This window comes from Ignavibacteriales bacterium, from assembly GCA_016709765.1.
In the GTDB taxonomy this organism is placed as follows: domain Bacteria; phylum Bacteroidota; class Ignavibacteria; order Ignavibacteriales; family Ignavibacteriaceae; genus IGN3.
Genome location: JADJMD010000010.1, coordinates 1 through 57,671 on the forward strand (window position 1 = coordinate 1; position 57,671 = coordinate 57,671).

General features: G+C 33.0%; 49 protein-coding genes and 4 pseudogenes. 21 read left to right on the forward strand and 32 right to left on the reverse strand.

What is annotated here, in order from left to right:
• Positions 1 to 202 precede the first annotated feature (202 nt).
• The 6 genes and pseudogenes from IPJ23_05565 to IPJ23_05590 form a co-directional block, all read right to left on the reverse strand.
• Entirely contained in the window at positions 203 to 1,144 is a 942-nt protein-coding gene (locus IPJ23_05565) for an integron integrase (GenBank protein ID MBK7630157.1), read from the reverse strand.
• A gap of 474 nt (positions 1,145 to 1,618) precedes the next feature.
• The gene (locus IPJ23_05570) at positions 1,619 to 2,092 is read right to left on the reverse strand and encodes a DUF4097 family beta strand repeat protein (protein ID MBK7630158.1); all 474 of its coding nucleotides are present in this window, start codon (positions 2,090 to 2,092) and stop codon (positions 1,619 to 1,621) included.
• Positions 2,058 to 2,414, reverse strand: a complete 357-nt coding sequence (locus IPJ23_05575; protein MBK7630159.1) for a hypothetical protein — start codon at positions 2,412 to 2,414, stop codon at positions 2,058 to 2,060. The genes IPJ23_05570 and IPJ23_05575 overlap by 35 nt, the downstream gene beginning before the upstream one ends.
• Before the next feature lie 990 nt (positions 2,415 to 3,404).
• Positions 3,405 to 5,500 (reverse strand): annotated as a pseudogene (locus IPJ23_05580) (sodium:solute symporter family protein).
• Positions 5,501 to 5,539: 39 nt separating this feature from the next.
• Entirely contained in the window at positions 5,540 to 5,752 is a 213-nt protein-coding gene (locus IPJ23_05585) for a hypothetical protein (GenBank protein MBK7630160.1), read from the reverse strand.
• A gap of 231 nt (positions 5,753 to 5,983) precedes the next feature.
• The gene (locus tag IPJ23_05590) at positions 5,984 to 6,196 is read right to left on the reverse strand and encodes a hypothetical protein (protein ID MBK7630161.1); all 213 of its coding nucleotides are present in this window, start codon (positions 6,194 to 6,196) and stop codon (positions 5,984 to 5,986) included.
• Between the two features lie 233 nt (positions 6,197 to 6,429).
• Between IPJ23_05590 and IPJ23_05595 the strand changes: the two genes are divergently transcribed.
• From IPJ23_05595 to phoU, 6 genes are all read left to right on the forward strand, one after another.
• Entirely contained in the window at positions 6,430 to 7,338 is a 909-nt protein-coding gene (locus tag IPJ23_05595; GenBank protein MBK7630162.1) for a PstS family phosphate ABC transporter substrate-binding protein, read from the forward strand.
• A 265-nt stretch (positions 7,339 to 7,603) separates the two neighbouring features.
• On the forward strand, positions 7,604 to 8,695 hold the full coding sequence (locus tag IPJ23_05600; protein MBK7630163.1) for a hypothetical protein: 1,092 nt from the start codon (positions 7,604 to 7,606) through the stop codon (positions 8,693 to 8,695).
• Between the two features lie 34 nt (positions 8,696 to 8,729).
• Entirely contained in the window at positions 8,730 to 9,728 is a 999-nt protein-coding gene (gene pstC / locus IPJ23_05605) for a phosphate ABC transporter permease subunit PstC (GenBank protein MBK7630164.1), read from the forward strand.
• A gap of 10 nt (positions 9,729 to 9,738) precedes the next feature.
• Positions 9,739 to 10,689 carry a phosphate ABC transporter permease PstA gene (pstA, locus tag IPJ23_05610; protein ID MBK7630165.1) on the forward strand — a complete coding sequence of 317 codons (951 nt, stop codon included), beginning with the start codon at positions 9,739 to 9,741 and terminating at the stop codon, positions 10,687 to 10,689.
• A gap of 20 nt (positions 10,690 to 10,709) precedes the next feature.
• On the forward strand, positions 10,710 to 11,468 hold the full coding sequence (locus tag IPJ23_05615) for a phosphate ABC transporter ATP-binding protein (GenBank protein MBK7630166.1): 759 nt from the start codon (positions 10,710 to 10,712) through the stop codon (positions 11,466 to 11,468).
• A gap of 76 nt (positions 11,469 to 11,544) precedes the next feature.
• The gene (gene phoU, locus IPJ23_05620; GenBank protein ID MBK7630167.1) at positions 11,545 to 12,261 is read left to right on the forward strand and encodes a phosphate signaling complex protein PhoU; all 717 of its coding nucleotides are present in this window, start codon (positions 11,545 to 11,547) and stop codon (positions 12,259 to 12,261) included.
• Here the strand turns inward: phoU and IPJ23_05625 are convergent.
• The 3 genes and pseudogenes from IPJ23_05625 to IPJ23_05635 form a co-directional block, all read right to left on the reverse strand.
• Positions 12,258 to 12,833, reverse strand: coding sequence for a TetR/AcrR family transcriptional regulator (locus IPJ23_05625; protein MBK7630168.1), 576 nt, complete (start codon positions 12,831 to 12,833; stop codon positions 12,258 to 12,260). The two genes, phoU and IPJ23_05625, sit on opposite strands and share 4 nt — an antisense overlap.
• Positions 12,834 to 13,714: 881 nt before the next feature.
• Positions 13,715 to 14,728 (reverse strand): annotated as a pseudogene (locus tag IPJ23_05630) (sodium:solute symporter).
• A gap of 158 nt (positions 14,729 to 14,886) precedes the next feature.
• On the reverse strand, positions 14,887 to 17,358 hold the full coding sequence (locus IPJ23_05635; protein ID MBK7630169.1) for a PIG-L family deacetylase: 2,472 nt from the start codon (positions 17,356 to 17,358) through the stop codon (positions 14,887 to 14,889).
• A gap of 331 nt (positions 17,359 to 17,689) precedes the next feature.
• Here IPJ23_05635 and IPJ23_05640 point away from each other — a divergent pair, with 331 nt between their 5' ends.
• From IPJ23_05640 to lptB, 7 genes are all read left to right on the forward strand, one after another.
• Positions 17,690 to 17,980, forward strand: coding sequence for a type II toxin-antitoxin system Phd/YefM family antitoxin (locus IPJ23_05640; protein MBK7630170.1), 291 nt, complete (start codon positions 17,690 to 17,692; stop codon positions 17,978 to 17,980).
• On the forward strand, positions 17,977 to 18,276 hold the full coding sequence (locus IPJ23_05645; GenBank protein ID MBK7630171.1) for a type II toxin-antitoxin system RelE/ParE family toxin: 300 nt from the start codon (positions 17,977 to 17,979) through the stop codon (positions 18,274 to 18,276). Before IPJ23_05640 ends, IPJ23_05645 begins: the two co-directional genes overlap by 4 nt.
• Before the next feature lie 26 nt (positions 18,277 to 18,302).
• Positions 18,303 to 19,121 carry a 3-deoxy-8-phosphooctulonate synthase gene (gene kdsA, locus IPJ23_05650; GenBank protein MBK7630172.1) on the forward strand — a complete coding sequence of 273 codons (819 nt, stop codon included), beginning with the start codon at positions 18,303 to 18,305 and terminating at the stop codon, positions 19,119 to 19,121.
• Positions 19,122 to 19,151: 30 nt separating this feature from the next.
• Positions 19,152 to 20,114, forward strand: coding sequence for a KpsF/GutQ family sugar-phosphate isomerase (locus IPJ23_05655; GenBank protein ID MBK7630173.1), 963 nt, complete (start codon positions 19,152 to 19,154; stop codon positions 20,112 to 20,114).
• On the forward strand, positions 20,111 to 20,650 hold the full coding sequence (gene lptC, locus IPJ23_05660; protein ID MBK7630174.1) for an LPS export ABC transporter periplasmic protein LptC: 540 nt from the start codon (positions 20,111 to 20,113) through the stop codon (positions 20,648 to 20,650). Before IPJ23_05655 ends, lptC begins: the two co-directional genes overlap by 4 nt.
• Before the next feature lie 107 nt (positions 20,651 to 20,757).
• Positions 20,758 to 22,170 (forward strand): hypothetical protein, encoded by a 1,413-nt coding sequence (locus IPJ23_05665; GenBank protein ID MBK7630175.1) that lies wholly within the window; start codon positions 20,758 to 20,760, stop codon positions 22,168 to 22,170.
• A 5-nt stretch (positions 22,171 to 22,175) separates the two neighbouring features.
• Positions 22,176 to 22,913 (forward strand): LPS export ABC transporter ATP-binding protein, encoded by a 738-nt coding sequence (gene lptB, locus IPJ23_05670; GenBank protein MBK7630176.1) that lies wholly within the window; start codon positions 22,176 to 22,178, stop codon positions 22,911 to 22,913.
• A 6-nt stretch (positions 22,914 to 22,919) separates the two neighbouring features.
• On the opposite strand, the pseudogene IPJ23_05675 reads toward lptB, so the two are convergent.
• The 3 genes and pseudogenes from IPJ23_05675 to IPJ23_05685 all read right to left on the reverse strand — a co-directional run bounded on the left by IPJ23_05675 (position 22,920) and on the right by IPJ23_05685 (position 25,623).
• Positions 22,920 to 23,640, reverse strand: a pseudogene (locus IPJ23_05675) (nucleotidyltransferase family protein).
• Entirely contained in the window at positions 23,640 to 25,100 is a 1,461-nt protein-coding gene (locus tag IPJ23_05680) for a phosphotransferase (GenBank protein ID MBK7630177.1), read from the reverse strand. Before IPJ23_05680 ends, IPJ23_05675 begins: the two are co-directional and overlap by 1 nt.
• Entirely contained in the window at positions 25,093 to 25,623 is a 531-nt protein-coding gene (locus IPJ23_05685) for a GNAT family N-acetyltransferase (GenBank protein ID MBK7630178.1), read from the reverse strand. The genes IPJ23_05680 and IPJ23_05685 overlap by 8 nt, the downstream gene beginning before the upstream one ends.
• A 131-nt stretch (positions 25,624 to 25,754) precedes the next feature.
• On the opposite strand from IPJ23_05685, the gene IPJ23_05690 reads away from it, so the two are divergent.
• Positions 25,755 to 26,888 carry a histidine kinase gene (locus IPJ23_05690; GenBank protein MBK7630179.1) on the forward strand — a complete coding sequence of 378 codons (1,134 nt, stop codon included), beginning with the start codon at positions 25,755 to 25,757 and terminating at the stop codon, positions 26,886 to 26,888.
• 3 nt (positions 26,889 to 26,891) lie between these two features.
• Here IPJ23_05690 and IPJ23_05695 read toward each other — a convergent pair whose 3' ends face one another.
• Positions 26,892 to 27,518, reverse strand: coding sequence for a M15 family metallopeptidase (locus IPJ23_05695; GenBank protein MBK7630180.1), 627 nt, complete (start codon positions 27,516 to 27,518; stop codon positions 26,892 to 26,894).
• A gap of 67 nt (positions 27,519 to 27,585) precedes the next feature.
• Here IPJ23_05695 and IPJ23_05700 point away from each other — a divergent pair, with 67 nt between their 5' ends.
• Positions 27,586 to 28,410 (forward strand): FKBP-type peptidyl-prolyl cis-trans isomerase, encoded by an 825-nt coding sequence (locus IPJ23_05700; GenBank protein ID MBK7630181.1) that lies wholly within the window; start codon positions 27,586 to 27,588, stop codon positions 28,408 to 28,410.
• 64 nt (positions 28,411 to 28,474) lie between these two features.
• Here IPJ23_05700 and IPJ23_05705 read toward each other — a convergent pair whose 3' ends face one another.
• Together IPJ23_05705 and IPJ23_05710 are read right to left on the reverse strand one after the other, a co-directional pair.
• The gene (locus tag IPJ23_05705; GenBank protein ID MBK7630182.1) at positions 28,475 to 29,344 is read right to left on the reverse strand and encodes a fructosamine kinase family protein; all 870 of its coding nucleotides are present in this window, start codon (positions 29,342 to 29,344) and stop codon (positions 28,475 to 28,477) included.
• Positions 29,319 to 29,810, reverse strand: coding sequence for a low molecular weight phosphotyrosine protein phosphatase (locus IPJ23_05710; protein MBK7630183.1), 492 nt, complete (start codon positions 29,808 to 29,810; stop codon positions 29,319 to 29,321). The genes IPJ23_05705 and IPJ23_05710 overlap by 26 nt, the downstream gene beginning before the upstream one ends.
• 240 nt (positions 29,811 to 30,050) lie before the next feature.
• On the opposite strand from IPJ23_05710, the gene IPJ23_05715 reads away from it, so the two are divergent.
• A complete protein-coding gene (locus tag IPJ23_05715) occupies positions 30,051 to 30,686 on the forward strand; it encodes an outer membrane beta-barrel protein (protein MBK7630184.1) in 636 nt (211 codons plus the stop codon).
• Positions 30,687 to 30,776: 90 nt separating this feature from the next.
• On the opposite strand, the gene IPJ23_05720 is transcribed toward IPJ23_05715, so the two are convergent.
• The 7 genes from IPJ23_05720 to IPJ23_05750 form a co-directional block, all read right to left on the reverse strand.
• Complete coding sequence (locus IPJ23_05720) at positions 30,777 to 31,196, reverse strand: YjbQ family protein (GenBank protein MBK7630185.1); 420 nt, start codon at positions 31,194 to 31,196, stop codon at positions 30,777 to 30,779.
• Positions 31,197 to 31,253: 57 nt separating this feature from the next.
• The gene (locus IPJ23_05725; GenBank protein MBK7630186.1) at positions 31,254 to 33,011 is read right to left on the reverse strand and encodes a M28 family peptidase; all 1,758 of its coding nucleotides are present in this window, start codon (positions 33,009 to 33,011) and stop codon (positions 31,254 to 31,256) included.
• Between the two features lie 69 nt (positions 33,012 to 33,080).
• The gene (locus IPJ23_05730; protein MBK7630187.1) at positions 33,081 to 34,118 is read right to left on the reverse strand and encodes a PD40 domain-containing protein; all 1,038 of its coding nucleotides are present in this window, start codon (positions 34,116 to 34,118) and stop codon (positions 33,081 to 33,083) included.
• A gap of 35 nt (positions 34,119 to 34,153) precedes the next feature.
• The gene (locus IPJ23_05735; GenBank protein MBK7630188.1) at positions 34,154 to 34,867 is read right to left on the reverse strand and encodes a ribonuclease Z; all 714 of its coding nucleotides are present in this window, start codon (positions 34,865 to 34,867) and stop codon (positions 34,154 to 34,156) included.
• Positions 34,868 to 34,873: 6 nt separating this feature from the next.
• Entirely contained in the window at positions 34,874 to 35,323 is a 450-nt protein-coding gene (locus tag IPJ23_05740) for a transcriptional repressor (GenBank protein ID MBK7630189.1), read from the reverse strand.
• An 88-nt stretch (positions 35,324 to 35,411) separates the two neighbouring features.
• Positions 35,412 to 37,445 carry a ferrous iron transport protein B gene (gene feoB / locus IPJ23_05745; protein MBK7630190.1) on the reverse strand — a complete coding sequence of 678 codons (2,034 nt, stop codon included), beginning with the start codon at positions 37,443 to 37,445 and terminating at the stop codon, positions 35,412 to 35,414.
• Entirely contained in the window at positions 37,442 to 37,663 is a 222-nt protein-coding gene (locus IPJ23_05750; protein ID MBK7630191.1) for a ferrous iron transport protein A, read from the reverse strand. Before IPJ23_05750 ends, feoB begins: the two co-directional genes overlap by 4 nt.
• A gap of 521 nt (positions 37,664 to 38,184) precedes the next feature.
• Between IPJ23_05750 and IPJ23_05755 the strand changes: the two genes are divergently transcribed.
• Together IPJ23_05755 and IPJ23_05760 are read left to right on the forward strand one after the other, a co-directional pair.
• Positions 38,185 to 38,718, forward strand: coding sequence for a hypothetical protein (locus tag IPJ23_05755; GenBank protein MBK7630192.1), 534 nt, complete (start codon positions 38,185 to 38,187; stop codon positions 38,716 to 38,718).
• Positions 38,719 to 38,731: 13 nt separating this feature from the next.
• Positions 38,732 to 41,449 (forward strand): hypothetical protein, encoded by a 2,718-nt coding sequence (locus tag IPJ23_05760; protein ID MBK7630193.1) that lies wholly within the window; start codon positions 38,732 to 38,734, stop codon positions 41,447 to 41,449.
• Between the two features lie 10 nt (positions 41,450 to 41,459).
• Here IPJ23_05760 and IPJ23_05765 read toward each other — a convergent pair whose 3' ends face one another.
• The 4 genes from IPJ23_05765 to IPJ23_05780 form a co-directional block, all read right to left on the reverse strand.
• A complete protein-coding gene (locus tag IPJ23_05765; GenBank protein MBK7630194.1) occupies positions 41,460 to 42,401 on the reverse strand; it encodes an SDR family oxidoreductase in 942 nt (313 codons plus the stop codon).
• An 857-nt stretch (positions 42,402 to 43,258) separates the two neighbouring features.
• Positions 43,259 to 44,959: an OmpA family protein gene (locus IPJ23_05770; protein MBK7630195.1), complete on the reverse strand. Its 1,701-nt coding sequence runs from the start codon at positions 44,957 to 44,959 to the stop codon at positions 43,259 to 43,261.
• A 127-nt stretch (positions 44,960 to 45,086) separates the two neighbouring features.
• On the reverse strand, positions 45,087 to 46,838 hold the full coding sequence (locus IPJ23_05775; GenBank protein ID MBK7630196.1) for a hypothetical protein: 1,752 nt from the start codon (positions 46,836 to 46,838) through the stop codon (positions 45,087 to 45,089).
• A gap of 95 nt (positions 46,839 to 46,933) precedes the next feature.
• Positions 46,934 to 48,979, reverse strand: a complete 2,046-nt coding sequence (locus tag IPJ23_05780) for a sugar transferase (GenBank protein ID MBK7630197.1) — start codon at positions 48,977 to 48,979, stop codon at positions 46,934 to 46,936.
• A 229-nt stretch (positions 48,980 to 49,208) separates the two neighbouring features.
• Here IPJ23_05780 and IPJ23_05785 point away from each other — a divergent pair, with 229 nt between their 5' ends.
• From IPJ23_05785 to IPJ23_05795, 3 genes are all read left to right on the forward strand, one after another.
• Positions 49,209 to 49,802: a hypothetical protein gene (locus IPJ23_05785; GenBank protein MBK7630198.1), complete on the forward strand. Its 594-nt coding sequence runs from the start codon at positions 49,209 to 49,211 to the stop codon at positions 49,800 to 49,802.
• The gene (locus IPJ23_05790; GenBank protein MBK7630199.1) at positions 49,784 to 50,524 is read left to right on the forward strand and encodes an O-antigen ligase family protein; all 741 of its coding nucleotides are present in this window, start codon (positions 49,784 to 49,786) and stop codon (positions 50,522 to 50,524) included. Before IPJ23_05785 ends, IPJ23_05790 begins: the two co-directional genes overlap by 19 nt.
• 207 nt (positions 50,525 to 50,731) lie before the next feature.
• On the forward strand, positions 50,732 to 51,193 hold the full coding sequence (locus tag IPJ23_05795; GenBank protein MBK7630200.1) for a hypothetical protein: 462 nt from the start codon (positions 50,732 to 50,734) through the stop codon (positions 51,191 to 51,193).
• Between the two features lie 697 nt (positions 51,194 to 51,890).
• On the opposite strand, the gene IPJ23_05800 is transcribed toward IPJ23_05795, so the two are convergent.
• The 6 genes and pseudogenes from IPJ23_05800 to IPJ23_05825 form a co-directional block, all read right to left on the reverse strand.
• Positions 51,891 to 52,715: a hypothetical protein gene (locus IPJ23_05800; protein ID MBK7630201.1), complete on the reverse strand. Its 825-nt coding sequence runs from the start codon at positions 52,713 to 52,715 to the stop codon at positions 51,891 to 51,893.
• 193 nt (positions 52,716 to 52,908) lie between these two features.
• The gene (locus IPJ23_05805; GenBank protein ID MBK7630202.1) at positions 52,909 to 53,112 is read right to left on the reverse strand and encodes a hypothetical protein; all 204 of its coding nucleotides are present in this window, start codon (positions 53,110 to 53,112) and stop codon (positions 52,909 to 52,911) included.
• Between the two features lie 264 nt (positions 53,113 to 53,376).
• A complete protein-coding gene (locus IPJ23_05810; GenBank protein MBK7630203.1) occupies positions 53,377 to 53,520 on the reverse strand; it encodes a hypothetical protein in 144 nt (47 codons plus the stop codon).
• Positions 53,521 to 54,051: 531 nt separating this feature from the next.
• Positions 54,052 to 55,244, reverse strand: a pseudogene (wecB, locus tag IPJ23_05815) (UDP-N-acetylglucosamine 2-epimerase (non-hydrolyzing)).
• A 148-nt stretch (positions 55,245 to 55,392) separates the two neighbouring features.
• Entirely contained in the window at positions 55,393 to 56,217 is an 825-nt protein-coding gene (locus IPJ23_05820) for a DUF354 domain-containing protein (protein ID MBK7630204.1), read from the reverse strand.
• Positions 56,218 to 56,476: 259 nt separating this feature from the next.
• Positions 56,477 to 57,667: a delta-aminolevulinic acid dehydratase gene (locus tag IPJ23_05825; GenBank protein ID MBK7630205.1), complete on the reverse strand. Its 1,191-nt coding sequence runs from the start codon at positions 57,665 to 57,667 to the stop codon at positions 56,477 to 56,479.
• Between the last annotated feature and the right edge of the window lie 4 nt (positions 57,668 to 57,671).

Here is a 57,671-nt window from a genome sequence, read left to right on the forward strand (position 1 = left end):
TAATTATACAGAATCACCCTTTCATATCTTTTGTGTGTTATGCGGAACTACACTTCTGGATACTACTAAAATTTATCTGCCTTATTTAATCTAATTTGTTTACTTATCTCTCTAAAAACAAACTATTTTATAAAATCTTACAAAAAGTTTATTGAGCGATATGCAGAATTAAATTCGGTATATCATTCAATCTTTTTACACGCTAATCCAGCGGACTTCGTACACCCATTCCGCCTTTGTTTAGAACATGCGTGTATATCATTGTGGTCCTAACATCTTTATGCCCAAGCAATTCCTGAACCGTTCTGATATCATAACCCGCTTCTAACAAGTGCGTTGCAAAACTGTGTCTAAAAGTATGCGGACTTCCGGGCTTGGTTATCTCAGCTTTTTTTAACGCTTCCTTAATTGCTTTTTGAACCGTTGAACTGTGTATGTGATACCGGTATCGCTGTTTACTTTCTTCATCCACTACAAAATTAGCTGAAGGAAATAAGAATTGCCAGCCAAATTCTTTACCGGCGTTAATATATTTTTTTCTTAACGCATACGGCAAAACAGTTGTGCCGTTGTTTTCTTTTAAATCTGCAAGATGAATTTTTTTTACATACTTAACCTGTGCCTGCAATGCTGGTATTAATTTTTCTGGCAGCGTTGTTCTTCTATCTTTTTCACCTTTACCATCTCGTATTACAATTTGCTTATAATCAAAATCGATATCCTTAATTCGCAATCTTAAACATTCATTCAATCTTAATCCGCCGCCATACAGCAGGGAGGCGATAAGCCTTACAACACCATCCATATTTTCTAAAACTTGTCTTGCTTCGGATTTTGAAAACACTACGGGTATATGTTTTGTACGTGCAACTCTTTCAATTTCGTTTATCCATCCAACCTTAATTTTTAAAATATCTTTGTATAAAAATAATATCGCTTGCAAAGCCTGGTTTTGTGTTGATGCAGAAACATTATCTTTTACTGCCAGATGATTTACAAACTCACGAATTTCATCCGCACCCATTTCTATAGGATGTTTTTTGTTATGAAAGATTATAAATCTTTTAATCCAGTTAGTGTAAGATTTTTCAGTTCGCAAACTATAATGCCTAACTTTTATTTCATTTCTTACACGATCTAATATTTTTACTTTTTCCACCTTAACCCTAAAGCATTTTTATATTTGATAAACAATTAATAAAAAAATCTTTTTCCCTTTGTTTTTTGCACATAAAAAGAAATGCGTAAAAAAATTCTGAGCAACGTAACGTAAAAAAGAAAATCTGTCTGAGCGATCCCGAAATATCGGGGAGCGAGTTATTTTCTTTTAGTGAAGTGTAACAGAATTTTAGCATTTATTTTTAAAGTGCGAGTTTCTTTTCGTTCTTTTCTTGCTACAAGAAAAGAACAGATTTAGTTATTTATAGTCTTGATCTTGCGCCTGTCCCGATTTAAATCGGGGATACTTTTCTATCAAGAGAAAAGTATGTGCAATATTTAATTAGTTTGTTATAAATTAAAATCAATTCCAACATTTGCTTTTCTAATCGTCCCGTCATTCCGAACTAAAAAAAAAAATCTTTTAATCCTTCAATTATTCAACCTTATAATTTCCTGCCTAAAACCCTTTCAACAAAACATTACCATTAACAGATTCCAAATAAATAGTTCCGCTGCCGGTTCCCAATGTGCCTGTTAATTCTTTAGATGTATGCGTTAAATTCTGGATATTTAAATTAGAGTAACTAACAGTTCCATTAGTAGTTTTTAAAATGATATTACCTGAACTTCCAATCGGAACCTGAACAGTTATGCTGCCATCAACGGAATAACAATTACAATAACCACTATCAGGTATCAAAACCATTGCATTAATATTTCCGGATTGAGTAATTGCTTCAACAGATCCGCCGTGTCCTTCAACTATACATTCACCTTTTGCAGTTTCGATATGTAGATTATTTTCTAATTGATATGTTTGAACTCCAAAATTATTTTTCTTTACATAAATATCTTTCCCTGGTGGTAGGTTGATATTTAAAGAACTTTTATAATTATCAAATGGAACGGAAGGGGGAGTTGATGATACAATTTATTGTATCAGAAATTGTAGAATAATCAAATAAGATTTTATCAAACTCAGCCTGTGCAAGTGATGATTCTTTTACTTTAACGGTTTTATTCAAAACATAACTTACGTTTGATGAGTCCGATGAACCGTTAATCATAATAGAACCAATTGGATTATCTAAAGTGATTTTATTAATGTTTGCATCTACTAGTAAACTGCCTGAGCTACTTCGTACATAATCAAATAGGGGATCAGGTGCAGTAGATTCGGTGCAGGCTGTAATAAAAACCAATCCGGCAAACAAAGCGATATTAAAATATTTAAACATCTTTAATCTTTCCATTTTTTAATCTTTCAATCTTTAATTTTTCAATCTTTCAATTTTCTCTTGCTCAACATTATAAACTGTTCATTGTAAATTGTACATTAACTCTTAGCATGGCTTCGCCACTAACAGTCACATCCAACTGAAAAAAAATGAAAAATTCGCACAAACTCAAAACCTAATTATCGTAAGTAAATGTGCAATAATATTGGAACAAAAAGAATATTGTATAAACAGAACCGGTACATACTTGCCTTTAATAATTAACTGTCTTGCTAAATTACGCGACAGCAGAAATTAAACTCCGCCAACAAGTTCCCCCCTCCGGTAGTAGAAATGGAAAATGGAGGGTACAATCATAAAAAATTTAGTTACAATAAAACCTGACTTACAGGAGAAAACAATTACAAAATAAAATCAAAACTTACCTTACCCACTCTTGTTTGTCTTACGCAATATTTGTTTTTTCTGTTGCTAATATCAAAAATGATTACTCAAAAATCAACCAAAAAATTATGCACAGTTTATAATTAGCAACAATTAAACTGTATAAAACATATTTGTCCTTGCAATAGTGTGGTTCCGACATTTCGATTGTCCAGTCATTCCGAAAACGTACACTTCGTTTCTTCGAAATGACAATAACGTGGAGCTGTTATTTCGACCAGGGGGATAAATCTTTCAAAAACCCGACATTAAATAATTTGCGTAAAAAGAATAATCGAACGAAGCGAAAACGTTGAATGCTGTTTGAGTCCTTTTGGGACGAGTTCATTCAACGCAGCAAAGTGAGAGTAATTCTTAGCAAATTATTTGTAGTCTTGATCTTTTGATACTTTTCTATCTCCAAAGGAGTCCAATGGACAAGAGAAAAGTATATATAAAAAATTAATCGGTTAGTTATAAATTAATATCAATTTTGGCTATTCCAATCGTCCCGTCATTTCGATGGCAATGCCAGAGAAATCTTTCCTTCTTAAAAACAATTGAACATTTAAAATTAAGACGTCACATTTCCATTTCAGCAGTAACTGGTTTACCTTTAACAAACTGCCCCTGATCAATATGTTCCTGCGTAATATAAACAATACCATCCTCATCGTGTGGTTTACCATATGTGCTATGGCAGGATTTTAATCCGCCAAATATTTTTCTTGCATCACATAAATAAACAAGATCTCCAACTTCCGCCGACATCTTTGCCATATCATTTTTAGAAAAATGCATCATATCATCTGCATCATCTTGCAGCTTCCAATTAACTTTTATTCTATCACCATCACGCTCATTAACCTTACTGCCTTTAAAAGTTTCCTTTGCTTTTGCAATTCCCCAAACAGTTAAACCTTCTGTATGTGTTGCTTCAGAATACTTTGAGAAATAGTTTGATGCGATTACTACAAATACAAGCATAATTGCAGTAAGAAATAACAGTATCGGAAGTGAGGCAATATTAAAAATTACCATCATAAATAATGCGCCGGATAAAAATGTAATTCCCGTCATAATTGATTTATGATTTGGATTAGTTTTTATCTTTTCCACAATCTTCTTTTGCCAGTCTCTAGTTACAGTTGTAATCACACCGACAAACACACACACAAATAAATTGTAAAGTGCACCAATGTATGTGTAAGGATGTTTTGGATCAAAATCTGTTCCGTGATCAAATATCTGAATTAAAGGTTGCGGATAGTACATACCAAGTACCATCAATGCAACGCCGACTACAAATGTTGCAATTACTGATGCGTTAGTAAACTTACGCCAAAATACTCCAAGAAATATTGCTACTACCAGCGGGGAGTAAGAGTTGAGTGAAAAAATCCGTGTGCTTCATAAACTGTAGGAAAAGCACTAAACGGAATTACTGCAAGCACACCCATAATTGTAAATAAAGCAGTTGCAATTCTTGCAGCACCTAATTCCTGTTTGTCTTCTTCTTTCCATGTTTGTATTTTTTTGGATAACCATTTTTTTGCAGGGCGATGTATATCATTTATATAAACTGCCGCTGTTGCATTAAGTAGAGTATCCACCGTGGACATTAATGCAGCCGTTAGTGCAGCCATAATAAATCCAAATACCCCCGGATGCGAAATTATATTTGCCACAACTACAAAAACCGCATCAGGGTTTGTGTTTGCGGGTACAATATCAGGATGGGCTACAGAAATAGCTTTTGCAATCCAACCTGCGTTACCAACTACAATTGCAGAAATTGGAAGCATGAATAAAATATTAAATACTGCAGCTTTACGTCCTTCATCAACACTCTTGGTTGCCATAAAACGCATCACCAGACCCATGTTCATAAATAAAAATCCTACAGAGCCTGCAACGCCATCCTGCCAGAAAATTCCTACAAAATTAAAACCGGGTGGATTGTTAAAATTAGCAAGTGGCAGTTTCCAAGTTGTGGGAAGTAAATCCCAGAACATCCCAAATCCGCCTATGTAATCAAGACCAAGAAAGAAAACCAAACCGCCAGCAAATATTAAAACAAATCCTTGTGCAAGATCTGTAAAGATAACTGCAGTTTGTCCGCCATAGGTAATGTAAATGCCAACAATTAATGCAATAACAATTACTAACCCCATCAATGTTGTTTGAAAATGAATCCCGAGTATTGTAAAATCCTGCGGCAGTAGTGGCAAAATAGCTTTACCCATAGTTAAAAATCCAATGCCGACATAACCGATCATGTAAAGTAAAATTAAAATTGTTGCTAGAAATCTTGTACCGGGTGAAAATCTTTTTTCAAAGTATTCGGGAATTGATCGGATTCGTGTGTAAACAATAATCGGAAGCCATCCAAAAATAAAGAAGGGGACAAAGAACCAATCGTTCATATAAGTCATTGTAGATGCAAAACCATCAGTAAATCCTTTAGCTGAGTATTTTATAAAACTATGACTTCCAACTCCGGTTGCAACAATAGACATTGCAATCAACCACCAGGCAAAACGTCTTCCGCCAAAAAAGAAATCTGTGGTTGTGCGATTGTACTTACCGAAGTATGAACCGAATGCCATAATTGCAATAAAGTAAATTACCATTACAATCCAATCGGTGGATGTGCCTAAACTGTGATGTACTTCCATAAAAATTATTTTTTTGTTAAAGAAATAGTTTGAGTTTTGTTATAGATATAAAGCCGCTAAAATCAATAAAACGTGTATTGCCATAAAATAAAAGTATCCAAATATCGTAACATTCCACCAGTAACGATGACGTTTTTTCTGAAAGTTTACGGCTTTAGCTTTTTTGATTAGAATCATTCCACTTAAAAAGAAAGCACCGCCAACACCATAAAGGTATATAAAAGGTAACCAGGTATGAGCAAAAGTGGGCATATAAATCCTAAAAAATTATAATGTTAATAAAGATTTCAAATTAAATTACTTCCTAATTGATTGATCCGTTTAATATCGGTGATTTAGAAATAATCTGTTATTGTCATTCCCACGGAGGTTGGAATCTATTCCTTAAAAAAATTATGGATTCCCGTTCCTGCCTACCGCAGGCAGGTTCACAGGAATGACATTTAAAATCAAATTATGGCTTATCACAAGTGTTCTATTTTCCTAAAAGTACAAAGCTGCAATAATCAAAAAAGCATGCAAAATCATAAAAAAGAAATAACCGCCAAATAAAACCTTAACCCAAAATCTATGCTGTTTACGTTTTGTATTTAATGAACCGCTTTTGATAATAATATACATTCCGGCAAAAAAGAAAACTCCGCCAACGCCGTACAGATAAATAAATGGCAGCCATGTATTGAAGAAATCGGGCACTGTAATCCTTATTTATTATTTTTTTCTAAAATAATTCTTACATCTAACTTAAATATTATCTAACAAAATCGTAAATAATATTCGATATATATCAAGCAAAAATTAGCAAAAACAAACATTTATGAAGGATTTAACATTAATTTAATATTCAAGAGGTATTAACAAGTAAGGTTTATTCTATATTTCAACACTTAAAACAAACTATTTCTAAGAATAACATAAAGGATCCAAAGATGAGAAGAGAGAATCATTTAGCATTTTTATTTATGCTGCTAGCAATAATTCCAATGTTAATTATCGGATGCAAGCGAGACAGCGAAAAAATAGAACAAACTGTTATTACCGTTAAAGGTTCTGATACAATGGTAAACCTTTCACAAAAATGGGCTGAAGAATATATGAAACTTCATCCTGATGTTTCACTTCAAGTAACAGGTGGTGGATCTGGAACAGGTATAGCAGGTCTGCTTAATAAAACTACTGAAATTGCAAATGCATCGCGTGAAATGAAATCTTCTGAAATGGATGATGCAAAATCTAAAGGATTGAGTCCTTATCAGTACCAAGTTGCACTTGATGGGATTGCAGTTATCGTTCATCCTGAAAATAAAGTTGATAACTTAACAATAAAACAATTGAGTGATATTTTTTCCGGCAAAATTACAAATTGGAAACAACTTGGCGGAGCTAATATGCCACTTACTCTTTACGGAAGAGAAAACAGTAGCGGTACTTATGAATTCTTTAAGGAGCATGTACTTGGTAAAGTTGATGGTAAGCAAGTTGATTATTCTCCTTCAACCCAGGTTTTGCAGGGAACTGCAGCTCTTGGTGAGGCAGTTGCACGTGATGTTAAAGGAATTGGTTACGGCGGCGTTGGTTACTTTGCAGAAAGAAATGATGTAAAAATATTACACATTAAGAAGGATGAAAATTCTCCGGCAATTACACCCGCTGAAAACAATAAGGTAAATTATGAAGCCATTTGGAGCGGTGATTATTCAATTTCTCGTTACCTTTACTGCTACACTAATGGTGAAGCTGCAGGAAAACTTAAAGACTTTATGGATTACATAGTTTCACCTGAAGGGCAAAATATTGTGAAATCTATGGAATACATTCCTCTGCCCTTAGAAAAATAAGTATATGTCATGCTGAATTCATTTCAGCATCTCCTTTGAATAATTTTGTTGACATATTAAAGGTTTTGATGCTGGTGTGATTCCCGTGAACCTGCCTGCAGTAGGCAGGAACGGGAATCTATTGATTCTGTTTTGGATCCGTACTCCTTGCTGCCGAAGCCAGGTTTGTTGGGATGACGATTAAGAATAAATAGATAAAGCTTCTTTGGAGAGAGAGAAGCTTTCTTAAATAAAATTTAAGTCGAACAAAGAGAGAGAGAAAAAAATGAAAAATTACCTACTTGGTGTATTGCTATGTATTTCCGTTGTATCAACAGGGGTTGCTCAGGATAATTCAGGCGGAAAAATTTCCGGTTATATGTTTGGAGATTATTTTTATAATGTTGCAAGAGACACTGGTTTAAGTTCATTAAGTAATGTTGTTAATGGCGGTAAAAAAGATTTAAATGGTTTTCAGTTCAGAAGAATATACTTCACCTATGATTATAATATCTCAGAAAAATTTTCTACACGCTTTCGTTTAGAAGCGGATCAGATTGCTAATACAAGTGATGGTAAAGTTGGAATCTTTGTTAAAGACGCTTACTTAAAATGGAAGGATATATTTAAAGGAAGTGATTTTATTTTCGGATTTCAGCCTACTCCTGCTTTTGAAGTTTCGGAAGGTTATTGGGGAAATAGATTCTTAGAAAAAACAATATTAGATCTAAGAGGCGCGGTTTCGTCTCGTGATCTTGCAGTATCACTAAAAGGAAAGATTGATGAACAAGGGATGTTTAAATATTGGGTGATGATAGGTGATGGTTCAGGAAACAGACCGGAAACTGATAAGTACAAAAGATTTTACGGTCACATTCAGTTTACACCGATTAAACAATTTACTACAACTCTTTATGCGGATCTAAAAGCTCGTCCTAATATTGATGATCCAACCAGTTCTTCCAATCCTCCTGAAACAATTGCAAATAACGATTTAACATATGCATTGTTTCTTGGATATTCTGAAAAAGATTCTTACTCTTTTGGAGTTGAAGGTTTTCTTACCCAACGCCAAAATGGTCTTTTTAGCGCAGGTGAGTTGAAAAATAGAAGTGGAATGGGATTCTCAGTTTTTGGCAATTACAATTTTTCACAAGAATTAGCCGTTGTTGGTAGATTCGATAATTATGATCCAAATACTGATTCAAATTTCAAAGGAGATTCAAGAAACTGGTTTATTTTTAGCTTGAACTATAAACCTGTAGATAAGGTAACTATTAGCCCGAATGTAATAATAGAAACTTATGAATCAATCGGTGGAAGATCTATCGACCCATCGATTACACCAAGAATAACATTCTTTTATTCTTTCTTATAGGCGATTAATAATAATTCTTATTATTTTAAAATAGATGAAAATAACTGATCAGAATACAGACGAAAAAGAATTTTATTCTAAATCAGAAGATTCTAAGTACGGCAAAAAAATTAAAAAATTTACCCGTACTAAAGAATCATTGATAAAAATATTCTTTACCTTAAACGGTGTTGCTGCCCTGATATTTATAATTCTCATTTTTATCTTTTTATTTAAGGAAGGATTCAAGTCATTAGAGCACATTGGTCTTTTAGATTTTCTTTATACTACTAGAGCCGGCACTGATGGATCAACTCAGACGGTATTTGAATGGTATCCCACTTCAACTGAACCAAGATATTCACTCATCCCTTTAATCCTTGGAACGTTGTTAACTGCAATTCCTGCCACAATAATTTCCACAATATTTGGTGTTGCTGCAGGTATTTATCTTTCTGAAGTGGCAAATCCTAAATGGAAAGAATTTCTTAAACCATTAATAGAGTTATTTGCTGGTATACCTACTGTGGTTCTTGGATTTATTATGTTGGTAATAGGTGCATCATTTTTTAATGATTTACTTAATCCTGCTAACAGATTAAATGCTTTTGTTGCTGCAATTGGATTATCATTTGTTATCATACCAGTAATTGCCTCATTAACCGAAGATGCTCTCCATTCAATCCCAAACGATTTAAGAATGGCTTCTTATGGATTGGGTGCAACAAAATGGCAGACAATAAGCAGAGTAATTCTTCCCGCAGCTTTTAGCGGGGTATCTGCAAGTGTAATCTTAGGATTTGGTCGCGCTATTGGTGAAACAATGATTGTACTTATGGCCGCTGGTAATGCTGCTAATATCACTGCAAATATTTTTCTTAGCGTTAGAACTATGACCGCAACAATTGCTGCTGAAATGGGAGAAGTCTCTCAAGGATCAGATCATTATTACTCACTGTTTTTTATTGGTATAGTTCTATTTACTATAACTTTTATTTTAAATCTTATTGCTGAAATGATTATCAACAAGATGAGAAAGAAGAATACATTTTGATGGACAAAAAATGTTAGAACTTCGTAAAAAGAAAAAAGACTTTGTTGGAAGCTTAGCAATTTGGTTTGTTAGAATAATGTTCTTTTCACTTGTTTTAGTATTGATGCTTCTTCTAGGAAAAATTGTAGAACAGGGAATTGGAACTATTTCTTTTGAATTTATTTTTGATGATCCTAAAAACAATATGACAGAGGGCGGTATTTTCCCTGCTATCTTTGGAACTATTGCTGTAACACTAATTATGATTTTAATGGCTGTCCCGCTCGGAGTATGCTCGGCAATTTATCTTAATGAATATGCAAAGGATTCGTTTTTTACCAGGATTATCAGAACATCAATAAATAATCTTGCCGGAGTTCCATCAATAGTATTTGGTTTATTTGGATTGGGTTTCTTTATCCTATTTATTGGAAGAGGCATGGATGAAGTTCTTGAGACCGGTTTGCTCTTCGGTCAGCCGGCTTTGATCTGGGCATCTGCAACACTTGCTGTGCTTGTGCTTCCGATTGTCATTGTTTCAACTCTTGAGGCATTAAATTCTGTGCCTAAGTCCCATCGTGATGCTTCTTATGGATTAGGGGCAACTAAATGGCAGACAATTAAAAGTGTTGTGCTGCCTCAAGCTCGTCCTGGTATATTAACGGGAACAATATTAGCAATCAGCAGGGGAGCAGGAGAGACAGCGCCGATTCTATTTCTAGGTGCAGCATTCTTTCTTCCAAATCTTCCCGTAACAGATTTATGTATTGGAGATTATTGTATCCCAATGATCAATCCAGCAAAACAATTTATGTATTTGGCATATCACATTTTTATTTTGGCAACACAATCATCAAATCCGACAAAGACTTTACCTATCCAGTACGGATCCACCTTAGTTTTAATCGGACTTACATTTTTATTAAATATAACAGCAATAATATTTAGATATAGATTTAGAAAATCTTTAGGCAGACTTTAATATTAGAATAGAAACAGAAAATGAAAGAAATTAAAATTGTAATAAAGGACCTTAATCTCTTCTATGGAGAGAAACAAGCATTAAAAAATATAACTCTTAATATCCCTGATAAAAGAGTTACTGCATTTATAGGTCCTTCTGGATGCGGTAAATCTACATTCCTCAGAGTATTAAATCGTATGAATGATTTAATTGATAATGTAAAGGTGGATGGGGAAGTTTCTGTTGACGGTGTAAATATTTATGATAAAAATATTGATGTTGTTAATCTCAGAAAAAATATCGGTATGGTATTTCAGAAATCAAATCTTTTTCCAAAAACCATTTATGAAAATATTGTTTACGGACCTAAGATAAATGGAATAAAGGATAAAAAGACTCTTGATGAAATTGTTGAGAAAACTTGTCAACAGTCAGCAATTTGGGATGAAGTAAAAGACCGATTGAACGAAAATGCATTAAGTTTATCAGGCGGTCAGCAGCAAAGATTATGTATTGCACGTGCTTTGGCAGTTGAGCCTGAAATTATTTTAATGGATGAACCTGCGAGCGCACTTGATCCGATTTCAACCGCAAAGATTGAAGAACTGATCCACGATTTGAAACAAAAATATACAATTGTAATAGTAACGCACAATATGCAGCAAGCCGCCCGCGTAAGTGATATGACGGCATTTTTCTATATCGGTGAATTAATAGAATTTGATCGCACAACCAAAATTTTTACTAACCCCTCTATTAAGCAAACTGAGGATTATATTTCCGGAAGATTTGGTTGATAGTTTTTAATTTTGTGTCATTCCGAACTTGTTTCGGAATCTATAGCTATTTTATGGAGAGAACAAAGGAGAAAAAATGGAACGACTTTTAGATGAACATCTCGAAAAATTAAAAACCCGTGTTATTAAAATGTGCAGCCTTGTTGATGAGCAGGTTCAGTTTGCAATTAAATCGGTTGAAGAAGATAACTTGGAGTTAGCGCAATCTGTAATTGATCGTGACAAAAAAGTAAATAAATATGATGTAAAAATTGATAAGATTTGTCAGAAAATATTTGCATTAGCACAACCGGTTGCAATGGATCTTCGCTACATTATGTCCTCATTAACTATTAATAGTAATCTTGAACGCATTGGTGACATTGCCGTTAACATAGCTGAAAATATTATTTTGATTAAGACAAAACCTGAGTTTTATCACAATACAAAGCTTGAAGAGATGTTTAATCTTACAAAGCGCATGTTAAAGAATTCTATTGATGCATTTATTGGCGGTAATCCTGAGCTTGCTAAAGAGGTTATTTTAACGGATGATGTGGTTGACAAATTGAATGCTGAAAACCATTTAATTCTAAAATCAATAATGAAGCAAAATCCTGATAATATTGAGGGCGCAGTTGCATTATTGGTTATCTCACGGGAATTAGAAAGATTAGCAGATCATTCAACAAACATTGCTGAAGATGTTTTCTTTATTGTTGAAGCTCAATTAATTAAGCATAAATATGAAAAATTTATTTTTGGTGATGATGAGAATGAGAATGAAGATGATAAAGCTGATACGGAATCTTAGCCTAAAATAGTTTCTAATGATTCTATGTAAAGTATTTTTGTTTCCTCAGATTTAGAAGGTTCCATAAGGGCATTAAGTTTATTTGCAAAAAACATTCCCCAGCTATTAATTACTATAAAGTTTGGAAAATTCGAACTGGTCTTTTTTATTCTTTGTGAATAATGCTTTGTTAAAAACTTTTTAATCAATTCTGCTTCCTGTATTAACAGCCAATTAATAATTTCTTTTTCCTTCTCAAAAGATTTATCATTAAAATATGTTAGTATCGCCTCGTGTATTAATTTATTGTTTTCTGATACGATTTCTTTTTGTCCAAAATAATCTTTTAGTTTTTGCTTTAATGAATCAGAATCCTTTTCAAGTATCTCTTTTACCTGTAGAATAAAATTTTCACATTCCCATTTAAGCGTCGCAAAATATAAATCATCTTTTGAAGTGAAGTAATGATAAATAGTTGCTTTCCCGATTCTTATATCGCGTGCAACTTCATCAAGAGTGGTTTTATTTAAACCATGTCTTGCAAATCTTTTTGCCGCTGCTTTAATTATTTGGATTTTTCTTTCGTTAGCCATTAATCATAAATATTTTAAATCAAAAATAATGATTAGACCCTTAACAAGTAAGCATCTTAATTAATATTAATAGATTCTCTCTTGGGAAGGAGCAGATTCAAAATCAAACTTAATGCAACAACTAGCAGACAACCTATCACGTTATACCACAAAAAAGGAATAGAAGTAAAAAGGAAACAATAGAGTACAAAAACTTCCGCGAATATCGCACTTATAAAAACGGAATCACCCGAAACTTTTTTTGTGTAAAAGGCCACAAGAAAAATTCCAAGTATTGTTCCATAAACAAGTGAGCCGAGAATGTTTACAGCTTCGATCAATGATCCTAACTCACTTGCCAGCAGAGCGAATATGATCGCATAAATTCCCCAGCAAACCGTTGCATACTTAGAAAAATTAAGATAATGTTTATCATTTGCATTTTTATTTATCATCCTTTTATAGATGTCAATCATAGAGGTTGAAGCCAATGAATTTAATTCCGCAGATGTTGATGACATTGAAGCTGCTATGATTGCAGCTAGAAGCAACCCAATTAAACCAACTGGTAAGTAGTTAACGATGTAGGTAATGAAAATATAATTTGTGTCATTTGTATCAGCGCTTGGGTTGTTCTTTTTGATTAGTTCCTTAGCATTGTTCCTAATTTCTTTTTCTTTTAATGAAATGCCATCTAACTCTTTATTAATAACATCAATTGAAATTTTTCTTAAACCCAAATTCGATTGTGCAGAAGATGTTGTTGCCGTGTAATTGTGGTCGTCATTTCGACCGGAGGGAGAAAGCTGGTTCTCTCTGTATTGCAAGGATTTCTCACTCGAGGATTCGATAGAAATGACAGTACCAGCTTCTTGAAGTAAATTATTAGTAGTGCTTGAATTTGATTTTAAAAATTCCCTAAGCTTTTCTCTTTTTTGATTCTGAAGTAACTCAAATTCATTTTCAAGCTGCACGTACTCATTAGCATATGATCCTGATTTAACTTTTTCAGTTTCAACAGGGTTAAAAAAGAGCGGGGGAGTAACAAATTGAAAAAACACAAACACCATCGCCCCAATAAAAAGAATTATAAACTGCATTGGAATTTTTACAAGACCGTTTACAAGCAAACCCATTCTGCTTTGTGTAATATTTTTTGCAGAAAGATATCTTGCAACCTGAGATTGATCCGTTCCAAAATAACTTAACATTAAAAAAGTACCACCGATTATTCCTGACCAGAATGTGTATCTGTCATTAAGATTAAAAGAAAAATCTATGGCATTTAATTTCCCCATTTTGCCTGCGATATAAGCTGCATCAATAACTGAAATATCTTTTGGCAAAAGAAAATAAATCATAAAAAATGCAGCAAACATTCCAATTGTTATGATAGATAATTGCAGAATGTGTGTTTTGTTTACAGCATTTGTTCCACCAATTGAGGTGTAAACGATGACCATTGCACCAATAATTATAATTGTGGTATTAAGTTCCCAGCCAAAAATAACTGAAAGTATTAGTGCAGGTGCGTAAATTGTAAACCCTGCCGCTAGTCCGCGCTGACTAAGAAATAAAACACTTCCAAGAACTCTGTTTTTTAGATCAAATCTTTTCTCGAGGTACTCGTATGCAGTGTAAACATTTAGTTTACTGTAAATAGGAACTGCTGTAATAGAAAGAATAATCATTGCGATCGGTAGGCCCAAATAGAATTGAACAAATCGCATTCCATCCACATAAGCTTGCCCGGGAGTTGAAAGAAAAGTTATTGCACTTGCTTGCGTAGCCATAATTGATAATGCAATAACCCACCACGAACTGCTTTTACCAGTTCGTAAATAGTCATCTACATTTTTTGTTTTTCGGGTTTTCCAGGCACCGTAGAAAACAATAAAACCAGTAAACCCGCACATTACTATCCAATCAATCGTACTCAACTAAAAACCTTTGTGAATAGATAGAAAAGGAAAATTAATAATATAAGCTCGCCAAACACGAGCAAATAAATTTTATTCCAAGATTTAAGAAAAGGAGGTTTGTCTTCAATATTATTTTCTAAATTATCTTTCAACTATTTACCAGAATAAAGTATGTTTACAAATAATTTAATTGCTCCTTCAACTCCGGCAGGAATTTCTCTAAAGAATGATAATCCCGTATACACAAAAGTGCCTTTGCCGTATTTAGTAATAAGTAAAGATCCTGTCTTAGGTGTTTCTCCTTTATCGTTCATCGATAAAAGAGCTGTATAATTTTTATCCCATTCATTTGGGAAATATAATCCACGTTCCTGAATCCAGCCATTAAAATTATCAGTTGTGATTTTAAACGGCTTATTAAAAATCTGATGCTCACCTATAAGAATATCAACTTTAGATTTTTCATCAGTAACACGATCACGAGAAATCTTTAATGGATATACTCCGGGTTCAACTACCAGATCACCAGTAGTGTTGTACTGAGAAATCAGTGTCCCGCCTTGTTCAACATATTTAACTAGCTCACTATGAAATAACGCAAGATTATCAACTGTATTGTATGCTCGTATTCCAGTTATAATTACATCATATTGATTAAGATTATTAGAACCAAAATGTTTATCATCGAGTAAAGTAACATCAAATCCGAGATCGGATAAGAAATCAGGAATCTTATCACCAGAGCCGACAATGTATCCTATCTTGTTAATTACATCTTTCTCAAAATTAAACAGCTCAAGTTTAGCTTTTGAATCATAGAAAATTGTTTGAGGAAGAATATGTTTATAATCAATTCGTGTTGGACTCTTAGTATAAGTCTTATTATCAATTATAACATTAGCTGTTAATTCTGAATTAGAACCGTTACTTGAAGGGGAAACTTTTACATAAAAATTTATTTTCTGATTCTTTTTATCAATCTGAAAATCAATTTGATTTGGAAAAACTTTCCATCCACCGCTACAATTTAAATTGATCTTACCATTTACTGAATTTTTAAATGATTGAACAGTAACTTTAATTTCTTTTTCATCTTTATTACTTAAAAAATAAATTTCTTTTTCAAGTGTTACAGTTACAGGTGGGGTTATGACCACAGGTTTATAAACTTCTCCATCAACAGGGTCATTTATTCTATTATAGATTGGAATTGAAAAATTAATCGATTGATTTTTATAACTAACAATAAAATCACAAATTAGTTTAGATTTTTCTTCAGGCCATCCAATTAAATTTTGATCACTAACATTATACATCCCAACATTGTGTCCATTTTGCAGCCAATATGGTTGTGAAATTGGTGTATTTTCAGGAATAAAAAATTTAAGATCGTATGAATTTAGTTCACCATTATTAAGGATTAAGTTATCAACTTGCTTATTATCAAAAAGATCAACACTTACTTTATTTAAAGTTAAGTCTTTTTCGCTTCTATTGATTATGGATGCTTTTAAATTTAAAGTATCACCAACAGAAACAAATTCATTGTCAGAAATAGCTTCAATCCAAATTCCAGCGCAGGATCGAATTAACTCAGTTATTTCTTTGAGCTTTACATCTTTCCAATACTCATCTTTTAGTCTTAATATTTTTTCACGAATTAAAAATAAATTATCCAGACTTGCCGCTGGATTTTCATCATCAAACTCTGTAATAGTTTTTTGGATTGAAGAATGAATTTCATTTCCGCCTTCAACTCGGTCCCAGCTTAAATCAATTCCTTCAAAAATGTCATTTCTAACCGAATCACCTTTGAGCAGTGAAAAATAATTTAAAATATTATTTCTAATTCCTGATGCCCCAAAACCCTGACTTTTATGCATCGATCTGCTTAACGCTGAAATTTCCGTGTAGGACATTCCAAGTAGCGAATTATATTCTCCAAGATTTAAAGACGGAATTTCTGACAAATCAATATTGGAATTTTGTAGTGCAGGAAGCCATGCATTCCAGAAAACTCTTTTTGGCTGCCAGGTGTTTACATATTTTAATTGATCGGTAAACGCTTTTGGATCATTTGCCAAATTAAATGCTTCTACTGCTAAAATTGCAGAAGCAGTATGATGTCCGTGTCCACCTTGCCCGGTTGTAGGAAATCTCGTAATTATAATATCCGGACGAAAATTTCTAATAACCCAAACAACATCGCTTAATACTTTTTCTTTATCCCAAAACTCAAAAGTTTCTTCGGATGATTTTGAGTAGCCAAAATCAATTGCACGAGTAAAAAACTGTTCACCTCCATCGCGTCTTCTTGCTTCTAATAATTCCTGTGTCCTTAAAACTCCAAGCTGGTCAGATTGTTCCGTCCCGATTAAATTTTGTCCGCCATCACCTCGAGTCATTGCAAGGTAACCGGTTCTCATTAACTTACCTTTAGCCAAATAAGAAATTAATGATGTGTTTTCATCGTCAGGATGCGCGGCGAAGTAAAGCACACTGCCAAGAACATCCAATTTATTTAATGCTAATTTAATTTCGGATGAACTCATTGATGGAAGAGGCTGGGACAAAATATGTACTGATGCTACCATCAGAAAAAGTATTAAAATTATTCTTGTCATATAAATATTTAGTTTATTAATCGGTAAAAAGTTGATGTGAGTATAGTACAATGAATCTAAATATCCAAGATAAAATGTTTGAACGGTGAAAAGATTGTGTGGTTAGTAATTATGAAAAGGTTGTCAGATGCTTTATATAATTTTACTCATTTTAACGGTCTGATTAAATTGTTATTTTTGTTGGAAAGCAAAAGCAAAATAAAAACTGAAAAAATAAATATTAATTATTAGTTTATTTAATAGTAGTAATTAGTTAGAATGCTAGATTGATATTGTCTTAATATAGAACTAAATTAGAGCTGTAATTTAGACATTAATAAAGGACGTAATAATGAAAAATATTTCTGTTACTAATGATATAATTCCGGTTGGGCAGTTCAAATCTGGATTAGCAAAATACTTAAAAGATATACAGGTTAGAAAACACTCTCTTGTAATAACACAAAATGGTAAGCCTGCTGGTGTTTTAGTTTCTCCAACAGAATATGATTCTTTGAATGAAACTAAAATGTTTATCGAATCAATTTCCAGAGGATTAGCTGATTCTGAAAACAGTGATATTTTTTCAACTGCGCAATTAAAGAGTGAATTAAAAAAGTACAGAGCCAGTAAATCTTTATGAAAGTAAACTGGACAAAAGAGGCAATGATAAATCTTCAACAAATCGAAGATTTTATTTCTGCTGATAATCCGGAAGCAGCAATTCAGTTAATTGACAAATTGATTTCATTAACAAAAGATCTTGGTAGGTTTCCAAAGAAGGGAAGAATCGTTCCAGAATTATCCATTGATCGGATTAGGGAAATTATATACAAGAATTATAGAACAGTTTACGCGATAAAAAAGAAGTCTATAACTATCTTAACTGTGTTTGAAAGTCATAAGTTGCTCTCAAAAGAAGATATTGAAAAAGTTTAATTAAATTTAATAAACAATAAAATTTTATGTCAGTAAAAATAAATCAAATAGTAATCGGTGATAACAAACCGTTTGTTCTAATTGCCGGACCCTGTGTTGTTGAAAATGAAAAAATGATTCTTGAAACAGCTGCAGCAATAAGCAAAATTGCTTCCGAAATTGGTATACCGTTCATCTTCAAATCAAGTTTTAAAAAAGCCAATAGAACTAATCTAAAATCTTTTACCGGATTAGGTGATGAAGAATCAATTGCCATTCTTAAAAAAGTTAAAGATGAATTAAAGTTATCTATTGTTACTGATATCCATACTGAATCTGATATTGAAAAAGTTGGTGATGCTGTAGATATTTTGCAAATACCCGCGTTTCTATCACGGCAAACTGATTTACTGATTGCCGCCGGAAAATCCGGAAAAATTGTTAACATAAAAAAAGGACAGTTTCTTGCTCCAGAAGATATGAAGCATGCTGCCGATAAAGTTGCATCAACTGGTAATGATAAAATAATGTTAACTGAGCGCGGAACAACTTTTGGTTATCATAATCTTGTTGTTGATATGCGCTCATTAGTGATAATGAGAGAACTTGGATATCCTGTTGTTATGGATTCAACACACGCTGTTCAACTTCCAAGTAAAGATTTAATCAGCGGTGGACAGCCGAAATTTATTAAACCGCTCGCACGTGCAGCAATGGCAGTGGGGATTGATGCACTGTTTCTGGAGGTTCACCCGGATCCTAAAAATGCTTTAAGTGATGCTGCCAGCCAACTACCACTTTCTGAATTAAAAGAACTTTTAATAGAATTGAAGAAGATAGATCAAATAACTAAAAACTATAATTGATCTAAAAAGGAAAAAAATAAATTGAATGATATTATAAAAAACGGAAAAGAAGTTATCAGGATAGAAGCAGACGCAGTTGCTGATCTTCAACAAAGTATTAATGAAGATTTTGTAAATGCAGTTGAAACAATTTTTGCTTCAAAGGGGAGAGTTGTTTTAACCGGGATGGGAAAATCAGGATTGATTGCTCGTAAAATTGTAGCAACTTTAAACTCAACCGGTACTGCTGCTATTTATCTTCATCCAACAGATGCATTGCATGGTGATCTTGGAATGGTTAGAAGTGATGACGTCGTAATATTAATTTCCAAAAGTGGTGAGACAGAAGAGATTTCAAATCTACTTCCAATGTTAAAACGATTAAATGTAAAACTTATTGCGATGAGTGGGAACAAAGAATCCAGACTCGCACGCGAGTGTGATATTTTTCTAAATATTTCGGTTAAAGAAGAAGCATGTCCTTACGATCTTGCTCCAACCGCATCTACAACTGCAACTCTGGCATTAGGTGATGCGCTTGCAGTTTCATTACTCAAAAAAAGAAATTTTACTGCTAAAGATTTTGCTTTTTTACATCCGGGCGGAAGTCTTGGCAAACGTCTTTCTCTAAAAATTAAAGAAGTTATGATAACCGGCGAACGAATTCCTAAAGTAAAAAAAGAAACATCAATTAAGGATGTCATTTTTGAAATCACAAGTAAGAGACTTGGGACTACTTGCGTTTTAGATGAAAATGGTAAACTTGCCGGAATTATTACTGATGGTGATTTACGTAGATTGCTTGAGAAGACATTAGATATTAGCGGACTTTATGCTAAAGACGTAATGACATCAAGCCCAAAAGTTTTGAATGAAGACTATCTTGCATCTTTTGCATTGCAGCAAATGGAAAATTTTAAAATTACAAGCTTAGTCATTACCGATGATTCTCATAAACCGGTTGGCATAATTCATCTGCACGATTTAATTAATCTTGGATTGCAAAGCAGATGAAATTTGTTGTTCTAATTTTATCTGTCTTATTTCTTTTTCCGTTCTGCTCATCTAAGAGAGTAAAACCTTCAATCGATGTAAATCTAAAACTTGAAGAATTGCCTTCACAGGAAAGCTGGAATTCAGTAATTACTTTTTCTGATTCAGGCAAAATTAGTGCGATTTTGTATGCTGGACATTTAAAAAAGTTCGATGAGAAAAGAGAAACGTTTCTGGATCAAAAAATTAAAGTAGATTTTTATAATCCACAGGAAATTCATACTACAACTTTAACTTCAATTAAAGGCAGAGTAGATGAAACAACAAATAATCTTTATGCGATAGACAGTGTGGTTGTTTTCAGTGATAGTGTTACAATTAAAACAGATGAAATGATGTGGCGAAATAAGGATAGAAAAATCGTTTCGGATAAATTTGTAACTGTTATCTCACCAAATGAAACGATTCAAGGGTACGGATTTGAGTCTGATCAAAGTTTAACTAACTATGTAATATATAACATTACTTATGTTACAAGATCGGATACTACTCAGTGATTATTTATTTTAATAATATTTCTAAAGTCATTTCTAATCCGATTCATCGGGTGAGAAATCTTTTGTATCAAAAGATTAAAGATTTCTCAGTCGCGGACTCCTTCGAAATGACCAAAGAATTTAAGTTTGGGAAAGGATTCGGATTATTTTTATTATTTCTTATCCTTCTCAATTCTGGATCTATGTTTGCACAACAAAATCAGCTCATTACAGTAATTGGTGATTCACTTGTCGGAAAAATGGTTAATGGTGAATCAACTCGTGAAGTTTACGGCAACGTTATAATTACACAAGGCGATGTGATAATAAATTGTGATAAAGCGATTCATTTTATTTCCAGAAACGAAGCTGAATTAATTGGAAATGTTGTTGCAAAAAAAGATACACTTACAATTAAAACTCCGCGTGGATTTTACTTCGGAAATCAAAGCAAGACAAGAAGCAATGCAGGAGTTTATCTTGATGACAAAAAAGTTATTTTAACTGCCGATAGCGGTGAATATTATTTTAATGAGGACCGCGCTTTTTTTGAATCTAAAGTTAGATTGTACGATACAACAACAACACTAACATCAAACGAACTGACGTACTTTCAGCAGCAGAACAGGGCAGTAGCAATTGGTGATGTGATGATTATTGATTCAGATAATCAAATACTCGCTGATACACTTGAACATTTTAGAAATACTAAAATAACATTTGCGTTTAGCAATGTGCGGTTAACAAATCTTAAAAATAATTCTGAAATTTATAGTGAACACTTGGAAGACTATAGAAACAGGGGGTACTCGTTAATTGATGTTAAACCGTTATTTATTCAGGTTGATACATCTTATGTTACACAAGAAGACGGTTCAGAAGAAATAGAACTTGATACCTTGTTTATCAAATCACAAAAAATGGAAGCGTACCGGGATTCGACACAAAGATTTTTTGCAATTGATTCCGTTAGCATTCTTAAAAGTGAATTTGCTTCTAAAAACGATTTAACAATATTTTATCGTAGTGAAGATAAAATCATAACAAAAAAAATAAATTTATCTGCAAAGCAGCCTGTTCTCTGGCAGCAAACATCTCAGCTTACAGGTGATTCAATTACAATTTATCTAAAGGATAATAACATTAACCAACTTGATGTTGACGGAACTTCATTTATGTTATCCCAAAATGAAAATTATATTGAGCGGTACGATCAGACTTCCAGCGAACAGATTAAAATATTTTTTGCGGATAATAAAATTTCTCGTGCCGAATTTTTTGGAAATGTTTACTCAATCTATTTTATGTATGACGGTGAAACAAAAAACGGATTAACAAAATCAAACTCAGCAGAAACAACAGTGATGTTTGAGAATAATGAGGTTACCGAAGTTAAACTTTACAAAAATCCTGCAAGCGAATACTATCCTGAGCAGCAGGTAAATGGGAATGAAAAATCGTATCTTTTGCCGAGGTTTGTTGTTTTACAAAACAAACCAACTAAAGAAGAAATGTATAATCTTTTGAATGAACTTAGATAGAAATTATGAGCACAACTTTAAGAAGTGAAAATCTTGTAAAGATTTATAAAAAGCGAACCGTTGTTAACAAAGCTTCAGTCCAGGTTTCCAAAGGTGAGATTGTTGGATTGCTTGGACCAAACGGAGCCGGCAAAACAACTACTTTTTATATGATAACCGGAATGATAAAACCTGAATCAGGAAAAGTTTTTCTTGATGATGCGGATATAACCAAGGTTCCAATGTACAAACGGGCACGAATGGGAATAGGTTATTTGCCGCAAGAAGCTTCTATTTTTAGAACATTATCGGTTGAAGATAATCTGCTTGCTGTTTTGGAAATGACAAAACTTAACTCAAAACAGCGCAAAGAAAAATGTGAATCACTTCTTGAGGAACTCACAATATCCCATTTAAGAAAAAGTATGGGCTTTCAATTAAGCGGCGGCGAAAGAAGAAGAACTGAAATTGCTCGCGCTCTTGCAACTGATCCAAGTTTTATTTTGCTGGATGAACCATTTGCCGGAGTTGACCCGATTGCAGTAGAAGATATTATGAATATTGTTTCCAATCTTAAAAACCGCGGTATTGGTGTTTTGGTTACGGATCACAACGTACACGAAACATTAAGCATTGTTGATAAAGGTTATATTCTTATTAACGGTGTAATCTTTAAACAGGGCACTGCCGATGAACTTGCTAATGATGAAGAGGTTAGAAAACTTTATTTAGGCGAAAAGTTTAAGCTGGATAGGTATTCTTAAACATTATTACTTTAGATTATTAATAAGCAATTCTAGCTTTTCTAAACTATCAACCTTGCCAACATCAATCCATTTTAAATCATTACTAACGTAAAGCTTGAATGTCTTCTTTGCCGGCAATATTTAGATAAGCTTTGATCACAGAAAAAACTTCTTCTTTAGGAAATAGCTCGATTAATTGAGGATTAAGAATATGTATCCCACTAAAAGCTAATTGGTGCAATTTAACATCATCTCTTACAATTATTTTTTCATCTTTTTTAACATCCTGCCAGCCGCAGAGAATATTATTATCATTAAAAAGCAGATAACGGTTACTTTCTCTATTGCTTACAACAAGAGAGGCAAGCGCATCATCACTTAAATGAAATTGATAAAACTCTTTAAGATTAAGATTAGAAATGATATCCACATTGTGAACTAGAACAGGGGAATCATCAAAAAACTTTTGCGCGTGTTTTATCCCACCGCCGGTATCAAGCAATAAATCAGATTCATCGGAAATAAAAATATCTGCGGCAAACGTACTTTTATCAATAAAATCTTTAACCTTATCCGCAAAGTGATGTACATTAATTATAATTCTTCTAAAATCATTTTCAATAAGATTCCTGATCGTAATTTCAAGCAAAGTAATTCCATTCAATTCAACCAAAGCCTTTGGCATTTCATTGGTAATTGGTTTTAGCCGCGTTCCTAATCCTGCAGCAAGAATCATTGCCTGCATTATTTAATTACCTCTTCTTTTATTCCTTGTTCAATGTGTGATAGAAAAACATTGATGTCGTATTTATTTTTCAGATACTTAAACATTTCATCTGCACAATAAACAGATCTGTGCTGACCGCCGGTGCATCCAAAATTGATCATCAAATTTTTAAATCCGCGTTTAAGATATGTTTCGATTGTGGAATCAACAAGAGGATAAATGTGGGACATATAATCATCTACTTTTGAGTTTGCTTTTAAGAAATTTATTACTTCTGTGTTACGACCGTTTAATAATTTAAAGTCTAAAAGTCTGCCCGGATTATTTAATCCTCTGCAATCAAAAACATAGCCGCCGCCGTTATCTGCAAGGTCTATAGGGATTTCGCGCTTGTAAGAAAAACTTGTAACCGTAACAGAAAGTTTTTCATTAGGTAAGCTTTTATCTTCATAGATATTAAATTCTTCTGAGGTAATTATATTTTCAAATACTTCGTGTAAATGCGGAATGCCGAAATCAAGTTTACCGTTTTCCAATAAGTATTTAAGATTTTTTCTTGCCGGTAAAATACTTTTTATCAAATGCACTTTCTTTTCAAATAAACCTCTAAAGCCGTAAGCGCCCATTGCCTGCATAATTCGTATTAACACAAATGCATAATAAGATTTCATAAACTCTGTGCGACTGAGATTGTAATCAGATTCAAGTTTATCGAGATAATGATTTAATAATTCTTCTCTTAAATGATTTGGAATTTCTGCTTTCGCATCATACAAAAGGGAAGCTACATCATATTGCAATGCACCTTTTCTGCCGCCCTGAAAATCTAGAAAATAAATATCATCATCTTTTACCATTATGTTACGAGACTGAAAATCACGGTACATAAAATAATTTGTATCAACGGAAGCAACAAATTCAGAAAACTTTTGAATGTCATTTTCCAATAATTGTTCATCAAAACCGATTCTGCCAAGTTTTAGAAAATCATATTTGAAGTAATTCAAATCCCATAAAATGGATTGCCGATCAAACTTTGCACGAGGATAAGCAGCCTTGTAATCAATTTTCTTATCTGCAACTATCTGAAACTTTTGCAATCGCTCTAGAGCTTTTTTGTAAAGTTCGATTAATTCTGGTGAAGAATTGTAATCGTGATTTTTTGAATGGATAATTGAATATAAAGTTGCATCACCAAGATCGTTAAGCAGATAAACATTATTATCAAGATCAGTGTGTAAAACTTTTGGAACGTTAAGTTCCAGTTCACTAAAAGTTTTTGAGAAAGAAATAAAAGCCTGATTTTCTTTTAAATCTTCATTATAAACTCCGATTACAGTTTTGTTGTCAAACGAAATCCTGTAGTACTCACGATAAGAAGCGGTTTGCGGCAGCTTTTGAATAAAATCCGCTTTATTACCATTCCATTGTAAAAAGATATTTCTAATAAGATCCAGTTTAAGATGGCTATCAAGCATTTAAGAAATCTTCCTTTAATAATCCATAAATGTAGTGATCGACAAATTTATTTTCTTTAGTAACACTTTTTCTAAGTGTACCTTCAAGAACAAATCCTGCTTTTTCTAAAACTCTTTTTGAAGCATGGTTACCTTCAAATACATTTGCAAATAATCTATTGAATTCATAATTAGAGAACAAGTAATTACAAAAGGCTCTTAAAGATTTAGAAATTATTCCCTTATTCCAAAACGGTTCACCAATCCAGAATCCAACTTCAGCAGAAAACCGGTGAACATCATTTTGAGGGAAGGCACCAATTCCGCCAATTACTTCAACTTCATTTGCTATTGCGTAAGATAATGTCGAATTGTTTGCCTTGGTAAATTCTATCCAGTTTAAAGCATTAGTTTCTGTATAAGGGTAGGGAAATGAGTCCCGCATATATTTTGAAACTTTATAATTATTGGCATATTTCACTAAAGATTTTACATCGGCAAGCTGAAATTCTCTGATAATAATATTTTCAAATTGAAGAATCATAATACATTTTCAAAAGTAATAGTCTAAAATAGAAAGTGTTAATAGTCATGGACATATCACAATTCTCATTCATAAAAAATCTTATTCCTAATTTACTATATTTACTTTAAGAAAATAAAAATTATGATATGATGAGAACATTTATTCTTCTGCTATTGAGTTTATTTCTTCTGCCATTTACATTTTATCCGCAATGCAAAATTGAATTAGTTGTAGTTTCAAAACTGTCTGGAGATCAAAACGTATTTATTGCAGGCAATAAACCTGAATTAGGTAATTGGAATCCTGATAAGACACCACTCAATAAAATAAATGATTCTACTTGGTCAAAATCATTTGAGTTTATGGCAGATGATATTATAGAGTTTAAGTTTACACTAGGCAGCTGGGAGAAAGAAGCACTAAATAAATGGGGAGAAATATCCGGGAACAATAGCTTAAAAATATTAACTGATACCACTCTTATTCTCAATATTGACGATTGGGGAAATTCACATAAGAATGTCTCAGGACAAATTACAGGTAATGTTAAATATCACAGAAATTTTGAGGCAAGAAGAGTATTGCCACGAGATATTATTGTTTGGTTGCCCCCGAGTTATGATTCACTTCCCAATAAGTATTATCCAGTTCTTTATATGCAAGATGGGCAAAACCTCTTTGACCCGACAACTTCATCTTTTGGAATTGATTGGCAAATGGATGAGACAGCTGATAGTTTGATTAGGTCTTATGCTATGCAGGAAATCATAATTGTTGGTATTTATAACTCCATAAACCGCGGCAAAGAATACAATCACACTAACCTTGGTGAAGCTTATATTCAATTTATAGTAGAAGAGTTAAAACCATTCATTGATGTTACTTATCGTACTTTACCTGATAAAAAAAATACAGCTGTAGGCGGCTCATCAAGCGGAGGACTTATTTCATTTATTATTGCTTGGGAATATTCTGATATATTTTCAAAGGCAGCTTGTATATCACCAGCTTTTAAGATTAGTGATATCAACTATATTGCTCCCATTAGCGATTTCATCGGAGCAAAGAAAGAAATTAAAATATATATCGATAATGGCGGTATTGGAATAGAGGAAAAGCTTCAACCTGGAATAGATGAAATGCTAAATTCTCTTGAGGAAAAAGGATTTGTCGAAGGTAAAGATTTATTATTTGTAAAAGATCAAAATGCAGGACATAATGAATCAGACTGGGCAAAAAGGGTTTACAGATTTTTAGAATTCTTGTTTCCGATTAATAACTAAGCTTTAGTTTTTCTTTTCAAAATGCTGATAATCCTTTGAACTTCTCCATCTTCCGCCCCATTGCCAGCCTCTTTTTACGAATTCCTGCACAAGTTTTGAATCTCTTAAAATTGTTCCTCTGACTTTAGGATCGTATTTGCCTTTTAGTGGTTGGACTAATTTACCTTTTATGTGAGGATTTTGTACTGGATTAATATCTATAGCCATTCCATATGAATGCGCAGATAACACTTTTGAACCTTTTACTTTTCTATAGTTAAATGCTGTTGTATTATTATCATTCATTGATGAGTCGTCATTCCAATTATACTTTACTGTCGGAATCACTTTTGCAATCGGGAATCGGGATAATTTGATAAATTCAAAAATCTCCAATAGGTCTTTTGCTGCTTTTTTATTTATAAGAATTTGTCCTTTATGAAGCTTATCATCAAAAGAATAGTATTCCACATCAACTAAAGTAAGCTGCTTAATTATTGCCCTGGGAATCTCAATCCCTTTTATTGCATCTTCAAAAATATAATTGCAATCAACAATAATATTTGTATGATCCTGAATTTTATAAATCCGCACTGAGTGATTTGTAATTGTTGAAGTAATTAGAAGAAGTATTAGTAAAATGAATTTCATAAACAATATTATCTATGTTTTATTTAAATAAATAGATATATTCACGCCTCAAATTAAAGGAAAATTCATGAAAAGTATTCTTATTGCACTTTTTGGTGTTATGTTGATTTTTGGTTGTTCTAACAACCCAGATTTTGTCACAATGAAATCCGGTCTTAAATATAACGACGTAAAAGTTGGAACCGGTGCTGAAGCAAAAAATGGTGATTTAGTTGAAGTACATTTTAAAGGTTGGATTGTTAAGGATTCAGCAAACCTTTTTAGCGATTGGGCAATTGATTCTACAAAAAAAGCTGATATGATTGCTGACTCTTATGCAATGAATCAGCCAATGAAGTTTGTCCTTGGAACCGAATCTTTTATTAAGGGTTCTGATGAGGGAATTGTTGGAATGAAGACAGGTGGGCAACGTGCAATAGTTATTCCATCATATCTTTGTTATGGACCAGAAGGAATGGGACCAATTCCACCTAATTCAAATATCAAAGTTTTTATAGAATTAGTTAGTGCAAAAGAAGCAACAGTTGCAAAAATGTGGGATGTTGATTCAACTTTATTTAAAACTACAGCATCAGGTTTGAAATACGCTATAGTTCAACAGGGCGAAGGTGAATTAGTTGGTAAAGAAAAACAAACTACCGTTCACTACAGTGGATTTTTATTAGATGGAACTAAGTTTGATAGCTCTGTTGAACGTGATGAGCCTTTTACATTTGTTGCAGGTGTTGGTCAGGTGATTCCAGGTTGGGATGAAGGCGTTCAATTATTAAAAAAAGGTGGTAAAGCGAGATTTATTGTCCCTTCAAATTTAGCTTATGGGGAACGCGATCTTGGAAAGATTCCACCAAACTCAACACTTATTTTTGATGTTGAAGTAATAGACGTAAAATAATCTAAATTTCTTTTTTATAATGCCAGGCTTTACCAGTTAGATAAAAGCCTGGCATTTTTTTATTCTATAAATAATACTTTAACAAATTTACAGCTTGCTGGTAATACCCGCTTCCAAATAAATTTAAGTGATTAAGTACGTGATACAGTTTATAAATATTTTCACGATACTCATATCCATTATCTAACGGATATTCTTCTTGATAAGCATTATAAAATTTAGCATCAAATCCGCCAAATAATTTAGTCATTGCAAGATCAGCTTCTCGGTGTCCGTAATAAACTGCTGGATCAATTAAACATGCGTTTCCACTTTCATCAGGAATAAAATTTCCACTCCACAAATCACCGTGCAGTAAACTTGGTAGGATGTTTATGCCATTAAAAACAGATTCGATTTTATTTTCTATTTGTAAAAAAACATCGCGGAGTAGGCTGCCAGCATAACCTTTTTGCTCTGCAAGTTTATACTGATGTAGAAGACGATTATTAAAATAAAATTCCGTCCAGTTCTTAGATTCAATTTTATTTACTTTGTTTGGTTGAGGAGTTGAACCAATATAATTGTCCTCATAAAATCCAAAACTAATGCTTGTAAACTTATGGAGTTGCGCAAATGATCTGCCAAACTCTTCCCAGAAAGTTATACTGTTTGCTTCTTGTGAAATGTTTTCAAGAATTAAAAAATCTTCAGATGTACAAATAACTTGAGGCACGCGAATAACATTAGCTTTTGCTAATTCTCTTAATCCATTGGCCTCCTTTATAAACATATCTTCATTTGAATTATTATTCGTTTTTAGAAAAAAAGTTTTGCCAGATGTAGTCTGAATTATTTCTGAATCATTAATGCATCCACCTAAAACTGATTTTTGCGAAATTATTTTATCTTCAATCGCTGATTCAATTTTATTTTTGAGTGATTCCTGCAACATCTTCTTTAATTTTAACTAAAAGATTTTTAGTTCCATTTTCAAGTATATCAAGCACAAATTCAAAGCCATCAGAACCACTGTAATATGGATCTGGAACCTCAGCAATATTCTTATCGGAAATAAAATCAGCCATTTTAATAATTTTATTGCTATAGGATTTTTTCCGATCAAGATTAACGATATTTGAATAGTTATCATTGTCCATTGTTATGATATAATCAAACTCATCAAAATCTTTTTTAGGATTAAATTGTCTTGCGCGACTATCCAAAGTATAACCACGGGTTTGTCCATGCCTTCTCATTCGCTCATCAGGAAGTTCACCTGCATGATATCCGATTGTGCCAGCAGAGTCAATAGAAATTTTATTTTCTAATTTTTCAACTTCAACTAATTTTTTAAAAATTCCTTCAGCGGCAGGAGAGCGGCAGATATTTCCCATACAAACAAATAAAACTTTTTTCATTCTGTTCTTTTCCTAATTAGGTTTTTATAACTCTAAAATAATCTGTTAGTAACAATTTTAATTTAATAATATCACACTCGGTTATCAAACTTAGTTGAGAGCTGATTATCCAATTAAAACTACACTCCAATGTTTCCTTTAAAAGACACAAAAAATTTTTCGTTTAGTTTCTTCTTCAATATTCAATTATTTGGATGGCATTAAAGTTGGGCTAGGTGCACATATTTAAAAGGTAAAATTATGAAAATATTAATAGTAGTTGCTGCTTTACTATCGATAAATGTATTTCCTCAATGGAATACAGGTGCAGTTAAACTTGGATACTTTAATCCATCAGCCACCGAAGGTGGATTTATTATTGGTTTTGAAGGCGGAAAGCACTTTGATAAATATATGAGCTGGACATGGAGCGTTGATTGGTTTCATCGTAATTATGTTGATAAAAAATTAGTTATTGAGTTAAATCAAATTTACCCTGGAACTAATGGTGAGATCAACGAATTACGTGCTTCAACAAATATTCACGATTTTCCAGTAATGCTTGGATTGTCCACTAGATTTCCAATTTCAAATAGAGCTCAGTTTTATGCCACCGGTTCTATCGGTGCTGAAATGCTGATTATTAATTATAGAAATTTTCAAAATCCAACCAACGACGAGTTTGAGACTGCATTTGATTTTAACTGGAGAGTTGGTGTAGGCGCTGCATTTGCCATCAGCCCTCGCTCAGAATTCTTTGGGGAAATTACTTATCATGAATCTCACCCTAGCTGGACTTATGATGATGAAAATCATTTTTATCCCAATAGCGTTTTAGAAAGATCATATAACATGAGTGGATTTATGACAAGAGTTGGAATCAGATTCTTTTATTAAAACTTATCCCTAAAAATATTTTAAGGGTAAATTTATTTTTGAAGGTAATTGTATTTAGTTGTTGCTGCCAAGTAAGTGTGAATATTAAAATCATTCACCGTTAATTGTGATGACAAGTTTTCTATTACCACCAAAATTACGATGCTCACAAAGGTAAATGCCTTGCCAGATACCTAAATTTAATTTACCGTTAGTAATCGGCATAGATAAAGAGTTTCCGAGAAGTGATGATTTAATATGCGCTGGCATATCATCTACCCCTTCCGAGGTATGCTTAAAATAATTGAGAATTTCTGGAACAAGCTTTTCAAAATATATTTTCATATCAGTTCTAACATCGGTATCGGCATTTTCATTAAGTGTTAGTGAAGCTGAGGTATGTTTAAGTAGGATATTTATTAATCCAATTTGAAAGTTTTTAATTTCTGGTATGTGTGATAAAATTTCATCTGTTACAAGATGAAATCCTTTATTGCGAGACTTTAATGTTATTTCTTTTTGTATCCACATTACAATAAGGTAATAAGGATGATATTTATCCCAAAACATCATCCTTAAATTAAAAAGTTATCTAGATCCTAACTCAACTTCAATTGTTAGCTCTACTTCGCCGCGTTTAATTAAAACATTTACCTTATCACCTGGAACGTAATTTCCTAAGGCATAAGTAAAATCATAAATGTTAGAAATTTTCTTATCACCAAATTGTGTTATGATATCACCTGCTTGTAAACCAGCTTTTGCGGCAGGACTCCCATCTGTAACACCACCAAGTTTGTAACCATCAACTTCACCGGCAAAATCAGGTACGGTTCCAACATAAACTTTTGTTCCCATCATCTTTCCGGTATCTTTTCGCTCAACTGAAATATAATCAGGTCTTACATCAGAATTAATTATTGTCATCGCGACATCATAAACATATTTAACAACTTTTTCTTCTCCATTACCATTTATTTTATCTGCATCGTCAGAAGGTTTGTGGTAATCTGAATGTGTGCCGGTGAAAAAAAATAAAACAGGAATTTTCTTCCCGTAAAATGATGAATGATCACTCGGTCCAAACCCTTCATCATTAAATGTTAGATTAAAATCATAATCATTTTTATCATCAAGAATATTTTTCCATTTGGAGGATGTACCCGTTCCATATACAATTAAATCATTTTTATCATTCAATCTTCCAATCATATCCATGTTTATCATAGTTATATCGTTATCGATTGGAAGGGGAAAATTATTTACTACATAACTTGATCCAAGCAATCCAAGTTCCTCACCAGAAAAAGCGACAAAAACGATGTCTCTTTTAATTTGATCTTTTATAGATGAAAACTTCTCAGCTAACTCCAGTAATCCTGAAGTTCCGGATGCATTGTCATCAGCACCATTATGAATAGAAGGTTCGCCCATATACAAAGAATTTTGTCCACCCCAGCCTAAATGATCAAAGTGTGCTCCGATTACCAAGTATTCCCCTGGGAATTTATTATTTGATGCTTTTACGATGCCACCAACATTTACGCTTTTACCTTTAACCTCATTTACTTCAGTTAAGATGCTTGCATTCACAAGAGGATCAATTAAAAAAGATTTTGGTACAAGTGTCGAATCAATTTCATTTTGCAAATCCGAAAGTGGAATAAAATCTAAAATATTTCGCTTTACACTTACGGCTGAGATTCCAGTAATTTTGGCAGCATTATCATACTTGAATGCAACCAATGCATCGTCTTTGTTGTCTTTAGTATTAATGAAAATTATTCCGCGTGCGCCTTTATCACGGGCAGTGGTAGTTTTATATCGTAAACTTGAGTACTGATCAAATTTAGAATGTGGTGTTTTCATATCAGGATGGTTCCTGAAAACAATGATAATTTTGTCTTTTACATCTATATTGGCATAATCATCATAGTCTAAATCTTTTGCTGAGATTCCATATCCAGCAAATACTATAAATCCACTAGCAGTAATATTATCTGTAAATGCAAGTGGTGTAAAATCTTTTGATTGTTCGCAATTAATTTCTTTTTTATCAATTGTAAAAGATAAAATATTATTGCCTAATTCAAGGTTTTCCATGAAAGGAAATTCTTGAAAGTAACTACCACTAAACAATGGATTTAAACCATAACTCCTAAATTCTTTTTGTAAAAACTCTGCTGCTTTGTACAGTGCAGGAGTTCCAGTCATTCTTCCTTCAAGTTCATCAGAAGCGAGATAATTTATGTGATCTTTAATTTCGCTTGCAGTTATTTCTGGATTATTATTCTGTGCTAATAATATTCCTGTAAATAAAATGAATACTAAAAAAAAATACTTCATCTATTTTCCCTTTTATCTTTTAATTCAATTTTTAATTTCAAATTTCTACTCGCTATAAATTACTAAATACTATTCAACCCATTCTGCAATAAAAATATTTGTATCAGTATCTTTTTTATTGAATCTGTTTGATCCGAAAACAAAATATTTCCCATCTGGTGAAAACATTGGGAAGCCATCAAATGACGGATTGAAAGTAATGCGTTCCAAACCTGTTCCATCAATATTAATCATAAATAAATTAAAATCTCTTGGATTATCACCTTGATAATTTGATGAAAAAATAATTTTCTTTCCACTAGGATGAAAAAATGGTGCAAAGCTGGCCTTACCCAGATTTGTAATTTGCTTCATATTTTTTCCATCAGCATCCATTACATATATTTCAAGAGCGGAAGGTCTAACATAACCATTTTCAACTAAATCGTTATAATCAGACATCTCTTCTGGCGTATTGGGTCTGCTGGCACGAAAAACTATTTTACTTCCGTCTGCTGAAAAGAATGGACCACCATCATATCCTTTTTCAAAAGTTAATCTTGTCTGATCACTGCCATCTAAATTCATAGTATAAATTTCTGGGTCACCATTTCTTAATGATGTAAAAACAATTTTGTCGCCTTTTGGCGAAACAGTTGCTTCCGCATCGTATCCAGGAGTATCTGTTAGTTGTCTTAGTTCATTGCCATTTTTTAAAAATATATCAAACGATTCATATAATTTCCAAACATATCCTTTAGAACGATCAGGCGGGGGAGGACATTTGTCATCTGCTTTATGCGTTGAAGCGTATATTACAGTTTCGTTGTCCGGATAAAAATATGCACAAGTTGTTCTGCCCTTACCGGTAGATATTAATTGTCTATCAGAGCCATCAATATTCATCGTAAATATTTGATCACATTCCATTGAATCAAAAGTTGCTTGGTATGATAACTTAGTTCCATCAAAAGAAAAATATGCCTCTGCGTTTTCACCATCGGCAGTTAACATTTTTATATTTTTAAAATGTTTTTCACCTTCAAACAAATATTTTTCTTGTTGAGCATTTAATCTGCCCATAAGAATTATTATACTGATTACAATAATTTTGTACGATGATCTCATAATCCTCACTAAAATTTGGTTATAAAAATAATTGATTAGTCCGGCACGTGGACAAGATAATATTCTTTTGCAGATTTGCCAATAGAAATCGCCTCACTTAAAGTCATATGCATATCATCAGGAGTGTCATCATCGTGCCCGGCTTCTAATATTGCAAGATCGGAATTTTTAGCATGTTTAACTAAATCATCACAATATGCCGTATCACCGCCGTAACATATTTTAATGTTATTAAATGAAAACTTAAAACCTAAAGCAGGCACCTGCCGTGTTGTTTTTTTATCAGATAGATATTCTTTGTGAATAACTGGAAAAGGCTTAATAGAGACTTTTTTACTTGTAAAGGATTTATCTCCGGTTATCTCTTTTAAAGTTATCTGATAAGTAATACTACTGCCGTATACTTTATTAAAGGCATTGTGTATGTGAACAATTTCAAGACATCCTTTGGGATAATGAATAACTAGCGGAGTTTGTTTGTTCATCACACGTAGATAAGTTAACAACGACCAAACACCTCCAACGTGATCGTGATGACCATGTGTTACAAACACATCTGAAATATTTAATATATCATTTATTTTAAGCTCTTTGTTCAGATCGCGTAAAATTCCATCGCCCGGATCAACAATAAAATTAGCATTACCCGCTTTTACTAAAATGCCTGTTGCAATGTTTGGTATGGAACAAAATATTTTTAGTGAAAAATTTCCTTTTGCCCAATTTATTGGATATTTGTTTTTCTTCATAATAAACTATTTCCCAACCTTACAGTCTTTTTTATTTTTGCAACGAGCAAAAATATTAAAAGAGTAACTGTCCATTTCAAATCCTAACTTATCACTTACTTCCTGTGGAATCTTACCCAATCGAACATCAGAAAATTCAACAATTTTACCGCAATCCACACAAATAAGATGATCGTGAGTTTGGCGTTTATAATTACTTTCGTACCTGTTAAGATTATCCCCAAAATTCCTTTTGCTTAATAAATCGCACTGCGCTAATAGTTCTAATGTATTATAAACTGTAGCTCGGGAAACTTTAGATTTTAAATTCTTCAATTGGATGAAAAGATCATCAGCACCAAAATGGCCTTTGTGTTCAAGAGCTGCATCCAGCACTTCAAATCTTTCAGGTGTGATGCGGCTTTTACCTGTTTTTAGAAAGGTCCTGAAGATATCAGCTGCTTTTTCGTTTCTCACTTATTTACTCGCTTATTACTTCATTAAAATAAATTTACAATGCACTAATATCAAGATTAAATCTGCTCTAAATTAGATTGTCATTGAATTAATTAAATCCTGCTAGTCGCAAAACATGGACGGTTATTAATGAAAATACGTATGCAGTTGTTGTAAAAATTATTATTTGTAAAACCGGAATTCTCCATCCACCGGTTTCTTTTTTAGAAACTGCAACAGTGGATAAACATTGCATCGCAAAAATAAAAAAAACAATTAATCCTACTATTGTTGATACAGTAAACAAAGGTTTACCCGTATCTTCATTAACAGCTGTCTTCATCGCATGCAAAATAGAGGATTGCAGGTTATCATCATCAGTAACTTTAAATATCATTGCAAGTGAACTCACAAATACTTCTCTAGCAGCGAATGCAGCAATTAATGAAACACCAATTCGCCAATCCATTCCTAACGGTCTCATTACCGGTTGAATAAATTTACCAAGATCTGCGGCATATGATGTTGAAAGTCTTTCAGCTTTTATCATTTGCACAGCTTGTTCTTGTGTTAACCCTTCAGTATTAATTTGCGGACTATGATTTGGAAAATATGTTAAGTACCAGATAGCGATAGATAGAACTAATATTATTGGTCCTGCTCTAAAAATATATTGCCTTGCATTTTCAAAAGAATTTCTGATTACGTTTTTTATTTTCGGAATTCTGTAAGCTGGCAATTCAAGTATAAATGATGAACTATCAGTTGCTTTTATAATTCTATTATTAAATTTATTAATAAAAGCCGCTATTACTAATGATCCTAAAATACTTGAGATGTAAATTACAGCTAATGCAATACCTGCAAGCCATACTTTGTCCTTAGGAGTTAGATAAGCTATTAGTAGGGCATAAACAGGTAATCTTGCACTGCAACTCATCAATGGGATAATAAAAATAGTTAGTAAACGTTCTTTCCTGTTTGATATAGTTCGGGCGGCGAGCATTGCTGGTATAGCACATGCAAACCCGGATAGCATTGGAACAAATGATTTGCCGTTTAACCCAATTTTGGATAGGGGTTTGTCTATCAACATTGCACCACGTGCTAAATATCCGGTGTCTTCAAGTAATCCAAGAATAAGAAACAGAATTAAAATCTGAGGAAGAAAAACTAACACTGAACCAGTTCCACTAATGATTCCATCAGCAATCAAATCGCTGTACCAAGTGTTCCCTAATAAACCGGTGGCAGATGATGAAAGTAGCCCAAAAAAGTCATCAACATAGTTCATAAACGGGTCAGCAATCCAGAAAATTGAAGTAAATGTAAACGCCATTATTAAAAAAAAGAAAATTAAACCCCAGCGTCTGCTTAATAAATACTTATCAATTTTTAATGTACGTTCATCGGGTCTGTTACTTCCATATTTTAATGTTGGATTTAATATTTTTAATTTTTCATTTGCTAGTTTAAGATTTGGCTCTTTTACTTCCTTAATTGGAACGATTACACTTTGTTCTATCCTTTCAATATCTTTATAAAGATTTAGGAGATCTTCTTTACTATTATTTTCAAAAACTTTATGTGCTATTTTTCTTTCAATCGATTCATTACTGTTTAGTTTAGGTTTTAAACAACTAAGTAACTTATCTATCCCTTTTCCGCTCCTACCATCAACTTTAATTACACCACAGCCTAGCTCTTCAGCTAATTTATCAGCATCAATTTCATATCCTTTTTTTGCGAGGATGTCATTCATGGTTAATGCAACTATCACATTAAAACCGGATTTAATTAATTGTTTTGATAATAATAAATGGCGTGATATCTGGCTGGCGTCCGCTGTTGCAATCAATAAATGTGGTGATCCAAATTCAGGATGATTATATAACGAGTTTATAGAAATTTCTTCATCCGGGGAGTTTGGATTTAAACTTATTATTCCAGGTGAATCCAAGACATCAGCATTTATTCCAAATTTACTTTGGATTTTACAAGTGGAGTATTCAACAGTTGAGCCTGGATAATTTACAGTCTTATAATTTTTTCCACTCAAACAGTTAAATAAAGTTGTTTTACCGGAGTTTGGTGGGCCTACTAATGTTATAAGATGTAACTTCTCTAAGGAAGCAGTGTTCATGACAATATTATACAGTCAGCTTCGTGTTTTCTGATTGCGATCAAAGTACCTCTTAATGCAAAAGCTAACGGGTCATTAAATGCTGATGAATTTACAAGCTCAATTTCTTGTCCTGGTGTAAATCCAATCTCTAAAATTCTTCTGAAGGATGGATGTGAATTATCAACATCACTTATTATTGCTCTTTCACCAAAATTTAATTCTGAAGCTGTTTTCATAATTTTTGTTTATTATTTAGATTTAGTCTATATAAAATTAGCTTAAGTTTGATTAACTGTCAAGATATTAATTATCATTTATTTTACTATCGTTCATTCTGCTTTCTCTGTTGATATCATATCAGTAAGGAAAAATATGATTTATAAGTTCTGTCTAACTTATAAGCACAATGAAAAGCTCAGCATTTGAGATAAACGGTAAAACCTGCCAAACTTGTAAAATTATTTACACTAATACGATTTTTACTTACTTAGCTTGTATAATTACAATAGGTAGTTTTTATAGGAAAATATTGTAAAGATTTTACAGTCTTACTTCTTACAAATAAATTGCTTGATTTATTTAACTAACAAGAGTTTTAGCCGTCAAATTTGTCTTAAGTGCTTAATTATTCTTTTACCTTTTTACATTTTTCAAGCCTTTTAGCAGGGGCGTCAATATTGTCAAATAATGGCACTAATCTTGAAAAACAGTTCCTGCAATAAATAATTTTTACTATTTGAAAAATCGGAGAAATAAAATGGAGATCGCAAAAATAGCTTTTTTAGAAACTTACACTCTTAGTGAAAACGGAGGAGTAATGGGGGCAATATTAGTAACAGATGCTGAGACCAAACCATTAGAATTTAGAGTTACCGCACCAATTCGTCCAACAAGTTTTCAGAAAACTTTGTATGGTGATGTCTTACTTGAACATATTCTAGTTGAATTAATTTCAGTTCCACTTCTTAATGCTGTTAATGAGCAAATTGATCTGATTGTTGTAAAAGATCCTCTGTTCCTGGGTGCAAATAACAAACAGGGAATAAGAGTAGTACGATTATTATCAGATGAAAAACAAAAATCAAGAAACAACACCGCAGTAGAATTACTAAACACTCCTTTAAATGGTTCAGCAAAAGGTTATTTGGAAACATCACAAAAATTTGAAGAGGAATTAAAAGGTATTAAAGAACGATTAGAAAAAATTGCTGAAGCGCGAAATCTTTCTGAACCTTTTGAAAGACTTAAAGCAGCTTGCGAGCAAGTTCAATTGCAACGCACAAACGACTAAGAAACTATTATAAATGATCCGTTCCGCAAGATCAAAAATAGCTTCTAGAGTTTCTAAATTAGAAACCACGGATGACTTCCATTTTGCCAAATGGCTTCGCGTTCCAAAAATTGAGAACGGGAATGTAACAGAAATTTATTCTGTAGATGAAGTTGAAAATATACCCGTTGAGAAATTAATAGAACCGAATGGACTAAAATTAAAATTTAAATTGAGTGTCCATAAAATTCCCCAGATTAGACAGAGCTATTTAATTGATAAACCAAAAGCTTACTTAATCTTTTTTGGGTTAACCCGACCACAGCTGTATACGATGAAAGAAAAAGTTCTTTCGGCTCCTGATATTATAGATCTTAAATCATCACTTCCGCAAATACCTGAAATAATTGATCAATCATCTATATTTATTGCTCAGACTCCAACTTTGTTTGATCAATCGGAATTGTTTATTGCAAAACCTCCAAAGTCTTATGATCAATCGTCAAATTTTTCAGTTGATGTAGTTCAAACCTATGATAAAAATGTTAGTTTTTCCGATATATCTATAAATGAAATTCCTCTTTTAATAACAGAACCAGACGTAACTGATGAACTGGCGAATCTTATCCCGGAAATTTATAACATAGAACTACTTAATGTTGAAAAGTTTGATGATGCATTAGTGGACTCTGAAAAAATTGAGATAGATGAAATTATTCTTCCTTTGGTAGATAAAATTGATGTACCCGGAATAGATGATCTAATTAAAAGTTTAACTGAGTCTCACTCTGTTCCGATTGAAGAAATGCTTCCGGCAAATATTCAATTTTATTCTCCATCTTTTGAAATTGCACATCCTGTGTTTAAAGTTAGAATCGACATTCCAAAAACCGTCGTTAAAAAAGTTGTAATCAAACAAAAAAATCTTGAACCGGTTGTAATTGATGTACTTGATGATTCTTCTGTTTCAGAGTTTACTAAAAATAATATTCTATCCTTGTTATCATCTTTTAGAGAACTTGGCTGGGCAGAGTATTCTAAAATGATAAATCCGCTTTCGGATTATGAACTTGAATCTGCAGAGTTTCTTACATCAAATAACTTTGCTGTACTAAATGATGAACTTGGTTTTGAGAAGTTTGATCAAACTTCGGCTGCTCTTGGTTACTTATCAAAAAAAGGAAGCATAAAATCTGTTCTGGTAATTAGCGATGCTACAAGATTTAAAACTAATTGGACACCATCATTAAAGTCTTTTACAAAAGATCTTAAAATTAAAAAATATGAACCAGGTACAAATAAAAAGATTAAAGGCTCATCAGTTATCTGGTTTCTTGATATAAACGATTTAGGTAAAATTGAACTTAAAGATTTTAGTAAACTGGATCTTATATTATTTGATGAACTAGTTAATATTAAATCTTCACCTAATCAGATTGATGAAATAGTAAATAAGATTGAACCGTCATATATATGGATTCTATCTGCTATAAATAATGGAAAGGCTGGTAAGAAATTTCTTTCAGAATTTGATTTTACACAAAAAGTTTCTTTTAATACATTTGGTAAAACCCTTTCTGAAATACAGGGTGATGATCCGGTAACAACTGTAAAAGATATTTGGCTTGAGCTTGATGAGATGCAGCTATTTGAATATTCTGAAGCTCTTGCTCAATCAAAAGAAGAACTGAGTGAATTATTTGATAGCCCAAATCCGTTAAGATTTCAATCGAATATTTTTACAATTATCCACAAGTTAAAACAGATTTTAAACTTTTCAGCATTCCGAAATATTAGTCCAAAAGCAAATATACTTATAGAGCAAGTTGAAGCTATTTCGGGAAATAAAAATAAAGGAATGATCTTTACTCAATATGATGTAAATGGATTAAAGAAAATTGAAAAAGTTCTTGAAATGAATAATATCAAATATGTTGTTGGCAGAAATGGCATGTCTGCAGAAGAACTTAAACAATCTCTTACAGAATTTTATGATCGGCGTACTGTTACTATTTTCCTAACCAATTTAAAGCCATCAAGAATAAATATTAACCTTACAAAAGTTCAATATATATTTAATTTCGATACATGGTGGAACCCTGTTACAAGATGGCAAAACGATGATGAGATGGGTATTAATGAAATTGTTCATGCACCTGTTGTAGTTTATAACTACCACATCAAAAATACGTTTGAAGAAGAACTTAATCGGCTTATGGAGGAAAGAGGACTTAATAACCGTTACCTCTTCGACAATCTTAAAAGCGAATCTCTTTCAGAACTAATTACGATGGAAGACTGGCTTTATATATTTGGTATGAATGATCAGTTTATAAAAGTAGTAAATAGTGAACGTACAAAACTTATCAAACAACTTCAAAATATTGATCTTACCGGTTATAAAACTCTAATGAAATTCTTCTTTAGTTATTTAGGCTATCGAGATTTAAGTGTTATGGATATTGATGAGGACCCTATGTTTTACATAATAGGAACCTCCAGAAAGGGAACAACTCCCGTTAATCTTCACGGAAAATGTTTACTTACAACAGATGTTAAAAAAGAAGATTATGAAGAGGTTATACACTTTAAACCGGCAGCAAACGAAATAAAAAGAAAGTTTGTTGTCACTAATGGCGAATTTTCTGAACGCATCAAAAACGGAACGATGTACATTGATGGTAAAGATCTTGCTAACTTCATTATCACACTTGGTTTAAAATCATACGTAACGCCTAAGAAAAGTAGCTAGTATTTTTTAATTAAATTATTTTCAGTTTTTCAATAAAATAATCCATTGTATTTTTTAAGCCTTCCAAGCGATGAACTTTTGGTTCCCAACCGAGAACTCTTTTAGCTTTTGAAATATCCGGTTGTCTAACTCGAGGATCATCTATTGGAAGAGGTTCATAAATTATTTTGCTTTTTGATCCTGTTAACTGAATTATTTCCTCGGCCATTTGTTTAACTGTTATTTCTTCCGGATTTCCAATGTTGACAGGTTCCTTTTCATCTGAGAACAATAACTTAAATATTCCATCAACCTGATCGTCGATATAAATAAAACTGCGTGTTTGACTTCCATCTCCAAAAATAGTAATTGGCTGATTGTTTAATGCTTGTAAAAAAAAAGCTGGGATAGCTCGTCCATCTTTTAATCGCATACTTGGACCGTATGTATTAAAGATTCTAACAATTCGTGTGCTTAAGCTATGATATCTTTGATATGCCATAGTAAGTGCTTCCGCAAATCGCTTGGCTTCATCATATACTCCCCGTGGCCCAATTGGGTTAACATTTCCCCAGTAATTTTCTTTTTGAGGATGCATTAAAGGATCACCGTAAACCTCAGATGTTGATGCGAGTAAAAACCGAGCACCTTTTTCTTTCGCTAACCCTAATGCATTGTGAGTTCCTATCGACCCAACTTTTAAGGTTTGAATTGGCAGTTGATGATAATCAATAGGGCTTGCAGGTGAGGCAAAGTGCAATATGTAATCAACTTTGCCGGTAACATGAATAAAGTTTGTTACATCGTGATGTATAAATTTAAATTTAGGATTTGCGAAAAGATGCTGAATATTATCTATGCTACCCGTTAATAAATTATCAATACAAATTACACTCATGCCTTCGTGTAATAACCTATCACAAAGATGAGATCCTAAAAATCCTGAACCACCGGTAATAACTGCTGTAGCCAAAATTATCCTTTAAGTATTTGGTGTTTATTCCGCCTCGGCAGATTAGTTCTTAGTTAATTATTATAATAGTAAAATTAAATAAATAATATATAAGAAATTAGCAGCAATACCGTATTCTCTAACTTCCTTCCTAATAAGAAATCTGCAAATAAATATTAAAGTTACTTTTCTCTTGAAAGAAATCACGATCTCCGTCAGAACAAGATTTTAAAAAACCGCCGCGGCGGATCACGGAATTAATTTGATTTCATTTAAATTAATCCACATTATAAGAATTATTGTGTTTGTATTTGCTCATCAAAAGGATGGTGCCTGTCCTGAGCTTTTCGAAGGATCAAAAAATATTACGCAGTGAAAGGATCAGAGATAAATGCTGTTTGAACGCAGCTAGCCTGCCTGCCTGCAGTCAGGTTATAACTTTTCTTCAAAGAAAAAAGTTAAGTGAAATAAATTAATATAAAGAATCTCGTATTTTCAGTTGATACAACTTATCTCGATTCCAATAGACTACAACTTGTAGCAAAGGGAACTGTAACTAACAGGGGAGACTCTAAAATTGAAACTCCCTGGTACTTAGAAGCACAGTTTCATACAACAATAAGCGTTAATGTAAAACTTCCCGGAAGCAATGCCCAGATCGGTGTACTGCTTACCCAAAACCAGGCTGCAATATTTACGCTATATTATTCCTCTTAAAATGTGGATGTTAGAAATTTTCCAAATATTGGTGTAAAGGATTTTCGTGGAATTTATAAATAATAGTTATTATTAAGTGGTAAGAGGCAAGAAATTAGAAGCCCCGAGGCTGTCGGGGCTTCTAATTTTTCAAATATAAGACTTATTGGTTTTAAACTGATTTACTTTACTCTTTCTCTAATCTTATTTGCTTCATTAAGAGAATTGAAATAACCAATCCTCACTCTATACCATCTTCCATCAAGTTCCTTTATATCCGCAATTTCAATAAAAGAGTTAAAGCCTTTAGATTGAAGGCGTTTCGCTTCGTTTTCTGCTTTTTCACTTGTACGCCATGATGAAACCTGTACACAGTACATATTTCCATCGCTAAAAATCATTTGACCTACGCTTCGTTCTTTAGAACTATCATATAGCTTATTATCTTTGTTAACTTCTGTTTTCTGTTCAGTAACTGACATGTTACTATTCATCAATACAATAGCTACCCTTCTATTTAATGCTCTGCCTGTTTCAGTATTGTTATCAGCAATCGGTCTGTCCGGGCCGTAACCATATATTTTTAATCTATTAGGATTAATTCCATTATTAATAAAATAATTATAAACAGATCTTGCTCGTTCAAAGGACAATTCCTTATTCATCTTATCTGATCCTGTGTTGTCTGTATGCCCCTCAATTTCCCATTTAGTTTCAGGATGATCATTCATAACTTTAATAACTTGTTCAAATTCTGTATATGCAGAAGGCAGAAGCTCGGACTTTCCGATTTCAAAGTTTGTTCCGCCGCTAAAAACAAATTCAGTTTGTTTAATTGGTTCTACAACTTCCTCAATTACCTCACATCCCCATTTATTTACTTCAGTGCCAATTGTTGTACCCGGGCATAAGTCTTTATAATCAGGTACACCATCCTCATCTGTATCTGATGGACAGCCTCGAGTATCAACTTTAACTCCTAACGGAGTATCGTTGCACAAATCAAGAAAATCCGGCACACCATCATTATCTATATCTAAAGGACATCCGTTAGAATCTACTACAACATATTTAGGGGTATCCTTGCACTTATCCATATAATCTGCAATTCCATCCATATCTGAATCTAAAGGACAACCTGATTCATCTACTTTTACATATGGAGGTGTATCGTTACACATATCTTCATCATCGCTAACACCGTCATTATCAGAATCTTCTATCCCCCCAAAATAAAACTGAATTCCGCCGGCAAATGTAAAGAACATGTCATTATCAGAACCTCCTGTAATTGAATTAGGAGAATCATCAAAATTATCAAACGGCAGATAATTCAACGTACCGGCAATGTTTAAGGAAACTTGCTCACTTACCATAAATTTTATACCCAATTCACCGTTGGCAAACCAGTTATTTACGCTGTATCTATTTTGTTTATTTCTTTCCAGGTCATTACCATCAACATCTCTGGGCTGATAATTTATCCAGCCGATATGAGCGGCTGCATACGGGTAAACTGAATTCCAGTAAGTATAAGTATAACTTAAACCTCCGGTAAACATAATTAACTGTGTTCTAAATTCAGTAAGCGGCGGGTAAGCTACCCTATAAGTCGGCCTTCCTGTTCCGGCTGCATAACCAAATGTGCCTGTACCTGATATACCAAATACACCGTTACTTGTGGAAGGGAAATAAATATCTCCCATCAGGTTTGCTATATAATCGAACTCAGCATTTTTAAAATCAGAAAAGGTGTAAGTAACTCCTCCTCCAAATCCGAAACCTGATTTGTAAGCAAGCGGATTGTATTTTTTAACCTCTCTGTTTTGAGCGAAAGAGGAGGTAATAAAAATGAACACAGCAAGGATGAAATAATTTTTCATTTTATTTCCTAAAATTTAATGACTAATTAGTTTTATGGTATACTTTAGAAATAGTTGATGTTTGCAAACAATATTTTAGCTTATTTAACATTAATAATATAAATATAATTTTCTATTTAATGTTTAATTACAACTGATAATAAATAGAAAATTCTAATATATTTTTTAAGTCGTTAAACTCACTAATTCTTAAATCGTCTTCATCTTTTATATCTGAATATGTGTATTTCATTCCTATATGAAGATCGTGCTGATACTCATAATTAACACTTAATCCGGTACGATACTCTTTTCTCAACGGACCATATAAAAAAGATCTTCCGTTATTTTTAATATCGTGATATGCATAATAAATATCGTCAAGGCCGCCTTTTCTTAATTTTTCGATAAATATCATAAACCTCAAACCCCTTAATGCTTGATAATTTAACTCCATTCTAATCTGATCGGCATTTTGACCCAGCCAATGGCCTAATGTATATTCAAGGTGCTGATAATTTGTCAATTCATCTTTATGCTCATATACCCAGGGATTAATTCTTGTGTATTCTAAAGTTAAATCTAAATTTGGAAGCATCAGGTCAACCATTTTTCCGCCAAGTGTAAGCCCTACCCATGTATTATTAAAATTATTTTCCAGGATATTGCGTATCTCTGTTACATCAACAAATAAGGTTGAATAGAACTTAAAATTTTGCGGATACTTAACTGATAAATCAAAAAACAGCATACCATTGCCGTCACCCACATCGCCTCTGCCGGTATTATGATCCAAAAATTTGTAAAACATAAAAGGTATAAAAAACTCGGGTCTTAAATCTCCGCTGTACACAATTGCATTGCCAGCAGATATATCTATTCTATCCCACGGAGTTACTGTAATTAAATTTGCTGCAATGTATTTATTAAAATAACTTTTTCTTAATAGTTGGTTGGGTGTACCGGGGTATGCATAATAAAAGGCGGCTGAGTCAAGAACTAAAGAGTTTAACCAGCCATGGATATAGGAAAATCTTAACCAGGATACCGGATTTAAATTTAGCCGTATTTGGGGATATGAAGGTGCTTTATCCGACAAAATTAATTGCCCGAATTCACCATGACCCCATTGTACGTAATCCTTTATCAGGGAAACGTTTCCCCATCCCCAGTTAAAACTTATACTTCCTTTTACATCGCTGTACTCAATTCCATCCGGTGCTGTTTTATACCAGGCACCTCTTACTTCAGTAAATGATTTATCTTTATCAAAAGTCTCCCCGAATTCACCTTTATCCCGTATATCAAAACTTGCTCCAAACCAATCAGAATATGTTGTATATGATGACAATCCTATCCACCTGGAATGACCTGTTCCATTTTCAGAAAACGAGATGCCGTATCCGGCAATAGGGGAGAGTTTTAAATTAAAAAGTGTATCACTGTAACTGAACAAAAACCAGCGTTCCTTTATTTTTCTATCATTTAAGGATATTATTTTATCTGTGCCGGATAAATCTGTTATTATTTCTGAATTCTCTGAATTTTGTTCTTTAATCGACACAGGTCTTAAACATTGTACTTCATAATAATATTCCCTCAAATAAAAATCTAACTCATCAATTTCAACATCACTCAATACTATCCCTTTTTCAATCTCCAATTTGTTATTAACGGCATCTGATATTTCAATTAATTTTTCTGCTGCATATAGCCTTGTAAAAGGTTTCACCTCATCATTAAGTTCAATTAACCCTTTTAAATTTTCTCTTTCAAGAAAATTATACACTCCGTTTTCCAATGGAATGTATACCACCTGGGCATAAACAAAGGATGATTTATTATTAAGAATTGAAACAATAAATACTAAGACCAGTATTACGTAAGCTTCTTTAAACATTATTCCTGCAATTATTCTATTTGTTGATAATAGTGCTGACCCAAAATATTTAATAAATTTTATACACTATAATATTTTTTTATAATTACCGGCGCTTAAGCACTTCGCTTTTTCATAAATAAAATGTTATGTAGTATCTTAAAAAAATACTTTACGTCCGTTATTATCGGATGTTTTTCATAGGACTCTAAATAGTCTCTTTCTGATTTTTCAATCTCTTCAATAGATTTAGGCATATCAGCATAAAATGGTGGAACCAGTCCGGGTTTAAATCCCCTCCTCCTTTGCTGATGTTCAACCGAATATAAACCTAAATAGTGATTACTTATCGGTCTTACCCCCACAAATTTCAAATCGCCTTTAATCCAGTTTGCCAGCATCGGCAATTCATCTATCCAGAACTTCCTTAAAAATTTACCCCAGCCGGGTATTCTAAAATCATCTTTAAATTTCCCTCCATCACCCAAACTATTTTGTTTATACACAAAATCCTGAATGTATTCAGAATAAGGATGCATTGTTCTTAGCTTATATACAAATATAGTTTTACCGTTTTTACCAACCCGCTTCATCCTGAATATTGGACTGTATTCAGGATCCTTATCTGAACTTACATCCCTTGCCTTAACCGCAATAAAATAAACTGCACTGTCTATTTCCTGCAGATCAAGAATTTCAAAACCCGTAAATACAAGTCTTCCTAATCCCTCTGCAAGGGATATAGCACGGTCTGTTCCTTTTTCAATCAAAAAATAAATTCTTCTAAGCAGTGGAATTTTGGGTATAACTCTTTTCCATAAAAAATCAAAAAAATATAAAATATCTGCAAGCACAGAATGATATTTTGAACTATATCTTATATGCCGGTTTTTATTTGGGATTATTGAACTTACAAATACGCCGCCCTTTAACAGTTTATTATTAATTGTTCGCAGGTAGTCATTAATTCTTCTAAAATCATTTAGTTCATGAAGGTTTATTATCATCTGAAAACTGTTATTATTAAGAACCTGCATGTTGAAAGGATCAGCTGATTTAACTAAAAAGGTTTTCCTGTTGTCAAATGTTACAAGTGAAATATTTCTGTTAAGAAAATCAAAAACATTTTTATAATTTTTTAATAATTCAGATTCAAGTTTGTTCTTTAGTAATGACCCTACTACCTCCAAATTTGAAAAACTATACTTCTCATTTGTGTTCTTTACTACCGGCGCATTTGCCGGGCCCTTAACCTCAAATGTTTTTAGAAACACAGATGTTATCTCATCGGTCTTTGCTTCTATTCTATCAAAAAAAAGAAAAATAAATAAAATGAAAGATGCAATAGAATATGTAAATGCCGCCTGCATAAAGTAATGCCAGTGCGTATCCCTTATACCAAGCGAGAAAACCGTAAAAGAAATAAATGATACCACAAGTAAATAATATTTTATATGTAGTCCGATGGCAGTCAATCTGCTTTTACTATTGCCTATAGGGTCGAATTTATGCGTTATTGCTGCGAAGAAAAACCACGAAAAATAAACAATTATAAGCATTAACAATTTTTTCTTGTTTAAATTTTCAAGGCCGATTGTTTTTATTATCTCCAAATAAACTACAATACTAAGTATAGCCGCATCCGCAATAAGATATGCAAAAGATATTTTTATTTTTTGTCCCAGGTTGATGTTTTTTCGCCCCTCGGATATTGCATAAAAATAAATTATTTCAAGCATAAATCCGGTTAGAACAAAGCTTATTACAAATGTTCTGGATATATTCAAAACATCCAGATAATACACAAGCAAGGTTATCATACCCAGCGTTAAAATAAGTGAGATGTAAAGCTTTCTAAAAATCTCACGGATATAATGTTTGCGTGTCAGGTTATATTTATTAGAAAGGAACAATGTAACGAGTATTGCTGTCATTGATATATTAAACAACTTCACATAGTTTTCTGAAAGTTCTAGTGTGCTGTTTTTTAAATAATAAAAAATAAAAAACGAAATAGCATAAAAACCTAATACTAAAGCATTGTTTAACAAAAAATGTGTATTACTATCATTCAAGAATAAGATATTACCGCTCGATTCAATTGAGGATTTTGAATCTGAAATTGTTTCCTGCGTATTTTTCAACTTAAAACTTTTAAACATTTATTCTCTTAATTTCATAAAATACAATAAACCTTGCTTTAGCTGTTTTTAATTTTCCTCTTTCAACTAAAATCAAAGGTATTTAATATATAATCACACATAACTTTTTATAAGATAATCAAAAGGGTTGTTGCTATTCTTCACCATTGGATATTCACCAAATCTTCTACCTAAATATAAATATATATCCAAGTATATGCAGAAAAATTTTATTTGTAACTTTTAACTTATGAAATCTAATATTACTAAAAACTATCTTACTGAAACCGCACTTTTAGTATCTCTTATTGCTAATACTGTGGTGTCGGGTATTTCAAACAATACCTCAACTTCATTAATGCTGAAGATTATTTCGTCTTCTGTTCTGCTTATGCTGCTGTATTTGCATCTGCTTCTAAATCAAATCCCTGTAATCTCATTTATAAAATCCAAACAGCTTAATAGAATCCTGATCGTAATGCTTTTCGTAATTGCATATCTTGCACTAACGCTTTTATACTCTTCAAATCCTGTATACGGGTTTAATAAAATTCTTAATATTCTTATCAGTGTAATACCGGGCGTTATAGTTGTTTATTTTTTCTTTTACGGAAATAATGCAAATGCACTTAATAAAATAATAACTATTTCTTCTTTTATCATTATCGTACTTCTTATGTTAGTGCTTTGGCTTCAGCCATTTGATCATTCCACAATTTATAAGTTTTCACCGGGCAGATGGAGTCATTCTATTGTTGGCAGAATAAGCAGCTTTATAACTTTAATTTTACTTTTATTTACTCTTGTTCAAACTGACTCAAAAAAATCATTAAATACTCTTTAGTTTATGGTGCCGGCCTTTATCTTACTTATCTTACAGGGTTAAGATCAGCATTTATCGGACTGATAATCTTTTCTATTATAGCGCTTGCCCTTAAATATTATTATGTATTACGAACTGCATCAACCAATCTTGCTGCAGAATCAGAGGATAATACATTTGATTCACAGATTGATTCTGTCAGCACTTTAACGCCGGCAGGAAGTTATTTCTCTACCATCTTTATTATCATCATTTTATCAATTGTATTTCTACTAATTATGATTGCACCAGCAGAATTACAATCTGGTAAAAGGTTTGAAAATTTAACAAAGGTTGAAAATCTTGATTTCGGAAATGATGCTGCCATTCTTGTCCGCTTGATGTCTTATGAACTTAGTATAGAAATAATTAAAGAGCACCCGATGTTAGGAATAGGATTTGGCGGGTTTAACGGCTATAATAATATTGAATGGACACGTACCGGTAAGTACCCGCACAATATCATCCTTGAAATATTATCCGAACTGGGCATTGTTGGGCTGGTATTTTTTAGTGCATTTCTATTTATAACTATTAAATCAATTGTTAAATCTGGATTATCAACTATTGCAATCTACTCCATACTGATAACATTTCTTTTCTCAATCTGGCTTGCTATGTGGGCAAAGGATTTATCTACACAAAGTTTTCTCTGGCTATACTTTGCAGCATACGGAGCAAAGAGCAAGGCGCTTAATGCATAGCGATGCTTGTTGAAAATTGCGGCTAATAGTAGAACAGAACTATGAGGCAGTTTATTAAAAAAATTATTATTTTTGAATGAAGAGGCAGAACTAAAATTTTACTATTATTTTACCATTTTATGCCCAATATTATATTAGTGAAGCATCGTAAATAATTATCTAATAAGAAGTTATAGTTAATACTTAAAGTAAATATAGAGAATATATATGGCAGCAAATATTGAAAAGCAGCAAAAATTTATTGAATTAAGAGCGGAGGGGTTATCGTTTGATGAGATAGCAAAGAAGGTTAATATAAGTAAACCAACATTGATTAAATGGAGCAAGGAATTGAAGGATAAGATTGATGAAGTGACACAAATTATTGAGGAGCAATTTTTGGCAGAGCAAAGAATTAAAAATATTGCAAGGGCTCAAAAAATTTCTGAAGAACTTGACAGAGCATATAATGCGCTTAGCAATACTAATTATGAAGATATGAAAAAAAAAGATTTGATTAATATAATTAAAGTTCTTGAAGAAAAATTAAATTTGAAAATACAGGGTAATAAAGAGCAGCAAGAAGAAAGTTATGACATACAGGTGAGAACGAAGCTTATTGGATTGGCTGATAAAATGCCAGATGTGCCAGACGGAAGTAAAGACCGGAACGAACCAGAAAATGAATAAGATTATTAAGATTAACCGTCATTTGTTTTCCGATTGACATTTACCATCGACCCTCATCAAAATACAATCACTCCTCCATTTATGCCTATCCCAATTTGTAATCCTGATTGGCAATGTCATCTAAGGACGTGAGACGAAGGATCGGGGATAACAAGAAATGTAAATGAAAAGGTAATGGATTAATTTATTTTAACTTTCTTCTTGATAAGAAAGTTACAAAGAATCAAGACTGACAAAATAAACGCTAAAATTATTTTGATACTTCGCTGGAATAAAATAACTCACCTGCAGGAACAGGTTCAAACAGATTTACTTCCATTCGCTACCTCTCTTATAATTTTATACGCGTTTCTTTTGATGTCACTTAAATATTATTGATATAGATTTGTTGACTCACATTAAAAGAATTATAGCCTGTTCCGATTACTGTGCGTGAGATGGCCGGGGTAGGTTAAAATTGCAGAATATCGCCTTTACGGGGTTTTAATTAATTTGATTGGGTTATTTGATTACAAACCTACCTACCGGCAGGCAGGCATACTACCCCGCTGGGGTCCAGTATCCAGCATCTTTCTGCACTGCCTTCAATTGCTGGCATCTGGAATCTTCCATCTCCTATTGTGGACTGTGAACTGCCTACTGTTGACTGAAGACTGACTTCTTCCTTCACACGTTTGACCTTTTACGTTTATCATTTTCAATACGCAAACATTATATAATAAAAATAAACACTTCCTATAATTACCTGGTAACCCAGCCAGTACTTCAAAATGTTATTCTTATTTATCCGGTTAAAAATAAATATATATGCTGTTACAACAAGAGGAAGCATATGCCTTTCGGACGGAAGCCTGTTTAATGAAAAACCTATTGCGAGTACAATGTATAACAAGAAAATAAACCATGACTTACTATCATCTGCTTTTCTAAAAAACACAACAAAAGAACTAATACCCGCAAAACAAAAAAGCACTTTTAACAAAAAAGATAAAACACTTATGTAACCATCCACCTTAGCTAAAAAATTAAAAGTAATGCCTGATATTCCACCAACAGTAGGCTGGTTAACCCAAACAGGAAAAGCAAATACTACAAGCAATACACTTAAAAATAATATAATCAGTAATTCCGCTGCTTTATCTTCTTTAATGTTAAACACCATATACGGCAACAATACAGCCCCTAATGTAACAATAACACCAGTAAGTCTGTTCAAACTAAACTCTGTACCCCAGGCACTGTAAGCCGGATGAACTAAACCGCCCCACAATAAAAATACTATCATCGGAAGAACAAAGGGAAGTATAAAATAGATAATATGTAAAATTGATTTTGTACCCGCCTTTGTTAAATATTCTTTATAAAATAAATAACCGACATAAAACACAAACACAATTAAATAAAACTGCTGACATAAAACAGCCGCCGCTAAACTTAACCCCGCTGATAAAATATATCCTGCACTCTTTCGTTCAGCCAGGTAAATAAAAAGTAAAAAGAACATCAATCCGTAAATAGACATAAAAAATGCAAATGAAGGTTTTAAATAGTACGGATAGAAAAACAATATCAACAAAGGGTAAATAAAATTTTTGTTGTCTGTTTTTAATAACTGTGCAAATATTAACATCGTTAGCAATGAGATAATGATATTTGATAATCTTACAGCAAATAACGAGGGTTTGATATTAAAAATTTTTAGGGAGTGGAAACTATTATATAGGGCAGGGGAGTGCTTGCCGATTTATACCCTCTCTCTTAATTGCACCAGGTATTCCATTATCATAAAAAGTCTGTACAGTTGGTAAATGGGATTCCCTCTCATCGATGTGAAAGTTCAAAGTAGCTAATGATACAACACTAAAAATTGCATAAAGAAAAATTACAACTGCTATTTCAATTCTAAACTTCTTATGCATCTTTCTTCTTACCGTTTCACCAATTGAAAATTGAGCATTGTTTTCATCCTCACCTCTCTCTTCTCTCGTCTTGCCTCTTGCATATTGTCTACTGCCTATTGTCTATTGTCTACTGAAGACTGACTTCTTTCCTCTCACGTTTCGCTTCTCACGTCTTGCGTTTTCCACTTTCCTCTGCGCCCTATACTGCTAGACACGATCAATCAATACTCTGGCTGCGGTTTTGATGGGCAGCAATAATGTATATCTTATTGCTAAATAATGTTATATAATACTAAAGGAAATTTTCTTAACACTGCTTTCGGGTGGGGGCTTCAAATTTTTACCTAAACCGTTTAATTGTAATTCATAATATTCAATAGCATCATCTAACTCTATTGAAGCAGGTTCTATAAATTCAATCTGCATCTATCTGTAACGCTCAATAATTTCATTAATTGAAATTGATTTTACTCTGTTCTCCTCCAATGCTTTATATCGTTTTCGATTCATCGCCCTTTCAATTTTCTCATCAGGCTGATTAACTTTTAGACAACATCTCTATTAGTAATAATCTTTCAGCGGGGGGAACAGAAGAGCATCCTTAAAAACTGATTTTGTATCCATTATTTTGTCCTTTTGAATTCATCTCTTGCAATATTATAAAAAGTAATTTACAAAAACAGATGTTAACTTAAAAAGTGATTAGTTATCATTTACTAGCAGCATCTTTCCTCTCACGTCTCACGTCTTTCCTTTTGCCTCTTGCATATTGTCTACTGCCTGTCTATGCCACTGGAGCCTGTTTATCGTCTGTCTTGCTATTGTCCTGCCTCTGAACCTGCTTCTTTCCTCTCACGTTTCGCTTCTCACGTCTTGCGTTTTTCCGCTCTTCTCCAATTGAACATTGAGCATTCAAAATTCAACATTTGTAGGTATCCAGTATCAAGTATCCGGGATCTAGTATCTCTCTAATAATATCTTAACAATCCTCTCAGCAGCTTTTCCATCCCACAACTCCGGTATCTTTCCCTTTTTCTTCTTGCCAGCAAGTATCTCATTCACAACTCTTTCAGCTTCATCAAAATTATCCCCGACAAGATGATTCGTTCCGATTTCTACAGTAATAGGTCTTTCGGTACTGTTTCTAAGGGTAACACATTGAACACCAAGATAAGTACTCTCTTCCTGTATCCCTCCGCTGTCCGTTAAAATAACCTCTGCATTTTTAATCAACCCTGCAAAATCTAAATAACCGATCGGTTCTGTAATAATTAAATTTTCTGAAATCTCAATACTCAAACCAAACTTCTCAATATTATTTCTTCGTTCTTGGATGAATAGGGAAGATGATCTTTCGCTTTTCCGCTATACGATTAAGCATCTTTATTAACTCCGCAAGCTTTTCTTTATCATCAACATTACTAGGCCTGTGCATTGTTACAAGGATGTAGTTGGTAGTAGGGGTAGTGATAGTGCCGAGTGTGGTCTGGGCCTTCTTCGCGGGCGGGCGAAGTTTGTCCTTCGCTAAGCGCTCTGCCCTCTGCGCCACTATCGGTAGATAGTAGACCAGACTGTCAATCATCACATGTCCAACAAAAAATACTTTACTATCCGGAATCCCTTCATTCTTTAGATTTTCTAATCCGCTTCGTTCAGTTACAAATAAATAATCAGATATAGAGTCTGTTAGTATCCTGTTAATCTCTTCCGGCATTCCACGATCAAAACTCCTTAATCCAGCTTCAACGTGTGCAACCTTTATCCCTAATTTTACAGCAGTCAGACTGCAGGCTATAGTCGAGTTTACATCTCCAACCACGATTACCAAATCCGGTTTCTCTGTTAACAAAACCTTTTCAAATTCTATCATAATCCTTGCAGTCTGTTCTGCGTAAGGATCCGCCACCAATGCCCAAATAAAAATCAGGTTTGGGTAATTCCAGTTCATCAAAAAACACCTTGCTCATCTTTTCATCATAATGCTGACCGGTATGACAGATTAAATGTTCAATGTTCAATGCACAATGATCAATGACGTCTGACGTTTCACTTTTAACGTCTAGCGTCTTACCTATTTCGTTTATCGCTCTATATATCGGCGCTATTTTCATAAAATTCGGACGGGCGCCTACTACGGATATAATTTTCATTGTCTTTAAATGTTTGTATTTAGTTTTTGGTTCTTGGTTCGTTGTTCAAGTTTCTTAGTTATGGGTTCTAATTTTTTTTAAAATTACCATTTAGCGCTAAACCTTTTTCATTATTACAACTTACTTCTTACGTTTCACGTCTGGCGATTCACTTAAATGTGTACTGATACTCAGGATTCTCTTTCAGCACCTTTACACTCTTTGGATAATTCTCAATAAACCAAACCATAAATGCTGTAACATCAATTTTATCTGCAAGCATTTTCATTCTGCGCTTTTGCCACTCTTCTTTAATATTCGGAAAACTTATTAGTTCGTCAATCTTGCTTAAAAGTTTTTCAGGTTCAGATGTTTTTATGCCGTAAGTTAACCCATATTTATGTTCTAATTCTTCAAGATAGCCCAGTTTACCAACAAAATCATTAAACCTTATTGATGGTATTCCGAGAACTGCGGCCTCAGCGGTCATTGTTTGGCTATCACCAATATAAATATCGGATGATGATAAAAATGATAGAACATCAGCAGGAGGAATTGATATTCTATATTTATCAAGATTTTCCGAAATATTTCTTTCTGATGATATATAAACATCCCCGTGTAAAATTAATTTGCTAACAATTCGATTTGCTAATTCATCTGTTATTCCGGTTTTACCGTCATCGTGATGAGCTGTTAATTTTGCAAATCTTAAAAAATATTTGCGCGCAGTATTATTTCGGTTAGATGAAGAAACATTCAGTTTCACTCTATTTGGATGAAGATACGCTAGCTCGTGATATCCTTCATAGAATACAGTTTTTTTGATCCATCTTCCGACACTACAGGTTGAAGGCGCAAGTATATTGGTTGCAAATGGGTAGCTTAATTTTGAAAATAACGGAACTGCTTCTGCATCATCTTCATTTACTACTATTGAAGGAATACCCAAAAGCCTGCCAATGTGAGTAATTTCTGCTGAAGTGCCAATCATCAATGAAGGTTTTAATCCCTAACTATCTTAAGAAATTCCCAGTCTCTTTCCAGTAAACTAATGGCTACTGATGACATAGTTTCTTTTCTATCATGGGGGTATATATTTTTATGATCCCACCCCCCAGCATCTAATAGGTCTTCGAGCACATCTTTCCGTTTAATTACTATTTCAACGGAATGTGTATTATTGCGTAGCTCTTTTATAGTCTCCCTGAACAAATGGAAATGTGCCGGATGACCTAAATAAAAAAGATATTTCATAGCTGATGTTTTCCCGAAACTAATTTTGCTAGTGCAGTAAACATCCATGCATTTGACCACCGCATGAATGATGTTTTTTCTGTTTTAGAATCATAACCTCTAAAATAAAAATATCCGTGATCATTCTGCATATTGTTAATCATGTATTCAGCTACCTTATCAGCAATTTCCTCATTTCCGAATCTCGTCAATGTTAAAATTGATTGTGCAGCAGCCGTACAATCAATCGGGTATTTTTTATTGTTGTAAAACTTAGGTGCGCCATCAGATTCAAAAAAGTTTTTTAGGTAATAATTAAACCCATTTTTAATGTATTCATTATATTTTTTATCATTTGAATTATTTTGATATTCATCAAGACAATCAAGTACATACCCTGTATGATAATTATCCACCCATTTACCTGATACTGCTTTTGAATAATACCATGATCCATCCGGATTTTGCTCCTTAATTACAAACTCAACTGCATTCTTTGCTTCATTTATAAGGCTTTCTTCTTTTGTAATTGAGTACACCTGCGAAAGTAGTCTTGAACCTTTCATACTTGCATTGAATACACACTGTTTGTCAAAAGGGGAGTAGGAGAAGGAGAAGGGGGCGGTCGGTAGTGGGTGGTCGGTTGTCGGTTGTAGTATATATGTCCTATTTAGATCATTTAAAACAAATTTTGCTGCACTAACAAGTAACTCTTTAGCTTTTTCATTACCCGTTATTGAATAACAAATATAAAGCGCATTAGTAATTATTCCTGTTGCAACCACTGTTGGCTGATACGCTGCTATTTTTGCATATCGTGCCTCCCAGTCAAAATCATATCCCCAGCAAGCGCCGGAGTAAACCTTAGATTGTAATCTCTCCAACTCATTCACTAAAAAGTTAATCTTACTTTCTAATTCTAAATTTTTAATTTTTAATTGTTCATTGTTCATTAAATAGCAGTAACCTTGCAGCATTAAGCCCAGAGTAACAGGATTATATCCTTTTGGTATCCTTAACAATTGTCTTAAGTTAAATGGTGATCTTTTAACAAACTGTTGTGCACCAAATCTTATAAACTTGTTAGAATTAAAAAATGGAAGTTTAAAAAGCGGTGAAGAGAGAGCATCATAAGGATCCCAGCCTTTATATTTTTCCTGTTCTATATACTTTTGTAGCTTTTCAAACGCCTCATTTAATGATTTCATTTTT

Coding starts and splice junctions, on each gene's coding strand:
- IPJ23_05575 (MBK7630159.1), bottom strand. CDS start 2,414: ATGGAAAGATTAAAGATGTTTAAATATTTTAATATCGCTTTGTTTGCC.
- IPJ23_05585 (MBK7630160.1), bottom strand. CDS start 5,752: ATGCCCACTTTTGCTCATACCTGGTTACCTTTTATATACCTTTATGGT.
- IPJ23_05595 (MBK7630162.1), top strand. CDS start 6,430: ATGAGAAGAGAGAATCATTTAGCATTTTTATTTATGCTGCTAGCAATA.
- IPJ23_05600 (MBK7630163.1), top strand. CDS start 7,604: ATGAAAAATTACCTACTTGGTGTATTGCTATGTATTTCCGTTGTATCA.
- pstC (MBK7630164.1), top strand. CDS start 8,730: ATGAAAATAACTGATCAGAATACAGACGAAAAAGAATTTTATTCTAAA.
- pstA (MBK7630165.1), top strand. CDS start 9,739: ATGTTAGAACTTCGTAAAAAGAAAAAAGACTTTGTTGGAAGCTTAGCA.
- IPJ23_05615 (MBK7630166.1), top strand. CDS start 10,710: ATGAAAGAAATTAAAATTGTAATAAAGGACCTTAATCTCTTCTATGGA.
- phoU (MBK7630167.1), top strand. CDS start 11,545: ATGGAACGACTTTTAGATGAACATCTCGAAAAATTAAAAACCCGTGTT.
- IPJ23_05625 (MBK7630168.1), bottom strand. CDS start 12,833: ATGGCTAACGAAAGAAAAATCCAAATAATTAAAGCAGCGGCAAAAAGA.
- IPJ23_05635 (MBK7630169.1), bottom strand. CDS start 17,358: ATGACAAGAATAATTTTAATACTTTTTCTGATGGTAGCATCAGTACAT.
- IPJ23_05640 (MBK7630170.1), top strand. CDS start 17,690: ATGAAAAATATTTCTGTTACTAATGATATAATTCCGGTTGGGCAGTTC.
- IPJ23_05645 (MBK7630171.1), top strand. CDS start 17,977: ATGAAAGTAAACTGGACAAAAGAGGCAATGATAAATCTTCAACAAATC.
- kdsA (MBK7630172.1), top strand. CDS start 18,303: ATGTCAGTAAAAATAAATCAAATAGTAATCGGTGATAACAAACCGTTT.
- lptC (MBK7630174.1), top strand. CDS start 20,111: ATGAAATTTGTTGTTCTAATTTTATCTGTCTTATTTCTTTTTCCGTTC.
- IPJ23_05665 (MBK7630175.1), top strand. CDS start 20,758: ATGACCAAAGAATTTAAGTTTGGGAAAGGATTCGGATTATTTTTATTA.
- lptB (MBK7630176.1), top strand. CDS start 22,176: ATGAGCACAACTTTAAGAAGTGAAAATCTTGTAAAGATTTATAAAAAG.
- IPJ23_05680 (MBK7630177.1), bottom strand. CDS start 25,100: ATGCTTGATAGCCATCTTAAACTGGATCTTATTAGAAATATCTTTTTA.
- IPJ23_05685 (MBK7630178.1), bottom strand. CDS start 25,623: ATGATTCTTCAATTTGAAAATATTATTATCAGAGAATTTCAGCTTGCC.
- IPJ23_05690 (MBK7630179.1), top strand. CDS start 25,755: ATGAGAACATTTATTCTTCTGCTATTGAGTTTATTTCTTCTGCCATTT.
- IPJ23_05695 (MBK7630180.1), bottom strand. CDS start 27,518: ATGAAATTCATTTTACTAATACTTCTTCTAATTACTTCAACAATTACA.
- IPJ23_05700 (MBK7630181.1), top strand. CDS start 27,586: ATGAAAAGTATTCTTATTGCACTTTTTGGTGTTATGTTGATTTTTGGT.
- IPJ23_05705 (MBK7630182.1), bottom strand. CDS start 29,344: ATGTTGCAGGAATCACTCAAAAATAAAATTGAATCAGCGATTGAAGAT.
- IPJ23_05710 (MBK7630183.1), bottom strand. CDS start 29,810: ATGAAAAAAGTTTTATTTGTTTGTATGGGAAATATCTGCCGCTCTCCT.
- IPJ23_05715 (MBK7630184.1), top strand. CDS start 30,051: ATGAAAATATTAATAGTAGTTGCTGCTTTACTATCGATAAATGTATTT.
- IPJ23_05720 (MBK7630185.1), bottom strand. CDS start 31,196: ATGTGGATACAAAAAGAAATAACATTAAAGTCTCGCAATAAAGGATTT.
- IPJ23_05725 (MBK7630186.1), bottom strand. CDS start 33,011: ATGAAGTATTTTTTTTTAGTATTCATTTTATTTACAGGAATATTATTA.
- IPJ23_05730 (MBK7630187.1), bottom strand. CDS start 34,118: ATGAGATCATCGTACAAAATTATTGTAATCAGTATAATAATTCTTATG.
- IPJ23_05735 (MBK7630188.1), bottom strand. CDS start 34,867: ATGAAGAAAAACAAATATCCAATAAATTGGGCAAAAGGAAATTTTTCA.
- feoB (MBK7630190.1), bottom strand. CDS start 37,445: ATGAACACTGCTTCCTTAGAGAAGTTACATCTTATAACATTAGTAGGC.
- IPJ23_05750 (MBK7630191.1), bottom strand. CDS start 37,663: ATGAAAACAGCTTCAGAATTAAATTTTGGTGAAAGAGCAATAATAAGT.
- IPJ23_05755 (MBK7630192.1), top strand. CDS start 38,185: ATGGAGATCGCAAAAATAGCTTTTTTAGAAACTTACACTCTTAGTGAA.
- IPJ23_05760 (MBK7630193.1), top strand. CDS start 38,732: ATGATCCGTTCCGCAAGATCAAAAATAGCTTCTAGAGTTTCTAAATTA.
- IPJ23_05770 (MBK7630195.1), bottom strand. CDS start 44,959: ATGAAAAATTATTTCATCCTTGCTGTGTTCATTTTTATTACCTCCTCT.
- IPJ23_05775 (MBK7630196.1), bottom strand. CDS start 46,838: ATGTTTAAAGAAGCTTACGTAATACTGGTCTTAGTATTTATTGTTTCA.
- IPJ23_05780 (MBK7630197.1), bottom strand. CDS start 48,979: ATGTTTAAAAGTTTTAAGTTGAAAAATACGCAGGAAACAATTTCAGAT.
- IPJ23_05785 (MBK7630198.1), top strand. CDS start 49,209: ATGAAATCTAATATTACTAAAAACTATCTTACTGAAACCGCACTTTTA.
- IPJ23_05795 (MBK7630200.1), top strand. CDS start 50,732: ATGGCAGCAAATATTGAAAAGCAGCAAAAATTTATTGAATTAAGAGCG.
- IPJ23_05800 (MBK7630201.1), bottom strand. CDS start 52,715: ATGTCTATTTACGGATTGATGTTCTTTTTACTTTTTATTTACCTGGCT.
- IPJ23_05805 (MBK7630202.1), bottom strand. CDS start 53,112: ATGCATAAGAAGTTTAGAATTGAAATAGCAGTTGTAATTTTTCTTTAT.
- IPJ23_05810 (MBK7630203.1), bottom strand. CDS start 53,520: ATGCAGATTGAATTTATAGAACCTGCTTCAATAGAGTTAGATGATGCT.
- IPJ23_05820 (MBK7630204.1), bottom strand. CDS start 56,217: ATGATTGGCACTTCAGCAGAAATTACTCACATTGGCAGGCTTTTGGGT.
- IPJ23_05825 (MBK7630205.1), bottom strand. CDS start 57,667: ATGAAATCATTAAATGAGGCGTTTGAAAAGCTACAAAAGTATATAGAA.